Source organism: Sphingomonas asaccharolytica NBRC 15499 (assembly GCF_001598355.1).
In the GTDB taxonomy this organism is placed as follows: domain Bacteria; phylum Pseudomonadota; class Alphaproteobacteria; order Sphingomonadales; family Sphingomonadaceae; genus Sphingomonas; species Sphingomonas asaccharolytica.
In genome coordinates, this window is the sequence record NZ_BCYU01000012.1 from 1 (window position 1) to 56,754 (window position 56,754).

Here is a 56,754-nt window from a genome sequence, read left to right on the forward strand (position 1 = left end):
CCCGCCGTGGTCGCCGTGCCCTTGATCGTCAAGGCGGTGCCGAGGTCGCGATGGACGATGCCGGCGGTCGCGTCATTGGCGGTGAAATTCAAGCCGGTCGTCACGACGCCGCCGGTCGATGAGGTCAGCTGGCTGACATTCACCGCATCGGTCGGGTTCACGCCCGGCCCGACATTGGTGATCGTCGCCCCACCCGCGTTGATCCCGGCGGTGGTCACGCTGGGTCCACCGGTGATGGTCAGGCCGTTGGTGTTGAGCAGGCTGTTGCCGGTGGTAACGCTGGTGAAGGCCGGCGTTGCCGAGGTTGCGATCTGCACTTCCGCGCCATTCTGGGTAATCGCGATATTGTTGCCCGCGGTATAGGTCACGGTCCCGCCGGGGGCGACGTTCTGCACGCTAGTGCCGGTGACCGTGCCCGTGCCCGTTGCCGCCGTGGTCGCATTCCATCCGGCCGAGGCAGTGGTGTTCACCGCCGTCAGCGCCGACTGCACATTGTTGTAGGTCGTGCCGCCAACCGCCAATCCGGCCGTCACCGTATCCGTCGTCGGATTGTAGACCGACGTCCCGCCCAGCGAGGTCGCGACGCTCTGGCCCAGATTGTCGAGGCCCGTCCCGACCGCGCCGATCGCCTGATTTGTCGCGAACAGCTGCGATCCATTGATCGCGTCGGTCGAGCCGCCATTGACCCGTCCGGCCGCGACATTGGTGATCGTCCGCTCCGCACCGGGCGCACCAACACTCACCGTGCTGGTCGGCGTCGTCCCGGCGAAGGCGTAATTGGTGCCGTTGATCGTCGTACCCGTCGTCCCGACGGCCGCCAGAGTCGTGCTGCCCGAGCCGAGGGCGACATCGCCCGCGCTCGCCGCGGCGATGGCGCCATTGCCGAGTGCGACATTGCCGGCCAGGCCGGCGGCGCCCGCGGTCGAGCCGTTGCCGAGCGCGACGCTGCCCTGACCGATCGCCTTGTTGCCGTTGCCGATCGCGACCGCGCCATTGGCCTGGTTCGCGGCCGTTGCCGTCGCGGTCCCGTCGCTATTGGCGATGTTGTTGGCGCCGCCGGTAAACGCTCCGGTGCCGCTCGCGAAGCTCGGGTCGCCGATCGCCACCGCGCCGTCGCCGAACGCGGTGTTGGAGCGTCCGATCGCCACCGCGCCGCCCGTGGCGGTACCGGCATTGGCCGTGCTCAGATTGCCGATCGCGACGTTCACGCCGGTCGCGCCCGTGCTAGCGGAGTCGCCCATGGCAACCGAGGAAGCACTCCCGGCAGTGGCCTTGTTGCCCAGGGCAACCGATTGACTGAAATTGGCCGCCGTGTTCTGCCCAATGGCGACGGCGCGAGCTCCGGAGGCGGAGGCGGGATTCCCGGTGGGAACGGTCCCGCCGCCGCCGCCAATGGCGATCGACCCGACGCCTGAAGCGCTGGCCCCGGTTGTTGGCCCCGCGCCGATGGCGATGGCATAGGACGTGCTTCCCGACGCCGATGCCCCGAGCGCGATCGAGTTCGTGCCGAGCGCCGTGGCTTGGGAACCAATCGCCGTCGCATTGCCCTGGCCGGTGCGCGCCAAATTGCCGACCGCGACCTCCCCGCTATCGGTACCCGAGGTTTGATTGAGGGCACCATTGCCGATCGCAACGCTGTTCGTTGACGCCGAAACCGCGTTCGGCCCCGAGGCGACGGAGTTCAGGCCGGTCGCGCCATTATTGGTGTAGTTGCCGCGCACGGTACCGCCGTCATTCACGCTGTAATAATGCCCCTGCACCGCAGCGGTCGCGCTGGTCAGCTGGCTGACATTCACCGCATCGGTCGGGTTCACGCCCGCCCCGACATTGGTGATCGTCGTGCCGGCCGCGTTGATGCCGGTGGTGGTCACGCTCGGACCGCCGGCGATGGTCAGGCCGGTATTGCCGAGCACTGTCCCGCCTGTCGTGACGCTGGTGAACACCGGTGCGTCCGCCATCTGCAGGTTGATCGAACCCGTCGCCGGGTCGGTAACCGTCTTCAAATTGGCACCGGAATAGCTGCCCGCCGTGGTCGCCGTGCCCTTGATCGTCAAAGCCGTGCCGAGATCGCGATGCACAATGCCCGCCGTCGCGTCATTGCCGGTGAAGTTCTGACCGGTGGTCACCACCGCGCCGGTCGAGGAGCTCAGCTGACTGACATTGACCGCATCGGTCGGATTCACGCCCGCCGCGACATTGGTGATCTTCGTGCCGGCCGCATTGATGCCGGTGGTGGTCACGCTCGGGCCGCCGGCGATGGTCAGGCCGGTGGTGCCCAGCACCGTGCCGCCGGCGGTCACGCTGTTGACCGCCAGATTGTTGGCCAGGTTGAAGGTCACGTCGTTGCTGGCCGTGCTTTTGGTCACGACGATGTTGCCGTCGCCATTCTTCAGGTCGATGGTATTGCCGGTCGCGCTCGACGCGCCGACATTGGTCGCGTTGGCGCCCTGGGCGCTCACCGTCCAGCCCTGGCCCAGCGCGCCGACCGCCTGGTTGGTCGCGAACAATTGCGAGCCGTTGATCGCATCGGTCGAGCTGCCGCTGATGCGGCCGGCGGCGACATTGGTGATCGTCCGCTCGGCGCCGGGCGCGCCGACGCTCACCGTGCTGCTGGGCGTGGTGCCGACAAAGGCATAATTGGTGCCGTTGATCGTGATGCCGGCCGTCCCGACTGCTGCCGCCGTGACCGAATTGGTGCCGAGTGCGACCGCGTTGGCGTCGTTCGCCGCGGCGTTGTTGCCGATCGCGAGGCCGCCGGCGGCGGTCACGCGCGTGCCGTAGCCGACGGCGGTGCCGTCGCTGACGTTCGCTTGGACGTTCTGACCGAGCGCCGTCGAGCGAGTGCCATTGGCCTGGGCCGTCGTGCCCACCGCAGTGCCGGAGTTCCCGGCCTGGCTGTTGCGACCAACCGCCGTGCTGTTGGAGCCGGTTGCGGTGGCCAACGAGCCCAAAGCGGTGGCCTGCGGACCGCTTGCGATCGATCCGTCGCCGAGCGCGACGCTGTTCTGCGCGGTAGCGGCGGCGTTGTTGCCGATCGCCACCTGGTTGATCCGGGTGAGATCGCCCGCGTTGCCGGTCGTGGCGCCCTGACCGAGGGCGACGCTGCCGCTGCTGATCGCGTGGCTGTTGAGGCCGATCGCCACCGCACCGGCATTGTCCGCCGCCGCGACTGGGCCGACCGCGACCGAATCCGTTCCGGTCGCCACCGAATCGGCCAGGGTCGAATTGGCGTGGAAATACTTGATGCCGCCGCCGGTGGTGATGTTGGTGACGGTGGTGCCGAGGCTGTTCACGGCCTGATCAGTCGCGAACAATTGCGATCCGTTGACCGCATCGGTCGAACTGCCGCTAATTTGGCCAGCGGCGACGTTCTGGATCTGGCGGGGCGCCGCCGCTGAGCCGACGCTCACCACGTCGCCTGCCGTCGGCGCGCCACCTGCGAACGTATAGGCCGTGCCATTGATGGTGGCATTGGGTGTGGCCACGGCGCCCGAAACGGTCGAAGCGTTGCCGAACACGACCGCGCCGTTGAGGCCGGTCGGGACCGTCACGCCGCTGCCGACGACGAATGCGTTATCGGCGTCGATCGTGTTATTATTGCCCAGCGAATAGGAACCCGAGCCGGTAATGGTGCTCGGATCGCCGATGGCGACGGAATTCGCACCGCTGACGACATTACCCGTACCGATGCTGATGCTGTTGGCGCCGGTCGCCTGTGCGCCGTTGCCGACGGCGAGCGCGTTGGTGCCGATGGCACGGCTCAAATTGCCGACCGCGACCGATTGGTCGCCCGTGGCAAAGGCTGCCTTGCCGAGCGATGCGCCCGCAACGCCGGCAGCTTCCGCTCCGGCACCGAGCGCGACGGCCTGAGCGCCCGAAGCAGTCGACGTATTGCCCAGCGCGACCGCAGAATCGCCGGACGCGAGGCTGGCGCCGCCAAGCGCAACGCCTACGCGGCCGCTGGCTACGGCCCCGGCCGCCCCGGCGAATGACTGATTGCCGGTCGCTTGTGCCGAACCACCGATGGCCGTGCCGCTATTGTTGCTCGCCGCGCTGGACCCGATAGCAATATTACCGCTGACAAATCCCACGATTCGCTGAGTGCTGTCCGTCGCCCAATTGTCAGCAAGAGCCCCGGGGCCGGCCGTTCCACCGGCATTCGCCAAGTCGCCGAACGCCAATGCTCCCGCACTTAGAGCGCTGCTGGCGTTGCCGATCGCGACGCTCCCCTGGCCGACAACCTTGTTCTGATAGCCGATACCGACCGCACCCCGTGCGGCCGTACCGGGCGTGCTCACCGCCTGGCCACCGCCGCCGACCATGTTGGTGTTGCCCATCGCGACCGAGCCATCGCCGGTCGCCGTATTGTCCATGCCGCTCGCCACGGTGCCGTTGCCGGTGGCGGTGTTGGGATCGCCAATCGCTACAGCGCCGTTGCCACTGGCAACGTTGCCCGCGCCGACCGCGACCGCCTTGCCGCCCGTCGCGGTCGAGCCGGTGCCAATCGAGACCGAATCGACGGCGTTCGCGACCGAGTTCGTTCCCGCAGCGATTGCATTCTGGGCACTTGCCTTGGCGGTGTCGCCTACGGCCAGCGCGCTCGCTCCGCTCGCTGCTGCGCTGGGACCGAGCGCAGTTGCGCGCGCTAGGGTCGCACCGGCGCCATTGCCGAGCGCGATGGCGGCAGTGCCCGTGCCCTGGGCACCCGACCCGATTGCGACCGAGCCAACGGCGCTCGACACAGCGGCATTGCCGAGCGCCAGTGCGAAGTTGCCCGAAGCGTTTGCATTGGGGCCGAGCGTGGACGAACTTATGCCCGACGCTTGCGAATTTACCCCGATCGCGATGGCGAACTGGGCCGATGCCACGCTTGTGCGGCCGATTGCGGTGGCGTCGGCCACGTTTGCCGTCACATCCGTGCCGATGGCAATCGCGCTCCCGGCAAGGGCGCCTGTGCCGGCAACGGTACGCGCGCCCAGATAGACGCCGTTCACGCCGGTGGCGGTTGCTCCCAAGCCAATGGCAACGCCGTTGGCCTGGCTGGCTTGAGCGTTGTGGCCGATCGATGTCGTATTGTTGGTGGTGACGCCGATGCCGGCATTGGTTCCGATCGCGACGTTGTCGGTGCCCGTAACCAGGCTGCCTGCGGAGGCAGAAAGCGTAGCGTCGTAGGCGACGGTGCCATCGCCGGTTCCCAGGGCGACGTTGCGTGTTCCAGTGACGCCGGAACCGGCGCCTCGCATCACGCTAGCGATGCCACCGCCCATCGCGGTATTTTGTCCGCCGCTGACGAGCGTCCCCGCTGCAATGCCCACCGCAACGGAGCTAGCGTTGCCGGTGGTGGATCCGGCGCCGGCGCCCTGACCGACCGCCACCGTGCTGTCGCCGATCGCCACCGCCTGCGCCCCGAGCGCGAGCGCGCTGTTACCCGTCGCCCTGGCGCCATTGCCGACTGCGGCGGCTGCACTGTTTGTCGCCTGGCTCAAGCTGCCGACAGCGACGGCATTAGCGCTGGTTGCTTGACTCGACACGCCGAGGGCGGTGGCAGAGCCGCCGCTAGCGGTGGCGGCGTTGCCGATGGCGGTCGCGCTGGCGACGTTTGCGGTGGAGTTGACGCCAAAGGCCGATGCCCCATCCGCAAGCGCGCGGGCATTTCCTCCTACGGCGAGCGCGTTGACGCCGGTCGCGTTCGCAAAGACACCTATGCCTATGGAGTTGAGGCCATTGACACTCATCGCGTAACCGATGGCGATCGTAGCGTTGCCCGTTGCGGTGGCGCCGGTGCCGATCGCCACGCCGTCGGCGCCATTCACTACTGCGCCGTCACCTACCGCGGTTGAGGCAGAGCCGGTAGCAGAGGTGCCGCAACCGATAGCCGTGCTTTGCACCCCCGCAGCGGGATTGGTGCAGTTGGCGGTATTGACCGCAGTCCCGTTGCCGATGGCGAGCTGTGCGAAAGCCGGTTGCGGGGCGGCGACGGCGCCCAACGCGGCGAGCGCCACGCCGGCGAAGAGCCCCGTCTTTCCGGTCAGTTCAACCGCGAAACCTGATGCCGACGGCGCAGCGCTGGACGGGCTCGTCGTACCGAGCCCGCCGAGCCCGAGTTGGTCGCGCTTCAGCCCAAGCACGCGATGCGCGCGGCGCAGCACGGCCATCAGCCGCCGCCGCTGCGACCAGCTCGCGCCTTCCGCGCCGACGACCCAGTTCGCGGCAAAGCGAGTGCGACGAATATCCTGCGACTCATATTCAGACATGGCACTTCCCCTTGTTGAACTGGCCGCGGCACTTCGACCGATGGCCCGTAGCGAACACACAGCGTCCCCACCGCCCCGACGCGCGGGGACGCTTTCACGAGTTCCGAACTTCAAATTGCGGCTATTGGAGAGGGTCGGGCGATGCGCCTCGGCTCATCGCCGCCCTCCCGGGATCACCCGATGTCGGCGCCTCGCGCGATGGTCACCACCACGCAGGCGTTGCCGCTGGCGACCAGCATCGCCTGCCCCTGATTGCCACCGAGATTGTAGAGCGGCACGCCGGACAGCGCGCCCGCCGCGGTGCTGCCGGCCGGCAGCAGGGGGAGGACGTCCTTGCACGCCCGCTGGAACGGCGCGACGCGGACCAGCTGCCCCTCGCACTTGGTGCCGACCGGCGTCGCCACGACGACCCCGGCGGCCTGGGAATTATAGGCGGCGGTCTTGTAGGTCATGCCGACCACACCCACCACGCCGTGCGCATCTGGCGCCGCCTTCTCGGCCTGCACTTGACCCGAGTAATCGGAGCCGAGCGCAACCGTCTGGCCGAGCGCCGAAAAGAGATTGGCGCATTTGCGCACGCCGAGCTGGCCGGCCTGGGCCTGGAACGGATTGGCGGGCTGGGCCGGCGCCGCCGCCTGCGGCGTGGCGGCGACATTGCCGGCCAAAAAGGCCGTGCCCAGCGTGGCGAGCATCAGGCGCCGCACGCTCCGTCCGGAAACAGTCGCGCGGCGGGAAAGGGCAGAAACTGCCCTGAATTGCTTGATCACACCATTACCCCTTTTCTTTGCACCGGCTGCCCTGGAGATGATCCAGGAAGTTACCGTGCCGCCACTATCAATAGAATGAATGCGACAATCGACCCTTTATCTGACTCCTTTTGGCCAGCAATGTCAGACTAAGCAGACAATTTAAGCTATGCAATAGGTATCAAAGGGATTTTTCTTAGTTAACAGTTAGTTAATCAAGTCGGATTTAGTATGATATCGACGCCGGGATGAGAAAATCTACTAGATGATACTAATTTCGACTAAGTCTCGATTGTAAACAGTTGTAACAAAACTGTTTCGGTTGCCGCTGGTGGACAGACTCGCGGCCGGCGCGGCAAGCGAGTCGGCGGAACACAGCGTGTTAGAATTGGATGCGACCGGGTGAATCGTCACCCCAGGCTTGTCCCGGCGTCCACCGGGCGGCAAGCCCGGGAAAAGAAGCTCTTGCTATGCGCTAACCTGCACAGTGGATGCCGGGACAAGCCCGGCATGACGGCGTAACCTGATCATGCTCGACTATGACAGCGTGTTTCAGGCCTTTGTCGCGCGCGCCGATCGAGACCCGCCTATTCCCAGCACAGGCTAACGCTCGAGCGCGCGGCGCCTGTCCAATCGGAGTTGGGCCGAGAAGAGATAGCCTTGCCCGTGCACCGTCTGAATCGGCGCGGGAGATCCTGTCGCGATTTCGACCTTGCGCCGCAATCGGCGGATCACGGCGTCGAGATTCTTGTCGCCGACCGCGTCGTCCCCATAACCGAGTTCGGCCCGCAATTCCGCCCGCGAGACGACCGCTCCCGTCTGGGTCAACAGGCGCCGGACGAATTTCGCTTCGACCGCGCTGAGCTTCACCGACGGCCCGTTCGGCGCCTGCAGCCGCCAATGATTGGCGTCGAAGAACCAATCGGACGACGCGACGGGTGCCGCGTGCGCGACCCCGTTATGGGCGAGGCGGCGGAGCAGATTGCGCAGGCCATGGACCAGTTCTTCGCCATCGACCGGCTTGGTGAAATGGAGGTCTGCCCCGCTCTCGAAGCACGCGATGCGATTGCGCGCCTCGTTGCCGGTGCTCAAGGCGATGATGCCGATATTGCCCATACCGCGCAGCCAGGACACGATATCCAGCCCTGCCCCTTCGGCAAGATCGGCGTCAACGACGGCGATATCGCAGCTGCTCGTTGCCATCGAGCGATAGAATTCCAGCGGCGATGCGATCGCTTCGACGTCGAATCCTTCGCGCTGCAGGCACTCGTGCAGCACAGCGCGAGATCGCGCATCCCCTTCGACAAGGATGATGCGCATTATGCTATCGACTTCAGCTGCGGGATCGGTCGCTGGAAATCTGGTGGGAAATATAGGCGGGCCAAATGGTTGGGAGATATACCTGAGAAAGGAAATACCAATTTCACCACAACCCCCTGATAATATGTCAGAGTAATTGCTTAGGTAGGTCCGGATCGGAACTCAATACGCCAGGCAAGCATCGCATCCGATTCATATATCGCAGCGATACGGAATCGCATCCAGCGGAATACGGTGTTGAGAGCCTATTCTTCGGCAGGGCGATGGCCGCAAAAATTCGAAAAGCGGCGCGTCACCCGGTTGCGTCGGCCGCGATGGCTTGCGAGGTTGCGGCCATGACCGAGGATTGCATCCGTCCCGTTCGGCCCGACGACGCCGCGTCGATCGCGGCAATCTATGCACATCATGTGCTGCACGGCACCGCGACGTTCGACACCGAGCCGCCCGAGGTCGCGGCATGGCGCGAGAAGATCGCGTCGATCGCCGCGCGCGGATGGCCGTTCGTGGTCGCCGAGCAGGAGGGCACCGTGGCCGGCTATGCCTATGCCACCCAGTTCCGCGACCGGCCGGCTTATGCCGAGACGTGCGAGAACAGCATTTATCTCTCGCCGGATCATATCGGGCGCGGGATAGGATCGCGCCTGCTGCCCGCGCTGGTCGAGGCGGCGCGCCATGCGGGCTTTCGCCAGATGATCGCGGTGATCGGCGGCAGCGAGCCCGCCTCCGTCGCGCTGCACGCCAAATGCGGGTTTGTCCACGCCGGCAGGATGATCGGCGTCGGCCGCAAGTTCGGTCGGATATTGGATACAATATACATGCAGCGCGCGCTGGAGGGCGAAGACTAGAGGCTCGCACGCGTCACGCCGCCGGGTCGGAGCCCTCCGCGCCGGCCAGCCGCAACACTTCGCGCAGGACGATGCTGCGCGCCAAGTCGACTGATAGGCCCTGCTCGTCGCGCAGCCGCTGCCACGCCTCGAAACTCATCATCAAGTCGATCGTCTCGAACCGTACCTCGTCGCCGGTGATCGCGGGCGGCAGGAACGAGCGCAGCCGCTGCCGCATCATGCAGAGCATTCGGGCATGTTCCGCCTGGATCGCCGGCGACATGTGGCGATGCGCGTCGCCCGCACGCTTGAACGGCAGCAGGCGTTCATAAGTCGCCGTCCGCCGTTCGATCGCCTCGACGAGCTGACCTTGCCGATCGTGGTCGGCGAGGACGGCATGATGTTCAGCCTGCTCCCCGGGTCGCGCGGCGTCGAGTTCACGCGGCTGCCGATCGGGTAGTCAGCCCCAGAGCGATTTGGTGCGACTGTTGAATTGGCCGGCTGCGGGTGGGAACACCGCGTTGACGACCTTCATGCCGCGACGCCTGTATCTGCGCGGATGAGATCGTCGATCAGCGCACACAATTCCTCCGGCATATCCTCCTGAATGAAGTGGCCGCCGCCGGCGAAACCGCGATTATCGGCTGTTGACGGCACCCCCATACGGCAGGACACGTCCCGGGCTCACCAACAGGAGAAATCCATGTCCCGTTCCATGCATCTGGTCGACCCCGCGCTGCGCCCGTTGCTCGAGGCATGGCCGACCTTCTCCCTGAACGCGGAGACGCTGATCCAGATGCGCGAGCGCGAGCAGTTGCTGCCGTTCGAGATCGATCGCGAAGGATCGAGCCTGGAGATCAGGACCGTTCCCGGCCCCGCAGGCGCCCCCGACATCGCTCTCCACATCTACAAGCCCGATGGCGTCGCCGGCCCGCTGCCGACCATCTATCACGTCCATGGCGGCGGCTATGTTGGGGGCAGCGCGGCGCAGATGGAGTTCTTGCTCCGCCCGCTAGTCAAGACGCTGGGCTGTGCGATCGTGTCGGTCGAGTATCGTCTCGCGCCCGAGCATGTTTTCCCGGCAGCGATCGAGGATTGCTATGCCGGGCTGCGCTGGACGGTGGATAATGCCGAAGAGCTGGGCGTCGACACCGCGCGACTGGGCGTGATGGGCGAAAGCGCCGGCGGCGGATTGGCGGCGGCACTGGCGCTGCTGGTGCGCGACCGCGGCGAATATCGCCTCGCCTTTCAGCATCTGACCTATCCGATGATCGACGACCGCACCGCTGCCACCAGCGACACGCATCCTTATACCGGCGAGTTCATCTGGACGCCGGAGAGCAACCATTTCGGCTGGTCGTCGCTGCTCGGCAAGACGCCGGGTGGCGCCGATGTCTCGCCTTATGCGGCGGCGGCACGCGCGACCGACCTGAGCGGCCTGCCCCCGGCCTATATCATGACCGGGACGCTCGATCTCTTCCTTGAGGAGGATCTGGATTATGCCCGCCGCCTGATCCGCGCCGGGGTGCCGACAGAGCTCCACGTCCTTCCGGGCGGGATGCACGGGTTCGACATCATGCCGGTCGGGGACATCGCCACCGCGGCGCAGGCGGCGCGTCTCGCGGCGCTGAAGCGGGCGCTCGCCTGATGGCGACGAGAGCGATCGGCTAGCTCAGCGGCCTTTCCAACGATGCCAACTTCTCGCGCCGTTGCGGGTGGCGCCGATCTGGCATCGCGCGCATCCTCAGCCCGACTTCGCGCCATCCAGGGCGGCTCGTTGGTCGATCTCGCGGTACGCCACGTGCGCGACCATATCCGCGAAAACGACCTGAAGGTCGGCGACACGCTGCCTGGTGAAGGCGCGTTCGCCGAGCAATTGGGCGTTAGCCGCGCGGTGATGCACGAGGCCTTCTCGACCCTGGCTGCGTTGCACCAGATCGATGTCGGCAATGGCCGCAAGGCGCGCGTCGCGGCGATCGACGGATCGGCGCTGTCGACCTCGCTCGACCATGCCGTCGCCACCGCGCAAGTCACCGTCAACGAGATCTGGGACGTCCGCCGCACGTTGGAATTGCGCACCGCGAGCTCGCCGCGATCCGGCGAAGCGACGCGGAAGCGCGCGCGATCGTCGGTCATGCCGAGGCGATGGCGGCGCATGGCGGCGATCTCGACGAGCTGACGCGCCACGACATCGCCTTTCATCAGGCAATCGCCAAGGCGAGCGGCAACGTGCTGTTCTACAACATCATCCGCTCGTTCGAATCGCTGATGACCATCGCCGTGCCGACCGCCTGGCATACCCGCACCACCGCCGACCAGCGGACAATGGTGCTCGAACAGCATCACCGGCTGGCGGAAGCGATCGCCAACCGCGACACTGCGGCGGCGGTGGCCGAAATGAACACGCATTTCGACACCTCGCCGATTTGTTTGCGCGCTATTCGGCAGCGATCTAGGGCAATTCGCTGCAAGTTTTGGAGTCGCGCGCGATGATAGCCAGCCTGTTCGCCATCCTGTTGCTGCAAGCGGCACCCGCCACCGCCGCGCCGGTCTGCACCGCCACCGTCGCGCCGCCGGCGGGACTCGAAGCATGGAGCGTGGCGCCGGGCATGACCGGCGACGTGATCGCACCGGGCAAGAATATCGCGCTGGCACTACAACCGATCGACGGCGTCACGTTCCCGCTGCCGCTCGCGCGCAAGCCAGCCCCAGGCACGTTCGGCGGGGTCTATCACGTCACCATCCCAACCGCGGGCACCTATCGCGTGGTTCTGGAGAACAGCGCGTGGATCGACCTCGTACGCGACGGCAAGTCGTTGACTTCGGTCGCGCATATGGAAGGTGCGCCCTGTTCGGGCATCCGCAAGATCGTCGACTTCGCGCTGCAACCGGGCAGCTATGTCGTGCAACTCTCGGGCGCGAAGACCGCGCAGATGCGGATCCTGATCGCAACGAAATAGCGCGTTGCTGGTTCGCACCTGATAAAATTTGCGACAAAGCGGTGTTTGACACGCACCGATCGGGAAACCATCAGCCGCCAATGCCTTTACTTCCCCATCGTCGGGTGGCGCGGTCCGCCCTCGCCGCCCTATCGATCGGCTTGTTCGCGCTGAGCGCATGCAGCGCGCGCGACAATGAAGCGAAGGGTGGCCGGCGCGGCCAGCAGGGCACGCCGGAAGTCGGTTATATTGTCATCGAGCCGGCTAGCGTCCCGATGGTGACCGAACTCGCCGCGCGGACCAATGCCTATCAGACGTCCGAAGTCCGGCCGCAGGTGTCAGGCATCATCCGCAAGCGCTTCTTCACCGAAGGCTCGTTCGTCAAGAAGGGCCAGCCGCTCTACCAGATCGACCCCAGCCTCTATCGCGCGGCGACCAATCAGGCCGCCGCCAATCTGGCCAGCGCACAGGCAAGCGCCGAAGCAGCCAAGATCAAGGCCGATCGCTACGCCCCCCTGGCCAAGGAGCAAGCGGTCGCGGCGCAGGATTACACCGACGCCGCCGCCGCGGCGCGCCAGGCCAAAGCCGCGGTCGCCCAGAACCGCGCCGCACTCGATACCGCAAACATCAACCTGCGCTTCACTACCGTGCCCGCGCCGATCAGCGGCAAGATCGGCCGCTCGCTGTTCACCGAAGGCGCGTTGGTCGCCAACAACCAGACCGATCCGCTGGCGGTGATCTCGGCGCTCGACCCGATCTATGTCGATATCCAGCAAAGCTCCGCCGATCTGCTGCGCCTGCGCCGCGCCCTCGCCGGCGGCGGCGCGGTGCCGACCAAGGCCGAGGTCCATCTGAAGCTCGAGGACGGCAGCGATTATGGCTATGTCGGCACCGTCGAATTCTCCGAAGTCACGGTCGACCCGACCACCGGCACGGTGAATCTGCGCGCGCGCTTCCCCAATCCGCAGGGGCTGTTGCTGCCGGGCATGTTCGTCCGCGCCGACTTCGCCCAGGCGAGCGATCCGAATGCGTTCCTGATCCCGCAGACCGCGGTGACGCGCGATCCCCAGGGCAATGCCCAGGTCTATCTGCTGAGCGCCGACAACAAGGCGATCCCGCGTGCGGTGACGACGTCGCGTACCGTCGGTATCAATTGGGTGGTGACCGGCGGCCTGAAACAGGGCGACAAGGTGATCACCGAGGGGATCGGCAAGCTGAAACCCAACCAGCCGGTCAAGGCGGTACCCGCCGGTTCGCCGCAAAAGATCGGAGCGCCGCAAGGGGGCAAGCGCACCGGCAAGGGCGGCTGAGCCCATGTCGCGCATCTTCATCGACCGGCCGATCTTCGCCTGGGTCATCGCGATCATCATCATGCTGGTCGGCCTGGGCAGCATCTTCACGCTGCCGGTCGAGCAATTCCCCGACGTGGCGCCGCCGCAGGTCAATATCCGCGCGACCTATCCGGGCGCGTCGGCGGTCACGCTGGAGAACAGTGTCACCCAGGTGATCGAGCAGCAGCTGACGGGGATCGACGGGCTGCTCTATTTCAGCTCGAATTCCTCGTCGCGTGGTCAGGTGACGATCAGCGCGACCTTCCAGAAGGGCACCAATCCCGACATCGCGCAGGTCCAGGTCCAGAACAAGGTACAGCAGGCGCTGAGCCGCTTGCCCCAGCAGGTCCAGCAGCAGGGCCTGACGGTGACCAAGTCGAACCCCGACTTCCTGCTGATCGCGGCGATCTACGACACCACCGACCAGAAGACGAATATCGACGTCTCCGACTATCTGGTGTCGAACCTGCAGGACACGATCGGGCGCATTCCCGGCGTTGGCGACACCAATGTGTTCGGCGCGCAATATGGCATGCGCATCTGGCTCAACCCCGACAAGCTGCAGAGTTATGCGCTGGTCCCCGCCGACATCACCACCGCGATCACCGCGCAAAATGCCGAGGTCGCGGCGGGTGAGGTCGGTGCGGTACCCAGCGGTCCGGACCAGATGCTCGACGCGACGGTAACCGCGCAGTCGCGCCTGTCGACGCCGGCGCAATTCGCCAACATCGTCGTCAAGACCCAGCCCGACGGATCGACCGTGCGGCTGGCTGACGTGGCGCGAATCGAACTCGGAGCGGAAAGCTATGCCTCGATCAGCCGCGTCAATGGCCATCCCGGTGCCGGCATCGCGGTCAGCCTGGCGCCGGGCGCCGACGCGCTGACCACCGCCGAGCTGGTCAAGAAAGAGATCGAGAACCAGTCGAAGAACTTCCCCCAGGGCTTCGCCTACGATTTCCCCAACGATTCGACGACCTTCATCAAGCTGTCGATCAACGACGTGGTGAAGACATTGTTCGAGGCGATCGTGCTGGTCGTCATCGTCATGTTCGTGTTCCTGCAAAGCTGGCGCGCGACTCTGATCCCGACGATCGCCGTGCCGGTCGTGCTGCTCGGCACGTTCGGCGTGTTCGCCGTCGCCGGCTTCTCGATCAACACGCTCACGCTGTTCGGCCTGGTGCTCGCGATCGGCCTGCTGGTCGACGACGCGATCGTCGTGGTCGAGAATGTCGAGCGCGTGATGGAGGAGAATCCGGGGATGAGTCCCCGCGACGCCACGATCCAGTCGATGGGGGAAATCCAGATCGCGCTGGTCGCGATCGCGTTGGTGCTGTCGGCTGTGTTCCTGCCGATGGCGTTCTTCGGTGGGTCCACGGGTGTCATCTATCGCCAATTCTCGTTGACGATCGTGTCGGCGATGGTGCTGTCGGTGGTCGTCGCGCTGATCCTGACGCCGGCGCTGACCACCACCTTGCTCAAGCGCAAGGAAGAGGAGCGTCACGACGGCTGGGTCTACCGCCACACCGAGAAAGCGCGCGAGTGGTTCAACACCAGTTTCGAGCGGATGGTGAACTGGTACACCGGTCGGGTGGCCAGGGTGGTCGACCGCAAATGGCTGTTCCTGGCGATTTATGCCTGCGTCATCGCGATCCTGGTGATCCTGTTCGTGCGGTTGCCGACCGGCTTCCTGCCGACCGAGGACCAGGGCTTTGCGCAAATCCAGTTCAACCTGCCCGCCGGCGCGACGATCAACCGCACCCAGGCCGCGCAGAAGACGATCGAGGATTATTTCCTCAAGACTGAAGGCAAGAACACGGCTGCCATTTTGAGCGTGGCGGGTTCCGGTGGCGGTGGTGGTGGCGGTGGCCAGAATGCCGGCCGCGGCTTCGTCGCGCTGAAGGATTGGAGCGAGCGCAAGGGCAGCGAGAACGGCGCCGACGCGATCACCAACCGCGCGACCAAGGCGCTGGGCGGGCTGCGCGACGTCGAGTTCTACGCAACGGTTCCCGCCGCGGTGCGCGGCCTCGGCCAGTCGTCGGGCTTCACCGTCGAGCTGGAAAATACCGGCGGCCTGACTCGTGATCAGTTCCGGGCGGCGCGCGACAAATTGCTGTCTGATGCCCGCGCCGATCCGACGCTCGCCGCGGTGCGTCCGAGCGACTTGCCCGACCAGCCGACGCTCAAGGTCGACACCGACGCGCAGAAACTGTCGGTGCTCGGGCTGACCCAGGCCAGCGTCAACTCGACCCTGTCGACCGCATGGGGCGGCAGCTACGTCAACGACTTCAACGACCGCGGCCGCGTCAAGCGCGTCTATGTCCAGGGCGATGCGCCGTACCGTTCGTCGCCCGAGGACATCGCCAAATGGTATGTCCGCGGGACAAACGGGCAGATGGTCCCCTTTTCCTCCTTCGCCACGATCTCCTGGTCGAACGCGCCGACGTCGTTGAGCCGCTTCAACGGCATTTCGTCGTACGAAATCTCCGGCCAGTCGGCGCCGGGCAAGAGTTCGGGCGACGCGATGAAGCGGATCGAGGAAATGGCCGCCAAGATCCCTGGCACCTCGATCGAATGGAGCGGCGCGTCATATCAGGAGCGTCTGTCCTCGGGCCAGGCACCGATCCTCTATGGCCTGTCGCTCCTGGTGGTGTTCCTGTGCCTGGCCGCGCTCTACGAGAGCTGGACGATCCCTATCGCAGTGCTGTTGATCATCCCGCTCGGCTTGGTCGGATCGGTCTTCGCAGTGACGCTGCGCGGTCTGCAGAACGACGTCTATCTGCAGATCGGGCTGCTGACGACGATGGGGCTGGCGGCCAAGAACGCGATCCTGATGATCGAATTCGCCGAGCAAGCGGAGAAGCAAGGCAAGCGCGTGATCGACGCGGCGCTGGAAGCCGCGCGCATTCGTCTCCGCCCGATCCTGATGACCAGCTTCGCGTTCATCTTCGGTGTGCTGCCGCTGGCGATCGCGACGGGTGCGGGCGCCAACAGCCGCATGGCGATCGGAACCGCGGTGATTGGTGGGATGCTGACCGCGACGATCCTGGCGGTGTTCTACATTCCGCTGTTCTTCGTGCTCGTCCGCCGCACGGCGCGCGATGCGCTGAAACACCTCCACCACGAGCATCCGGCCCCGCCGCCGGCCGAACCGGAGGCCATGGCATGATTCGCAAGCTGACCGCCGTGACGATGATTGCGAGCCTGACCGCCTGTTCGCTCGCGCCGAAATATGTCCGCCCGGCGGCGCCGGTGCCGCAAAGCTGGCCGGTCGGCGATGCCTATCTGCGCCATAGCGAAGCGACGCTGCCGACGGTGCGTTATCAGGACATCTTTCGCGATGCCCGGTTGCAGGCACTGATCGTCCAGGCGCTGGCCAATAATCGCGACCTGCGCGTCGCCGCCGCCAATATCGCCGCGGCGCGCGGCCAGTTCCGCATCCAGCGCGCCGAATTGTTTCCCGAGATCGACTCCAGTGCCGGCGCTACTTTCCGCGGCGGCCAGGGAGAGACCGGCGCGAAGTCAAGCTTCGACGCCAATGTCGGCATCAACGCGTTCGAAGTCGACCTGTTCGGGCGTATCCGCTCGGAATCCGATCGCGCGCTCAACAGCTATTTCGCGACCGAAGCGGCGGCACGCGCGACGCGGCTGACGCTGATCGGCGACATCGCCGATGCCTGGCTGACCTATGCGTCGGACAAGAGTCTGCTCAAGATCGCGCAGGATACCGCGGCCAGCGCGCAGATCAGCGTCGACCTGACCCAGAAGCGCCTCAATGGCGGGATCGCGCCGCGCACCGATCTGCGCCAGGCGCAATTGACGCTCGACACCGCCAGGGCCGACGTCGCCAATCAGACGACCTTGCTGGCGCAGGACGTCAATGCGCTGCAATTGCTGGTCGGCGCTCCGGTCGATCCCGCCAATCTGCCCAATTCGATCGACGCGGCAGGCGCAACCCTGGCCGAGCTCCCCGCAGGGCTCGATTCGTCGATCCTGTTGCGGCGGCCCGATGTGGTCGATGCCGAGTATCAGTTGCGCGCCGCCAATGCCGAGATCGGCGCGGCGCGCGCGGCTTTGTTCCCCAAGATCAGCCTGACCGGCCTGGTCGGCTTCGCCAGCAACGCGCTGGGCTCGCTGTTCACCGGCGGCGCGTTCAACTGGCAGGCCGGGGGCGCCGCCGCCTATCCGATCTTTCGTGCCGGCGCCGGCAAGGCTAATGTCGATGTGACCAAGGCGCAACGCGACGCCGCGCTGGCGACCTACGAAAAGACCATCCAGACCGCGTTCCGCGAAGTCGCCGACGCGCTGGCGCGGCGCGGTACGATCACCGATCAGCTGGCCGCGACGCGCGACCAACTCGAAGCCGCGACGGACAATTACAAGCTGTCGGACATGCGGTATCGCGGCGGGATCGATTCCTATCTCGACAGCCTGGTCGCGCAGCGGTCGCTCTATTCGGCGCAGCAGACGCAGATCAACACCCAGCTGATCCGCGCGACCAACCTGGTCACGCTTTATCGCGCGCTCGGCGGGGACTCGCTGGTCGAGGCGACCAAGGATGGGCCCAAGGCGCCGACGAACTAGGCTGATCCAATAGAATTTAATCATCGCCTCCCCGGCGAAGGCCCGGGCCCAGTCGCGATGCTCTCACGGCGACGGGACGCCATCGCCACCTCGTCGCAGCTGGGCCCCGGCCTTCGCCGGGGAGGCACACATATCGCACGGTTCGGACACTAAGACGTCGCGGCGCCTGCCGCAGCGTCGCTTTTCGCCTTCCGAGCGGCGATGATCTGCGCCCAGGGATTGGGCACCGGATCGCTGATCCGCACCAGCGTGTTCTGGTCGCGATGCGCGAAGGGCTTGTCCTGACCGTGGACGGCCAAAGTCGTATCGGTGACGTAGCTCCACGATCCGTCGGCGTTGAACGTGATCGTGATGCGGTAATGGTCGGTGCGGAAGGCGTACTCCAGGAACGCGGTCGAACAGATGCCATATTGGGTCTGGCCGCGCTCGGCATCGACCGTGATCGTATCAGCATCGGCGGTGGCATGGCCAGCCGCCAGCGCGACCTGGCCGCGCGGGATCGCCAGCGTCTGGAGCACCAGTCCGGTGGCGGGCTCCCATAGCCAATAGCCGACCTGATCGTGGAAGGTGATGTCCTCTTCGACCGTGGTGATATGGATGTGATAGCGCAGGCCGTAGAACAATTGCGGGCCGTTGGCCTGCGGATCGATCGGCTGGAAGTCGATCCGCTCGATGAACTCGCGCCGCTCCGGCCCGTCGGCCTTGGGATTGAGGTCGACGCCCTTGCGCGCTTCCCAACCGCCCGCCAGCCGCCGCAACGGGCCGAGATTGGCGAGCGTGTTGGGGTCTACATCGGTCGGCTCGGTGAAGACGTCCGCGGGGAAGGGTGTCATGCAGGCTCCTTTCGAAACGGTACCGATACCAACGATCGGCGCTGAAGGGGAAGGGCAACGTCGCCTGCCTCCACCTCCCCTCTTGCCTGCGCCGCGAACCGGGTCCAGGTGTGTTTATGCGATAGCACAGTACTCCCTCCGCTCGAGCTTGAGCGAGTGGCGCGCGGCATGAGGATTGATACAAAAGAAGCGGGGACGATGAGCATGGATAGACGCGAATTCATTTCCGCCGCGGCGGCGCTGGGCGCGACCGCTTTGTGGGCAACCCGCTCGTCCGCCGCGTCGCGGCTCTCCTGGCGCGAAGACCGTAGCCTCTATCCGCAAGGCGTCGCGTCGGGCGACCCCGACGAGCAGAGCGTGATCCTGTGGACCCGGCGTCCGTTCGCCGAGAAAACACGCGCCGATCTGAACGTCGAAATATCGCTCGATCCCGGTTTCAAGAAGGTCGTGGCGACCGCGCGAGTGCCGGTGCTGGCGGAATCGGACTGGACGTGCCGCGCGCTGGTCGGAGGGCTCAAGCCAGCGACGGTCTATTGGTACCGCTTCACCGACGAGACCGGGGCCGGCAGCCGGGTGGGGCGCACGATCACCGCCCCGCTCGCCAAAGATCCTCGCCCGGTCCGTTTCTCCTTCGTGTCATGCCAGAGCGTCAACGAAGGCGCCCAAAACGCCTTTCGGCGGATGATCTGGGAGGACGAGCGCGCGCCCGCCGACCGCAAGCTGGGTTTCGTGCTGCATTTGGGCGACTTCATCTACGAAGTCGTCGAATATCCCGACGAAGTGCCGCATCGCTATTCGCGCACCGTCTACGATCTCGGTCGCATCCCGGACGCGCGCAAAGTAGCCAATTTCCACGTGCCGACCAACCTGGCCGGCTACCGCCACGTCTATCGCGCGCATATCGACGACCCAGATATCCAGGACGCGCGGGCGTATTTCCCGTTCGTGTGCATCGGCGACAACCACGAATTCTCGTGGCAGGGCTGGCAGAGCTTCATCAAATATGGCGGCAAGGTCGAGCCGGCGCAACCGTTGCGCGTCGCCGCCAACCAGGCGTGGTGGGAATATATCCCGTCGCGCGTCCGCAAGGCATCGGGCGCCGGGCTCGATCGGTTCGGGCCGCCCACTGTGGCGAAGGCGCCGATCGAGACGTTCGACGATCACGGCTTCGGCACCGAGCCGAACAACCGCGTCGCCGTCGGCAGCATGACCGCTTATCGCGCGCTGCGCTACGGCCGGCATGTTGATCTCATCCTGACCGACTTCCACAGCTACAAAGCGGCGGACCCGACCGATCGACCCGAGGCGGCCGCGCTCGATTCGGGCGAGTATCCGGTCCTCCCGCAGGAGTGGATGGAGATCGTCGATGGCGGGAAGGACTATGCCGGCGGCAAGCCCCCCGCGTCCATCGCGCTCGGCGACAAGAGCATCCCCAATTTCCGCAAGGATGAGCCCGCTTACACCGTGCTTGGCCGCGAGCAGAAAGCGTGGCTCAAGGACCGGCTGACCCGGTCGACCGCGACCTGGAAAATCTGGGGCGCGACCAACGGCACGCTCGACATGCGGACCGATCCTCAGAACCTGCCCGCCGGATTGATCAAGGCGCCATGGCCGGGCAAGGACTTCGGGACTTTCGGCAGCGGCGATTTTAGCGGCGCGTTCGCGGAGCGCGCGGAAATCTACGACACGGTCCGCGACCACAAGGTGACGGGATTCGTCACCGTCTCGGGCGACCGCCACAGCTTCTGGGCCGGCTATGCCGCGCCGGCCTTGCCGCCGGCCGGGTTCGCGCCGGTCGGGCTGAGCTTCATCACGGGGTCGATTTCCGCGCCGGGGCTGGGCGAAGCCGCCGAATTTTTCAAGGATTCTCCCGTGCTGCCGCTGTACGTGCGCAAAACGACGGCTGCTGCGCCCGAGCACACCATCAATCTGACGATCAAGCGCGGCGTGCGCAGCGCGCTGGAATATGCGGCGAGCGGCGATATCACCAAGGCGCGCGCGGTGACCAATCCCGACGTCGCGCCGCATCTCGAGTTCGTCGACATGGCCGGGCATGGCTATGCCGTGGTCAGCGCCGGGCCCGACGCGATCGACACCGAATTCGTCTGCATCGTCCGCCCGATCACGCGCGCCACCACGCCCGACGGCGGTCCGCTGAGGTATCGCGTATCGCACCACGCCAAGCGCTGGGCCGCGGGCGAACGGCCAACGCTGGAACAGCGCGTGATGGAGGGTGACCCTAAGTTGTCGATCTGAGCGAGAGTACGGCCAACTCTTATCCTCCCCCGCCAGGGGGAGGTGTCAGGCGCAGCCTGACGGAGGGGGAGGAAGCACGACGGCGAGTGACACGCTGTCCGCCCCCTCCGTCGCCTTCGGCGCCACCTCCCCCTGGCGGGGGAGGATTGGTCTAAATTCGCCCCTAATGCTCGATCCGCACTCGACAGAGGCCAGGATAACCGCCCTGCCCCTGATGCCATTGGCCGGTCCAGGTTCCGTTGGCCGCGCGCGCTGCTTCGGGGCAGCGCATATTGGCGTCGCCCTGGCTGGCGATCGCGCCGCCATCCACGCCGCGCAGCACCCCGGCGAGGTTGCCACCGGCGGCGCCCACGCCGTAGCGGACGGGGCTGTTGTTCCAGAACCCATTGGACGATGCGAGCGGCGGCGATGTCCGCGCAGGCGGCGTGGCGGCCGCGGCGCCGACACTCGCCGCCGATCCGGTCACATCATAGAGATCGGCATAGGATCCGCCATTTTCGGTGTAGCGGATCTTCTTGCGGTAGAGGTCGATCTGGACGCGGACGTTGCGCGCAGGATCGAACAGGAAGACCGACCATTCGTCGCGCGCGTCCTCGACGAACGCGTTGGTCGGCTTGCCCGATTTGTCGAATTCGGCCCAGGCGCGCGGGCCGGTCTGGCGATAGCTGCCCTGGGGGTAAGTGACACTGCGCACATTGGCGCCGCTGGCGGGTGCCTCCGCGGCGACCACCGGTACGCTCGCCATGACGGCAATCGCGGCGACAGCTAGCCTGAACATCGTCCGCCTCCTCTATGGCCGGGAGGACCATAAGGGAGGCGGGGCGATCGGGCTAGGCCGGTGGGCCGGTCACGCGACCGGCCGATCGGCTCAGGCGGCGAGCTTGGTCGCGACTTCGGCGACGCGGCGGCCCTGGTACCGAGCACCGTCGAGATCGACCTGGCTCGGCTGACGGCTGCCGTCGCCATCGGCAATGGTGCTGGCGCCATAAGGCGAATTGCCATGGACTTCCTTGACGCCCATCTGGCCGGCAAAACCGTAATCGAGCCCGACGATCGTCAACCCGAAATGCAGCAGGTTGGTGATGATCGAGAACAGAGTGACTTCCTGGCCGCCATGCTGGGTCGCGGTCGAGGTGAACGCCGCACCGACCTTGCCGTTCAAGGCACCGCGCATCCACAAGCCACCGGCCTGGTCGAGGAACGACGCCATCTGGCTCGACATGCGACCAAAGCGGGTCGGCGAGCCGACGATGATCGCGTCATAATCGGCGAGCTTGTCGATACCCTCGATCACCGGATGCGAGATGTCCGGCTTGAAGCCGGCGGCCTTGGCGACGTCGGCCGGCGCGGTTTCGGGGACGCGGCGGATGTCGACCTCGGCACCTGCGCCGCGGGCGCCCTCGGCGATGGCATCAGCCATCTGTTCCATATGGCCGTAGGACGAATAATAGAGAACGAGGACCTTGGTCATTGGGGGACTCCTTTAGTTGGGAATTGGCAGTTGGGGATTGGAGGCCCCCTCCCCGGGGGTCAGGGAGGGGGCTGGCCGGCGCGTTGGGAGGAACGCCGCGCCGGCTCGGGGGGAACAGGATGCCTTAGTCGGCGTCGACCAGGACGAGTTCGGCGTCGTCGAGCGCCTTGATCTCGACGGTCTGGCCGCCGGAAATCGCGATGCCGTCGCGCGCCTCGTAGCGCTCGCCGTCGATCTCGACCGCGCCGGTAGCGGGGACGAGATAGGCGTGGCGCCCCTCACCCACCGTGTGGCTGACGCTCTCGCCCGCCTTGACGGTGGCGCCCATCACCCGGGCGTCGGCGCGGATCGGCAAGGCGCCGTCATCCTCGGCGAACCCGCTGGCGAGCGTCACGAACTTGCCCGAGCGATCGTCCTTGGGAAACGGCTTGGCGCCCCAGGACGGCGAACCGCCGAGCCGCTTGGGCTCGATCCAGATCTGGAACAGCGTGGTCGACTCCGGCTCGAGATTGTATTCGGCATGCCGAACGCCGGTTCCCGCGCTCATCACCTGGACGTCGCCCGCCGCGGTGCGGCCGACATTGCCCATTGAATCCTGGTGCGTGATCGCGCCCTTGCGGACATAGGTGATGATTTCCATGTCGCGGTGGGGATGCGGCGGGAAGCCCGAATTGGGGCCGATCTCGTCGTCGTTCCACACGCGGATGGTGCCCCAGCTCATCCGCTTGGGGTCGTAATAATCGGCGAAACTGAAATGATGCCGGGCATTGAGCCAGCCGTGATCGGCATGGCCCAGGCTGTCGAAAGCGCGGCGCTCGATACGGGTGGCAATATTGGTGTCGGTCATGAGAACCTCCATTCGTTGCCGCCAAGATAGGCATCCCCGGCATCGCGTAAATGGAAACGATTGAAACCGATCGTTTCCTATTATAAGCCGTCTTGGTTGACCGGGAGGAATGATGAAGCTACCCGATTTCGAGGCCTGGGCGATCTTCGCGACGGTGGCCGAACACCGCTCGTTCAGCGGCGCGGCCGACGCGCTGGGCGTATCCAAGGCGACCATATCCAAGGCGATTACGCGGCTCGAGCAGTCGCTCGGCACGTCATTGTTCCACCGCACGTCGCGCCGGCTGACGTTGACGCAGAGCGGCGAGAGTCTGAGCGAACATGCCCAGCGCATCCTGGCCGAGGGCCAGGCCGCCGAAGAGAGCGCGCACGATGCCGCCGCGGCACCGGTCGGGCTGATCCGCATCGCTGCGCCGCTGACGTTCGGCATCCGCCACGTCTCACCGGTCATCGCCGATTTCATGGTCGAGCATCCCGGCGTCCATATCGACCTGAGGCTGTCCGACGCGAAGGTCGATATCGTCGCCGAGGGGTTCGATATCGCGCTACGCATCGCCGATTTGCCCGACAGCTCCTTGCGCGCCCGCCGGCTCGCGCCGGTCGAAACGCGCATCGTCGCCTCCCCGCTCTATCTCGACCGGCGCGGACGGCCCAAACATCCGCTCGAGCTCGGCGAGCACGACATCTTCGCTTATGCCAACGTCCCCAGCACGACCTGGACCTTTCGCGGCCCGGCAGGCGAGGAAGTCGCGGTGCGGCCCAACGGGCGCTTCACCAGCGACAATGGCGATGCCAATTTGCCGCTGCTTCATGCGGGACTCGGGATCGCGCGCCTGCCCGATTTCATCGTCGACGAGGAAATTGCCGCGGGACGGCTCGAAGCAATTCTCACCGACTGGAAAGGTCCGCCGATCGCGCTTCACCTCGTCACGCCGCCGAGTGCGTTACGGCCCGCTCGCGTAGAACTCCTGATTGAGTTCCTTGCCGCCCGCTTTAAGGAATTATGCGCGTCGCAAACACGGCATTAACCGGCGCCCGAATCGTATTGACTCCCCGCGACTCGCGGAGTCAGGCCGGTTAGCGAAGAATTAACCTTTGTCCTTCAGATGTGCTTAGGTTAATGGAATATGTCGAGTGTGGGCAGCCAACGGGGGCAGCTTGCCGCAAGTGACAGGGGATTTCGCTGATGCGCGTACTGCTGATCGAGGACGAGCCGACGACGGCCAAGGCCATCGAGCTCATGCTGACGACCGAGGGCTTTAACGTTTATACGACCGACCTCGGTGAGGAAGGTTTGGACCTCGGCAAGCTGTATGATTACGATATCATCCTGCTCGACCTGAACTTGCCGGACATGCACGGCTATGACGTGCTGAAGAAGTTGCGCACCGCGCGGGTCTCGACGCCGGTGCTCATCCTGTCGGGGATCAGCGAGATGGACTCGAAGGTCCGCTCGTTCGGCTTCGGCGCCGACGATTACGTCACCAAGCCATTCCATCGCGAAGAGCTGACCGCGCGTATCCACGCCGTCGTCCGCCGCTCGAAGGGTCATTCGCAGTCGGTCATCAAGACCGGCAAGCTGGCGGTGAACCTGGATGCCAAGACCGTCGAGGTCGATGGCGCCCGTGTCCACCTGACCGGCAAGGAATATGCGATGCTCGAGCTGTTGTCGCTCCGCAAGGGCACGACGCTGACCAAGGAAATGTTCCTCAACCATCTCTATGGCGGGATGGACGAGCCCGAACTCAAGATCATCGACGTCTTCATCTGCAAGCTGCGCAAGAAGCTCAGCCTGGCGACCGACGGCGAGAATTACATCGAGACCGTATGGGGCCGCGGCTATGTGCTGCGCGAGGCCGACGAGGTCGAGGCGGCGCAGGTCGCCTGAGCCGAAAAATCAAAGGTTAAAAGGGGGATGGGGGTCGCGGCGCCGCAAGGCACCGCGGCCCTCTTCTTGTCCGGGAAGGACGGACCGCGCCCAGGCAAAGTTCATCGTCCGAAAATGCGCCGCGCGGGACTGAAAAGCCGAGGCGTCAGGGGCAATCCCGGGCTCACCCTTTCAAATTCGGCCCGAATACGCTAGGTCGCGCTCGCTAGAGTCGCATATCGACGGTTTTCGGCGCTGCGGCACCAATCCTTCTTTCCCTGCCCCTTAAGCGGTAAGTCTTCATCCAGAAGACGGAAATCGAAGGAAATATTCATGGCCATCACTGGCACCGTCAAGTTTTTCAATGCCACAAAGGGATTTGGTTTCATCTCCCCCGATGCCGGCGGTGAAGATGCGTTCGTTCACATTAGCGCGGTCGAGCGCGCCGGCATGGCGACGCTGGATCAGAACCAGCGCGTGTCGTACGAGCTGGAAGCATCGAAGAATGGCAAGATGGCGGCCTGCAACCTGCAGAACGTCGACTGACGCCAAGTTGATACGGCGGCGCGATCCCGCGCCGCCGCTTTCCCCAAGGAGAACCGCCTTGGCGCAAAATACTTTTCGTGAAAATGCGGCCGTCGCGCAAGCGGAGGCCAATGCGGCGAAGTTGGACAATGTCCGCGATCGCTGCCTGCGGGCTGCAGCGGCATGGGAAGCCATGGCCGAACGCCAGGAACGGGTCGAACGCGCCCGCGCCCAGAACCGACCGGTCGACGCGCTGGTCGATTGACGCGATGCGGAGCCGCGATCGAGGCGACAATCCGCCCGATCCGCGGCTGCCATCGCACCCCGGCCGATAGGGCCGACTGCCATTTCCGCGGAGAGACAGACGATCGAACGCGAGTTCAAGTCGGCCGCCGAATTGAAGGGCGAACTGGACTGGGCAATATCCGTCCTGCTCGGCGCCGACGTCGCGGGTCGTATCGTGTTCGACGAACCGCTGCTCGCTACGGCCGCAGCTGCGCAATGCTGCATTGGGACGTCACTGTCCGCTGCTCGCCCGAGGATGACGGCGTCGTCCAGGCGGCGATCATTCACATCGCCGATCGCTGGGATCTGGCCTGACTCTATTGCTCGGGGGTTCTCGCCGGACGGCGCGCGCTCGACGGCAGTCGCACGCGAAGCCGATCGTCGAAGCCGCGCAACAGGCGCCGGCGCTCGCTCGCCGCGCGAAGCAATATCACCAGCATCGTCACCAGGATCGGGACGGCAATCACGATGAAGACAATAGCGAGTGCCTGGTGAGAGACGATGACGCTTTTCCAGCTTGCAAGCGGGAGCACGATCGGTCTCTCAGTCAGCGGCGCTCAAGTAGAAAACTGTCGCTGATATAGTCTCTTATCACGGCCAACCGATTCCGGCCAGCACCGATCCGCTCTTGACCATCAGCCGGGGGCCTAGCCCGTCTTGCGCACATAAATCTTGGCGCCGCCGATCCAGGTCTCCTCGACCTTGGTCTGGCGCAAGTCGCTCGGGCTCGCCAGCATCGGATCGCGATCGACGATGATGAAGTCGGCGAGCTGACCGGGCGCGAGGCGGCCGAATTTTTCCTCGGCGAATCCGGCGTACGAGCCTCCCTGGGTGAAGGCCCACCATGCCTGTTCGCGCGTTACCTTTTCCTCGGGCCGCCAGCCGCCGAACGGTTCGCCATTGGCGTCCTGGCGCGTGAACGCCGCCGCCCAGCCGGCCCAGGGATCGGGGCTTTCGACCGGATAATCCGACCCGAAGGCAAGCGGGACGCCGTTGCGCAGCATCGTCGCCCAGGCATAAGCGCCGACCAGCCGGTCGGAGCCCAACCGCGCCTCGGCCATCGCCCGGTCGGAGGTCGCGTGGGTCGGCTGCATCGAAGCGATCACCTTCAGGCTGGCGAAGCGCGGCAGGTCGGCGGGATCGACGATCTGGGCATGTTCGATCCGCCAGCGGCGGTCGCCTTTATAGGTGTTGGACATCGCCTCGATCGCGTCGAGCACCTGGCGGTTGGCGCGGTCGCCGATCGCATGAACCGCGACCTGGAACCCGTCCATCGACGCCCGGCTCATATAATTCTGCAGCACGTCGTCGGTCAGGAACCCTGCGCCCGACTGACCCGGCGCGTCGCTATAGGGCTTGAGCAGCCAGGCGCCGCGCGAGCCGAGCGCGCCGTCGGCGAACAGCTTGACCCCGGCCATGCGCAAGCGGTCGTTATACAGCCACGGCGTCGGGCCGCTGCCGCCGATCCGGACCGCGGTATCGACCCCGAGGCCATAGCTCATGATCCGCATGCTCAGCGCGCCGCGGTCGCCGGAGCGCCGCATCGCCAGCCAATCGTCCATCGACGTGCCCATGTCCGACGTCGCGGTGATGCCGAAGGCAAGCAGGATCTCCTGCGCCTTCGCCAGCGCGAGGTCGCGCTCCTTTGGCAACGGCTGCGGCACGACCTTCTCGATCAATTGCTGCGCGGCATCGACGAACACGCCGGCAGGCTGGACGCCGATCTTCTCGATGCGGCCGCCCGCCGGGGTCGCGGTCTTGGCGGTGATGCCCGCTTCCCTGATCGCCGCGCTATTGGCCCAGCTGGCATGGCCGTCGGCGCGCTCGAGCCAGACCGGGCGATCGCCGACCGCCGCGTCGAGATCGGCCGCGGTCGGGAAGCGGCCCAGGCCCCATTTCTCCTGGTTCCAGCCGCCGCCCAATATCCATTTCTTCTCGGGATTGGCCGCCGCATAAGCGGCGATCTTCGCCTTGGCCTCGTCGAGCGATTTGGTATCCGACAGATCAAGTTCGAGCGCGCGGAAGCCGAGGTCGATGACATGGCCATGCGCGTCGATGAACCCGGGAAGCAGGGTCCGTCCCTTCTGGTTCGACAGCCAGTCGAGCTTGTCGGGGCGTTTGTCGCCCGACTGCATCAGCTTCTTGACCTTGCCGTCTGCGCCGATCAGCATCCCGCTGAAGTGGATCACGCGGCCGTTGGCGTCCATCGTGATGCCGTTGACATTGTCGATCAGCCCGTCGGCCAAGGCGGGGGTGGCTATCATCGACAGCGCGACGGCCGCCCCCACCAGCTTACGGATCATTCGCGGCCAACTCCCGTTTCTTGCGCTCAAAACGGAGCGCTCCGGCGGGCATAAGCCGTGTTCCCCCAACACGCCAGATGGTCTAGGCGACGCCAATGACCTCCTCCGAAACGATCGCCGCCACTATCCCGGTCACCATCGAAGACGTCCGCGCCGCGCATGCGCGCATTCGCGATTCGATCGTCCGCACGCCGACCTTCATCAGCAAGACGCTAAGCGAACTGACCGGGGCGACGGTCTATCTCAAGTTCGAGAACCTCCAGTTCACCGCGGCGTACAAGGAACGCGGCGCGCTCAACACCTTGCTTCAGCTCGACGAGGCGGCACGCGCCAAGGGCGTGATCGCGGCGTCGGCGGGCAACCACGCCCAGGGCCTCGCCTATCACGCGCACCGGCTTGGCATTCCGGCGACGATCGTGATGCCGACCAACACGCCGATCGTGAAAGTGACGCAGACCGAGGGGCATGGCGCCAAGGTCGTGCTCCAGGGCGACACGTTCGACGCGGCCTATGCCCATGCCCGCCAGCTCGAGCAGGAATGCGGCTTCACTTTCGTCCATCCGTTCGACGACGCGCGCGTCATCGCCGGCCAGGGCACGGTGGCGGTCGAGATGCTCGAGGACGTGCCGGCGATCGACACCTTCCTGACCCCGATCGGCGGCGGCGGCTTGATCAGCGGCATGGCGGTGGTCGCCGCAGCGGCCGACCATCCGATCGAAGTGGTCGGGGTCGAAGCCGAGCTCTATCCGTCGATGTACAACCGCATCAACGGCACCCAATATCCCTGCGCCGGCGACACGCTGGCCGAGGGCATCGCGGTCAAGGAACCGGGCGGGATCACCTCGGCGATGGTCCGCCAGCTAGTCGACGAGATCGTGTTGGTCGGCGAACGCAGCCTAGAACAGGCGGTCAGCCTGTTGCTGCAGATCGAGAAATCGGTGGTCGAGGGTGCCGGCGCGGCTGGGCTCGCGGCGCTGCTCGAACATCCCGATCGGTTCAAGGGCAAGACCGTCGGCGTGGTGCTGTGCGGCGGCAATATCGACACGAGGCTGCTCGCCAACGTGCTGCTGCGCGACCTCGCGCGGTCGGGCCGGCTGGCGCGGTTGCGCATCCGCTTGCAGGACCAGCCGGGCGCTTTGTTCAACGTCGTCCGCATCTTCAGCGACCAGCGCGTCAACATCATCGAAGTCTATCACCAGCGCGTGTTCACCACCCTGCCTGCCAAGGGCCTGATCACCGACATCGAATGCGAAGCCCGCGACCGCGCGCATCTCGACCGGCTGGTCGCGGCGCTCAAGGCAGCGGATTACGAGGTGACGCCGGTGGAGTTGGCTTAGTCCGCAATTTGCCGCGATCGCCGACAGAGAGGTATGTTTGGCTGCCTAGCCGATTGCCTTTTCCGGGCGCTGTTCCGTCAGATGCAGCCAGACGCCGAGCGCCATTAGCAGCCCGGCGCCCAGAAGCGACCAGCTCCACGCTTCTCGCGGAACGACAAGGCTGAGCGCCGCGCCGAGGAACGGCGCCGTCGAGAAATAGGCGCCGGTCCGCGCCGCGCCGACCTGGCGCAGCGCCAGCACGAACAGCACCAGGCTGATCCCATAACCGAATAGCCCGATCAGGCCGGAGAGCGCGATCGAGCCCATGGACGGCACGGCGGCACCGGCCATCAGGGCAAGACCGACGTTCACGATACCGGCGACCAAACCCTTCACGGCCGCCAGCGCCGGCGCGTCGGCGTGCGAAATCCGCGACGTGCAATTATTGTCGATTGCCCAGCACAGACAGGCCGCCCCGATCGCGAGCGCGCCGCCGACCATTGCCCGACCCGATCCTCCGCCTAGCGACAGCAACGCCGCACCGGCGACGATCGCCATCATACCGAGGCCGATGCGGAGATTGAACGGCTCCCGAAAGACGATCCAGGCGATCAGCGCGGTGAAGACTCCCTCCAGCGTCAACAGCAACGATGCCGCCGATCCCGTCACCGTCGTCAGTCCGAGCATCAGCAGCGCCGGTCCGGCCATACCGCCGAACACCACCGCGGCGGCCAGCCAGGGCAAATCGGCCCGTTCGAACAGCCAGCCCGTCTGTCCGCTAGCGACGCGCAAGATGGTGAGGCCGATCCCCGAGCCGAGATATAGCAGGCCGGCGAGCATCAACGGATCGACATCCGACACGACCGCCTTGGCGGCCGGCGTGGAGGCGCCGAACAAGGCGGCGGCGGCAATAGCCAGCAATCCGCCTCTGCGTATGTCGCCCAGCGCGAACGGCTTTGTCACAGATATTTGGCCAGGATGGCGATGCGCGCCAATTCTTGTCGGCCGGCGTCGGTCAACGGTCCGGTCGCGGTCTCCAGATGATGCTCGATATGGTCGATGACCAGCACCTTCTTTGCAGCCTCGAGCGCGCTGACCACCGCCTGCATCTGTTGCGCTATCTCGAGACCTTCACGGCCGGTCTCGACCATGTTGATGATTGTGGCGAGGTGCCCGTGCGCGCGGCGCAGACGGTTGAGAAGCTTGGGATCGTTGGCGTGTGACATTGCGCCCACATATCCCCCCGGGGAGGATATGGCCAGTCTCGATATCGGCTCATCTCAGCTCGGCGAAGTGTCGCGGTCCGAAGAGGTCAGCGGATCTTCAGCAACCATGAAGCGGCCGGCGCGCCGCCGCGTTCGGGGTTGGCGGCGCCATCATCGCCGCGAGCCTGAACGTGCTTTCCCCGCCCGGACCGTTCACGCAACCTTAGCGAAGCGCGCGTCGGCCGACGCCCAATTCGTCGTCGCCATGAAGGCGTCGACATAGGCGGCCGCCTTTGCGCCATAATCCATGGCATAGGCATGCTCGTACATATCGAGCGCGAGGATCGGCGTGCTGCCGGCCAAGGTCATACTGTGATCGGCCGCCCATTGGTTGACCAGGCGATTGTCGCGGTGGCTGTATGTCAGCAGCACCCATCCCGATCCGCCGCCGAGCGCCTTGCCCATGTCCGCAAACTCGGCGCGCCAACGGGCATTGCTCCCGAAATCGCGCTCGATCGCGGCGGCGAGCTTCGCGCCGGGTTTCGACGGCGCACCCAGGCCGGCGAAATACAGCTCGTGCAGGATCATCGAGTTCCAGGCGATCAGCTCCTCGCGCTTGAGCCCGTTGATCTGGAATCCCGGTGCGGTCGCCGGGTCGAGCGCCGCGACTTGCTCAGTGATCGCACCGATCCGCTTCACCGCGCCGACATAATTGTTGTCGTGATGGCTAGTCAGCAACTTCTCGGAGAATCCGGTGATGCTCTTTGGATCGAACGGCAGCGGCAGCGGCAGCGGCGCATAGCCGACAGCGATCGGCGCGGCGGCAGCGGCGCTCGCGGGCAGGACGGCGGCACCGACCGACAGCAGCGCGCCGGCGGTCAGCAGATCACGACGGTCGAGGCGAGCATCTGTCATAACCTAACTCCCTTATTCGAAAGGCCGAATAGAAGGCCCGATCGACGATCACCGGACGATCCCCGCGAGGTTGAGCGCAATGCCGATCGCGGATGCCCCTCCGAGGGTAGTGAAGATGCCGAGCTTCAGCCGGAACACCGCGAGGATCGCGAGGGCAGCGAGCGCCGCTGCCCAGGGATCGACGCTCGCGAAGACCGGCGCGTCGAAATGGACCGGCCCGGCGGTAACCGGCACCGTGGCGCGAAAGATCGTGTGGATCGCGAACCAGATCGCGAGGTTCAGGATGACGCCGACCACCGCCGCGGTAATCGCCGAGAGTGCGCCCGACAGCGCGACATTACCGCGCAGCCGCTCGATGAACGGAGCCCCGAGGAATATCCACAGGAAGCAGGGGATGAACGTCACCCAGGTCGCGAGCAGACCGCCGAGCGTGCCGGCAAGCAGCGGCGGGAGCATTCCGGGATGTCGATAGGCGCCCATGAAACCGACGAACTGGAGCACCATGATCAGCGGGCCCGGCGTCGTCTCCGCCATGCCCAGTCCGTCGAGCATCTCCTTGGCGGTCAGCCAGTGATAGCCGTCGACCGCTTGCTGCGCGACATAAGCGAGCACGGCATAAGCGCCGCCGAACGTGACGACAGCCATCGTCGAAAAGAATGTCGCGATCTTCGTGAAGACGTCGCTCGGTCCGAATAGCAGCAGCAAGGCGGCGACCGGCGCCAGCCACAGCACCAGCCAGATCGACGCTTGCCGCAACGACTGACCAAGCGTCGGATTGGCATGCGCCGGCAATTCCTCGCCCAGCAGCGTCTCCGCGTCGGGCACGATTGTTCCCTTGCTCGCGCCGTGGCCGCCGCCGACCAGAAAGGCGGCGATGCCGGCGCGGCTGCCAACATAGCCGATCAGTCCCGCGCCGAGCACGATCAGCGGAAATGGCATGTTGAAGAAGAAGATCAGGATGAAGGCGCTGCCTGCCAGCATTCGCATCGCATTGTTCTTGAGCGCCCGGCCGCCGATCCGCACCACCGCCTGCAGCACGACCGCGAGCACCGCGCATTTGAGACCGAAGAACAGCCCGGCGACCAGCCCGACATGGCCGTAAAGCACGTAGATCCAGCTCAGCGCCATGATCGCCACCACGCCGGGCAGTATGAACAGGCCACCGGCGACGATCCCGCCCTTCGTGCGGTGCATCAGCCAGCCGATATAGGTAGCGAGCTGCTGCGCCTCCGGGCCGGGCAGCAGCATGCAATAATTGAGCGCATGCAGGAATCGGTGCTCGCCGATCCAGCGTTTCTCCTCGACGAGGATGCGGTGCATGACCGCGATCTGTCCGGCCGGCCCGCCAAAGGACAAAGCGGCGATGCGCAGCCAGACCCAGAACGCCTCGCCGAGCGACACCGGCTCCGGGCGAATTGCGGGCGTCGCGGTATCGAGCGCGGCCGCGGTCATGCCGGGGCCTTTCCGCGCGAAACCTTGGACTGGTGCGACACCCAGTCGTGCGTCTCGTGCGTGGCGTCGCGGCACCAGCGAAACAGCGCGTCATAGACTAGCATTCCGGCCTCGAGCTGCGCCAGGTCATCGGAATACATGCGCGATAGGCCGAGCGAGATGGCGAGCAGCCCGGCGGCCTGCGGCACCAGCTCCGGACGCCCGGTATCGGCACCGCGCACAATCTCGGCCAGTCGCGCGAGGCCGGGCAGGCTTGGCAGATCGAACCGCTCGACCATCACGTCGAACGTGCAGCGCTCGCCATCATGGCTCCAGATCACGCCGTCGCCCTCGACATCGAACGGCGCCGCCCCGAAACGCTCGGCGACACCGGCGACTTCCGACGGGCTGACGAACAGGAACAATGCTTGCGGATCGACGAAGCGGCGGATCAGCCAGGGGCAGGCGATGCGATCGACCTTGGGACGGGCCCGCGTCACCCAGAGCGTGCGGCCCTGCCCGTCGCGCTTTGGCAACACCGCATCGGGGACCATCGGCAGCCCGGCGGTTGCCCAGCCAACTATGCCGCCGTCGAGGATTTCGGCGGCGTTTCCTTCATGCCGCAGCCATGCCGCGACCCCCTCGCTGAGCGCCTGTCCGTGTTGACCGGCAACCACGATGCTGCGCCCTGCGAATTCGCGCGCCCAGTCGGTGACGGCGGCGTGATCCCGCCGCAGCGCGCCGGGCAGATAGCGCGGGTCGGCGGCAAAGTCGTCGGCCGTGCGGACGTCGATAATCGCCGGACAATTCGGCGTGCCGATCAGGCGCGCAAGTTTGTCGGGGGTGATCGCATTGATGACGGGCATGGTGCGTCCTTCGAGACAATCGGGACGCGATACTTCGGCATGCCGCCTCGTGGGGAGATCGCCGACCCCATGACCGTATTGAGCAATGTCACCGTTCGATTGTCAATGACGAAGGTCAGGTCGCCAAGCCGCCTCGCATCATGTTGGCGACGGTACGGAACACGGCGTCGGCCAACACGCCCGGTTCTTCGTACAACATCTCGTCCGCGCCAAAGCCGAGTTCGACGGTAAGGCGGATATACAGCCACAGATACTCGCGGCTCATATGCGGAAGGTGCGGCGCATAGGCCTCGACCAGCTTGCCGGTGACATAACGGTGCGAGTCGATGCGGACATGGGCGAGCCGGGGCGAACCGTGGAGCGCGCGCAGTATCCACACCGCTCCCGGTTCGGCGCGCGTGATCGCCGCATTCTCCCGCAATAACTCCTCGATATTATCCTGCAGATCGTCGAGCCCCTTGCCGGCGTGGCGCGCGATCCACGCCTCGAGCACGGCGTTCTGGCGCTCCATCAATCGCAGCCCCAGCGCCTCCAGCACCGAATATTTGTCTTTGAAGTAGCGATACAGGGCGGGGGGCGTGAGGCCGGCGCGCGCGCAGATCAGATTGGTCGATATGCGTTCGATTCCGACTTCGGCTAGTAATTCCCCCGCCACGTCGAGCAGCAGCTCATAGGTTTGCTGCGCGCGCTCCTGTTTGGGGAGCGGGCGTGGACTATCGCTGGGAGCCGCGGTCACGTCAGGCCTTGATCGGTGGTGGCGCGATGGACCAGCTCATCGCGCTGCCTGTCCGGTTCCGTCATCCTCCGTGCATGCGCCTTTCAGGCTCAGGATATAGTCGTAGATCAACCTGACGCCTTCCTGATGCTCGATGTCGCGACCCAGCTCGGGCATCATGACGCCGGGATCGGTGCTGGCAAGGCGATAGGGCAGGATCGAGCGCTCGGGATGGCCGGGCACGACATCGAACGGCCGGTCTCCGGTGCCCCGCCCGGCCGCGACCGGCGGTTTGCACATACCTAGCAGGCGCGGGTCGATCGTCGCCGCGTCGAGCCATAGTCCCGAGGTGCGCGCGGCGCCGGTCGGGTTGTGGCAATGGCTGCAATTGATATCGAGATAGGCGCGCGCCCGAGCGACGACGCCGATCTTGAGGTCCTGCCAGTTGGCGTTGCGCGGCACGGCGCCGGCGGGCACGCCGGTCAGATAGCCCGTCGCGACCAGCCGCTTCAGTTGGTTGATCTCGCCGCCTTCGCCGGGAAAGTCGCGGTTGAGGTGGCGCGCTTTCAACCCGATCGGCTCGATCGCGCGCGTGCGGAAGTCCTGGACATGGCAGCCCGCGCATTGATTCTGGTTCGGCACGGAATAGTCGAACGATACCTTCTTTCCGCCCTCATCGAGCGTCAGCGCGATATCGGCGCCGGTTCGCGCCAGCGTCGCGTCGCGTCCGTCATTATCCCAGATATACGGCAAGGCGACCCAGCCGGTCGCGCGCCGGACCAGCAATCGAGTCTCGATCAGGCGGACATGGCGGAGGTCGAGGCCAGCGACGCCGGTCTGGTACGTCGCCGGCGTCATCTTGACGACAGTGTCGCTGGTCTGGGGATCGGTCGCGCCGGCCGGCGCGGTGTAATAGAAAGTCTTGGTGACGATCGTCCCGACCGGAAAGTCGAAGGCGGTATCCGGCCGATAGGCGGCATGAACCCCCTTGGGCATCCAGATCGTCCGCCATTTCTGGGCATAATCGCTGAACAGCGGCGTCTGCAGTTCGTAGGTCACCATCCCCTGGTGCGGAGCGATGCGGCCAGCGGCAATGGTGAACAGACCCCAGGCCGACAGCTTTTCCGGATTGTCGTCGGCGTGGAAGGTCACGGCCTGCGGCGCATGGCCGCAGGCCGCGAGCAGCAGCGCCGCGCAGAACGAAACGACGAGGCGAACGATCATGACTTGGTGCCGCTGTCCTTCGTCATCGCGTCGGGCAGCACGATCGCCGGCAGCCGGCTCGGCGGCGCGCAATTGCGCCCAGTATCGATCCGCGCACCGGCGAATTTGGACGGGCCATCGGCGTTGAGCGTCTTCGCCTCGCCATTCTGGACACAGATGCCCGGATCCTTGAGCTTCGGGTTGGTGAAGCCGTCCCACAAGACATCGGGCAGCCGCCCGCCATTCACCGCCTTGAGCGGGACGAGAGTCGGGTTGCCGGGATCTTCGCCCCCACCCGAAAAGCGGTTGCCGGTGACATAGATATTCTCCGGATAGGGGTCGTACGCCGCTGCGATGCCGCGCTTGGTATCGAACCCGGTCGAATAATAGCTGGAGATGAGGACGTTGGCGGTCTTGTTGTCCTTGATGTCGTTATCGAAAATCTCGACCTGGTCGTTGGAATTGACGATCACGCCCGATCCCGCCGGGACCGAGCTGACCGCGCTGCCCTTCGCGCCGAAATTGGCGTGATTGTTGGCGACAACCTGGTTCTTGAACACGCGGGTCTTGCTGCCCGGCACTGGCAAATTGGGCATGTTGAACACCAATATGCCGCCGGCATTGCCGGTGGCGGTGTTGCCATAGACGTCGGCGTTGTTCGAATTCTCGATCTCGATTCCGGCGACATTGCCCTCGGCGCGATTGTCGCGGACGATGATGTTGTTCGATTGCCCGACATAGATGCCGGCGTCGGATGCTCCCTTCACCACGCTGCCTTCGATCAGCACGTTGGTGACCTGCACCGGATAGAGGCCATAGGCGCCGTTCGAGGTCTTGCCGCCGCCGGTCCATTCGGCGCGAACCCTGCGGATCACGGTGTTCTTGACGCCGTTGATCTTGAGCGCGTCGCCCTTGGTATCCTCGAACGCCAGGTCCTCGATCGTGAAGTCGTTGCCGGTGACCAGCATGCCTTCGGCGCCCGAACTCTGTCTGGCGAAGGACAGGATGGTCTTGCCCATCCCCGCGCCGCGGATGGTGACGCCGTCCACCGTCAGGCTGAGGCTGCGGCTCAGCGCATATTTGCCCGCGGGCACATCGATCACGCTGCCTGGTTTGGCGTCGAGCAGCTTCTGTTGCAGGTTCTTCTCGAAATCGGGATCGACGGTGAAGCCCTGTTGGTCGACTTTCGGTCCGCAGCCGCTGACGAGCGCAAGCATCGCGGCGCAGCCGACGAGCGCAATTCCTTTGGTCATCCTTCTCTCCCGTTCGATCAGAATTTTAGTCCGAGCTCGATGCCGTAAAAGCCGGGCTGGTCACGCCGGACATAGGGCGTCTGGAACGTGTCCGCGGTTATCGTATTCAAGGTGCGCAGATATTTCTCGTTGAGCAGGTTCTCGGCGAACAGCGCGATCGAATAACGCTCGCCGGGAGAGCGCCAGCCGATCTTGGCGTTGATAATGTTGCGCGGCGCCCACAGCTTGTCGATCTTCGACAAATCCACGCCGGCGCCGTGGTCCGCGACGGGGGTGGCGATGAAGGCGTTGATCGCGCGCGCCGCGTCGTTGAGCCGTTGGCGCGAAGTATAGCTGTAGCTGGCATCGCCGAAGATCGTGCCGTTGCCGGTGTCGTGCTTGTAGTGCAGCCCGATTATACCGCGAAACACCGGCTCACCCGTGGGTTGGCCGGAAATGTCGATGCCCTGCTCGACCCGCTTCACCCATTTGGACTCGATCAGTCCGGCGGTGCCGGTGATCGAGAAATCGCGCGAGACCACGAACTGCGTGTCGAGATCGAGGCCGTACGCCTCGGAGTCGCCCGACAACGTGATATATTGCGGCACCGCACCCCCGGTATTCTCCAGGCTGAGCGCCTGGCGATTGCTGTATTTGAAATAATAGCCCGAGAGGTTGAACCGCACATGGCGGTCGAACAGTTCGGACTTGATGCCGCCTTCGAAATTCCAGACCTTTTCCGGTTCGAAGAAGGAATTGACCTGGACCGAGTTGAACCCGCCGGCCTTGTAGCCGCGCGAGGCCGAGGCATAGAGATGGACGTCGGGAGTCGCATCATATTGCACGACGAAGCGCGGTGAGACGTCGTTGAAGGCTGCCCGTCGCGTGAACTGCACGCCTTCCAGCGCGCCTTCGTCGAAAATCAGGCCGTTCGGACCGATGGTCGCGCCGAAGAAGTCGGACGCACTGAACATGACGTCATCGGGAAAGGCCGGCACGCCGAGGATCGCATTGTAGAGCGCGCCAGGCGCCTTGATCGCATCGAGCCCAGGTGCGGAGAACGGGCCGTTGAACCAGCTGAATTTCTTCAGATCGTGCGTATAGCGAATGCCGGCGGTCAGGCTCAATCGCGGCGTCACCTTGAAGGTCGCGTCGCCAAACACCGCATAGCTGTCGTTGGCCGCGCGGTTGCTCATCGTCTCCTGAAAGGTGTTGCCGAAGACCGGCAAGCCAACGCTGTCGAGGATCGAGAAGATCGGGAACTGCCCGGCGGTCGCGTCGCTGATCAGCCGGTTCACCGAATCGGTCAGCGCCGTCACGATGCTCTGCTGGCGGCCGCGCTCGTGATAATAGCTGGCTCCGGCAATCGCGCTGATCCGATCGCTTTCATAGCCCAGCCGCACTTCCTGATAGAGGCTGGAATTCCGCTCGGCATTCTCGGTGTCGAGATAGCGGGTGGGATCGTTGGTCCCATCCTCATCTTCGCGATTGTGCGTCTCGAAATGCTTGAACGAGCTGATGCTGGTCAAGGTGAACGCGCCCATCCGCTGGGTCGCGGTCAACGAGACTCCGTTGAGGAGGCGGGTTTCCTTGTTGCCGATCACGTCGTTTGCGAACGGGCCAAACGGATCCTTGCTGAGCGCAAAGGCACTGATCCCGACCGCGGCCGGGCCGTCCTTGTTGGTATCGTCGTGATCATAAGCGAGGACGAAATCGGTATTGGCGCTCGGCGCCCAGCGCAGCGCTATCCGTCCCGAACTGCTATTCTCGCGCTCGCGATCGTCGTGGGTGATCGCGTCCTTCATAAAGCCATTGCGGCGATTGATGACGCCGTCGACGCGCAAATACAGAGTGTCGGTGATCGGCACGTTGCCCATCACGTCGAGCTTGGTCTTGGCATAATTGCCGAACTGCGCCGTGGCCGTCATTTCCGGATCGGGCGACGGTTTGTTGGTGATGATCGAGATCGCGCCGGCGGAGGTGTTGCGGCCGAACAGCGTCCCCTGCGGCCCCTTCAGCACCTCGACCCGATTGATGTCGTTGAAGAAGATCAGCGACGATCCCGAGCGGCCGGAATAGATACCGTCGATGAAAATGCCGACCGACGGGTCGGTCCCGATCCCGAAATCGTCGGTAGACACCCCGCGAATGGTGAAGCTGGGCTGAGTCACCGACGAATCGTTGATCGTCAGACCCGGCGTGAAATTGTCGAGATCGCCGATCGATTCGGCGCTGAGCGCCTTGATATTGGCGGCACTGAACGCGGCAACGCTGATCGGCACTGTTTGGAGCGACTGTTCGCGGCGCTGGGCAGTGATGATGATGTCGCCCAATTGACCCGAATTGTCGGCGGCTGCGGCCGGGGGCGTCTGCGCCTGAGCAGGGTCCGGTTGCGGCGCTGGGGCGGTCTGCGCGCCCGCCGCCATCGACCACAACATCGCAGTTCCCGCCAGCAGACCTCTTTCGATCACGCTCTTCATGGGCTGTCCTCCCGCTATTTTCGCCGATTGGAGGTCATAATAAAATGATAGTCAAGGCTATATTATGCGGACTTCACGGTCTGTATTTGGGAAGCTCTGCTTTCGGAGGCAGTGCGGGGATCAATGCGCGTAGCGATCATGCCGAAAGGACCACTGACCTCGAATGCCTCGATTGACTTGTAAATCTACATATGTTGTATTTCGCATATGACTATCGGTCGCTGCCGTTTTCGAAATTTGCGTTTCAGCGCGGGACGTGACCCCGGTCGTTAGTCGCCTGGCGGTGAGCAACCGCGCCTTGTGCTGGGGACGGTGACGCACGCCCGTTGCGCGACGGCGCTGGCCTTGTCCGATCGATCAATAAGGGAAAAGATGATGCGCAAGAAGCACAGGCTCATATTGCTCGGCTCGGTCGTGATTGCGGCGCTCGCCAGTCCCGCTGCCGCGCAACCGGACCGCTGCCCCGCCCCGGCCGAGGCGGCAGGCGGACCAAGCAACGTCCATACCCGCAACGTAGAGGTCAATTTGCGACCGCCGGTCATCAAGCCGGACGACAAGCCGTTCAGCCTGGCCGAAGAGATGCGCCGGTACGACGTGCCCGGAATCAGCATCGCGGTGATTCATGACGGCAAGCTCGCCTGGGCGCGTGGCTGGGGTTTTCGCGATGTTGCTAGCTGTGCGCCGGTGACGCCGGAGACCGCCTTCCAGGCCGCGTCGATCAGCAAGGTCGCGACGGCGATGCTGGCGCTGCGGCTGGTCGAGCAGGGCAAGATCGGGCTGGATCAGGACATCAATAACGGGCTTCGCTCGTGGCAATTGCCAAAGGATCCGAAGCTGGCGCCCAATGGTGTCACCCTCCGCGAGTTGCTGAGTCACACAGGCGGACTCGGGGTTCATGGTTTCGCCGGTTATTTGCCGGGCGCGCCGCTGCCGACCCCAGTCCAGATCCTGGACGGCGCGCCGCCAAGCAACAGCGCGCCGGTGCGCAGCGTGCTTCCGGTCGGCGGACAATATCAATATTCCGGCGGCGGTTACGTTCTGACGCAAGTCGCCCTCTCCGATGCGAGCGGGATTCCCTTCGCCGAACTGGCCGAGCGTGAGCTGTTAGGCCCGCTTGGCATGACGCGCAGCGCCTATGCGCAGCCGCCTTCCGCAACGATCCGCGCCGACATGGCATTCGGTCACGCCAATGGCGTGCCGATCCCCGGCAACTATCATGTCTACCCCGAACAGGGGCCGGCAGGATTGTGGACCAGCGCGAGCGACCTCGCGCGATTGCTGATGGACATTCAAGCCTCCGCCGCAGGAAAAAAGGGCCACCGCCTTTCGCCAGCCATGACGCGCGAGATGCTGACGCCGGTCAAAGACAATTGGGGGCTCGGAACCGCGCTCTACACGACCGGCGCCGCGCGATTTGGCCATGACGGCGTGAACGAAGGCTTCCAGTCCTTCATGATTGCCTATGTCGGCAAAGGCGAAGGCATCGTCGCGCTGACCAATGGTGGCCAGGGCCGGCGGCTGATGGACGAAGTCGTTCGCGCCGTCGCAACCGATTATGGCTGGACGGACATTGCGGCGCCGGCGACCGGGGAGAAGATGCTGTCGCTCGCAGAGCTCTCCAAAGCTGCTGGGTATTTCGAGGGCACCGGGCTCTCGGTCGTTCTGGAAGCGAGGCCGGAGGGACTGTTTGCGTATACCGGCGGCCCCACCCCCGAACGTCTGATCGCACTGTCCAGTACGCGCTTCCTGTCCACAGCCATAGGCGCCACGATCGAGTTCGCTCCCGATTATTCGAGCTTCACCATCGTCGAAGGCGGCCCACCGATGAAACTGGTGCGCTCAAAGGCAACGCCGCCCGCCACGAAATGAGGCGGATCGCAAAGGAGAATAGTTGGCTCAGCGGAGCCCCATGTCCGCTCAGGCGCGGCGGACCTTCTTCGCCAAGTCCTGCAGCCCCAGCCGCTCCACGCTCGTCTTGCCCAGCGCCATGGTACCGTCGAACCCCGCCAGCGCGGCGACGGCGAGGCAATTGGCCAGGGTCGGTCGCAGCAACAGCAGGTCGCAGCAATCGACGCCGCCGGTGGCGAACTGGCGCTTGTGCTGGCCGTCGCCCTCGGTGAAATCGAAGCGGCGGCAGGCGGAATCGGCGAACAGGTCGCGCAACGCCTCGACCTGAAGCACGGCGCCGACCGAGAGATCGCCGAACCGCGGATCATGGCCGACAAATTCGTAGATGACGGTGCCGTCATGGACGGGACAATAGAGATAGGCGGCCGGCTCGCCGCCAACGTACAATAGCCAGGCGCGGACATTGTCCTCCGCCGCCATGACATACATGCGCTGGAGGAAATCGGGCGTGTCCGGCAGACCCGCGCCCATCAGCTTTTCCTGATAGGTGGCGAGCGCGAGGCGGCGGGCGACTTCGTGGAACTCGCGCAATTCGGCGGGGGTCGCGTAGCGGCGGACGTCGAGCTTACCGTCCGAGGCGGCGGCGACTTTCTTCGCCTTGCGCTTGATCCCCGAGCGCGTGTTCGATGACAGGCGATCGAGATAGGCTTGGAACCCGATCGTCAGATCGGCGTAGCGGCGCGTGTAGCGCTGCCGCATGAAGGCGATCGCCGGGCTGGCCGCGTAGGCTAGCGCATGGCGATGATGCTCTGCGAGCGAAGTGACGAGATAGCCGTCGGCAGCCGGATCGAGCGCCGGCAGATCGGGCAGGTCGCCATCGAGCGCGTCGTCGAGGCTGAGCGGCACGCGGACGAGATCACGGCGGATCGCGCCGAGCGTGCGCGCCCCGATCTGGAATTTGAGCGGCAGCGGGCGCGCAGTGGTCACGCCGCGCGTTCCTCGACCAGGTTGGACCAGAGCTGCTCGGCCTGGCGCCAGCGCGTGCGCAGCATGTTGGGCGCGAGCGGCGTCGCCTGGCTCGCGCTGGCGAAGTCGGGCAAGTCGCGGAACCAGGTGGTCGGCAAGGTCGATCGCGCATCGGCCAGCATCGCGCAGAGCCCCTCGAACCGCGCGACATGGACTCCGTTGGCGCGCGTGCCGGCGCGATTGGCGAGTTCGAAGCCGTGGCTGACGACGGTCACCGCCTCATGCTCCTCGGCCACCGCATGATCGAGCGCGGCGCGCATCTCGCCCTGCGACAGCGCGCAGATCTGGAAATGGCGAAGGTTGCCCGGCACGTCCTCGATCACCGTCACCGGCACTTCGGTCACGCCATTATGCGCGACGGGCGCGATCTGGCGTTGCGGCAAGCCGATCTGGCTGGGCCAGGGCGCGTCGGCGCCGTTGTGGCTGCTGTCGTAGCGGAAGCCGAGTTCGGCGAGCGCGACCAGCGTGCCATCATTGGCGGCGTAGCTGCCGGCGCGGAACGCGACGGGGTCCGACGCACCGCACGCCTTGAGCAGATCCCGCGCGCCCACGATCAGCGCACGCTGTTCGTCGAGACTATAGTCGATCAGCTCGAACCGACCCGAGCTCTTGCCGGCGTCGTCCGCCTTCGCGCCCGCCCAATTGGGGTGCATGTGGAGCTGGACCTCCTGCCCCGCCGCCAGGATCGTTTCGACCACCGGGCGGATCGCGTCGAGCCCGAACACCATGGTCGGCATGGGATCGACGAAGAACGTGCCCTTGAGGCCGTGGCGGCCAAGCATGTCGAGCTGATAGCGGATACCGACTCCCGCCGGCTCGAGCGAGCGCTCGATCTGGGTCGCAAGATCGCAGCCGGCCGCGTGATGGCGCCACATCAGCTCGGTGTCGATGGTGAGAAAGACAGCTGTCACGCCGTCGGGGATTAGCGGCAGACGGTGAAGATTTTGCCAATCCCGCCGCAATGGCCCCGGCGGGGTAAGCCGGGGCCGATGGCAGGTCAGGCGTGCTCGACGACCGAAAGCCGGACGGCGAGATTACCGCGGGTCGCTTCCGAATAGGGGCAGACGATGTGCGCGGCGTCGACCAATTCCTGCGCGGTCGCGGCGTCGATTCCCGGCAGGTCGACCGCGAGCGCCACATCGAGCCCGAAGCCGCGGCCGTCGTCGCGCTTGCCAATCCCGACACTGGCAGTGACGGTCGCCTCATCGGCAATGCGGATCTTGCGCTGCCCGGCGACGAAACGCACCGCGCCGAGGAAGCAGGCGGCATAGCCGACGCCGAACAATTGCTCGGGGTTGGTGCCGCCGCCGGCGCCGCCGAGTTCCTTGGCGGTCTGCAGCTCGACATCGAGCAAGCCGTCTTCGCTGCGGCCATGACCCGTGCGGCCGCCGGTGACGGTGGCGCTGGTGCGATAGAGAATGTCCATTGTCCTGATCCTTATATATATCGCGATAACTGTTATCGCGAGTTGCCAAATAGGTCGGGCAGCTCTCTTGTCAAGACAAAACTTATCGCGATATATATCGTAACCAGATTTTAGCGCCGGATGTGACCGATGGATGTGATGAAACTCGACGACCAGCTCTGCTACGCGCTCTATTCCGCGAGCATGGCAGTGCAGCGCGCATACAAGCCGCTGCTCGATCAGATGGGAATCACTTATCCGCAATTCCTGGTGCTCAACTTGCTCTGGCACGACGGGCAGCAGAATGTCGGCGGATTGGCGGAGAAGCTCGCGCTCGAGTCGAGCACGCTGACCCCGTTGCTCAAGCGGCTGGAGGTGGCCGGGCTGGTGACGCGGACGCGCAACCCGAGGAACGAGCGCGAAGTGCTGATCGAGACGACACCAAAGGGCGAGAAACTGAAGTCGGAAGCCGGGTGCCTGGCCGAGCGGCTGGTCGAGGCGTCGGGCGCGCCGGTCTCCGGGATCATCGACCTGAACAAGCGCGTGAAGGATTTTCGCGACCGGGTTTATGCCGGACTGTGATGCCCTAGCTACCGATCGCTCGATTGAGCGGCCATGAGCGATCGGATGCGGTCCGCACCCTCGGACGTGACGGGATTGTAGACGATCATCCCCAGGTCGGGGCGCCCGTCCACCGCGAAGATCGAGAATTCCAGTTCGATCAGCCCGATTTTGGGGTGACGGATGCGCTTCACCCCCTCCCCGTGACCGACGACGTCATTAGCCCGCCACAAGGCCGCGAATTGGGGGCTCGTCTGCGACAGCTCGTCGACCAGCTCCGCGATCTCCGCGCGCGCGCCGGCCCTTGTAGCCTCCGCACGGAACGACGCCACCACGAACCGCGCGACGCTCAGCCAATCGTCCTGGGCCGCCTGCACCCGTTCATCGGAAAACATCATCCGCAGGATATTGCGCTGATCCGGGGGCAGCTTGGCATAATCGGTGAGCAACGCCGCCGCCGCGTCGTTCCACGCCACCACGTCCCACGTCGCGGTCTTGATCAGCGTAGGGCTGGGCGACAAGGCGTCGAGCACGCGCTGCAGCCGCGGCGTCACGCCCTCCGCGCCTCGGTATCGCGCCTCGGGCGGGCGGCCCAGGCCGAGAATGAACAGATGCTCGCGCTCGGGCTCGGTCAGCATCAATCCGGCGGCGATGCGGTTGAGCACGTCGGCGGACGGCGCGCCGCCCCTGCCCTGTTCGAGCCAAGTGTACCATGTCGGGCTGATATTGGCGCGCTGCGCGACTTCCTCACGACGTAGGCCGGGGGTGCGGCGGCGGCCTCCACCGAATCCGAACGCCGCCGGATCGAGCCGGGTACGGCGATCGCGCAGGAAGGTGCCGAGCGGATTGGCGGGTTCGGCGGGCATGGGTGATCCTGTTGATGATTATACCATGATAAGGTCACTACTTTTACAGGATGGAGGATAAACCGACATAGCCCATCGAACAATATCGAAAGGCTGTTCCATGCGTGTCTTCCTCACTGGCGCCACCGGCTTCATCGGCTCCCGCATCGTCCCCGAGCTGCTCGCGGCGGGACATGAGGTGCTCGGCCTGACGCGATCCGATGCCGGCGCCCGCGCGCTCGAAGCGGTCGGGGCGCAGGTCCATCGCGGCGATCTGGAGGAGCCCGACACACTCCGTGCCGGCGCGGACCAGGCCGATGCCGTGATCCACACCGCGTTCGATCACGATTTCACCAACTTCGTGGCGAATTGCGACAAGGACCGCCGCGTCATCGAGGCGATGGGCGCGGCACTCAAGGGATCGAACCGCCCGCTACTTATCACCTCGGGCACCGGCATCGGCAATCCGGATTCGGGCGGGCCGGCGACCGAGGACGTGCTGAACCGCAACCACCCCAACCCGCGCGCGGCGTCGGAACTGGCGGGTCAGGCATTGCTCGACGCGGGCGTGAACATCGTCTCGATGCGCCTGCCGCAGGTCCATGACACCGAGAAACAAGGCCTGGTTTCGCCCTTCATCGACCTTTCGAAGGCGAAGGGCGTTGTCGCCTATATCGGCGAGGGTACCAACCGTTGGCCCGCAGCGCATGTGCTCGACGTCGCGAAGTTGTACGTCCTCGCGGTCGAGCGGTCGGCGCCCGGCGCGCGCTATCACGCCGTGGCCGAAGAGGGCGTCCCGGTCCGCGACATCGCCAAAGTGGTTGGTGCGGGGCTGGACCTACCCGTCGTTTCGCTGACTCCCGAAGAAGCTCCGGCGCATTTCGGCTGGCTGGCAATGTTCGCCGGACTCGATCTTCCCGCGTCCAGCGCCAAGACGCGTGAGCTGCTCGGGTGGAATCCCACCGAGCCCGGGCTGATAGAGGACCTGAAGCGAATGGATTATTCGCGAGTTACGTCAGTCGCCTGAAGCCAAGCGGAGCTCATCGTTCAACGCCACGTGCGCGCGGCACCCAGAAGGCTCCCCTCCTTACAGGAACGGGAGCCTTCTGGGTTACCGCGAATGGTAGAAGTCATAGACCTGTTGCGCGACCGCGGCCGACACGCCGGGCGCCTTCTTGAGGTCGTCAAGACTCGCCCCCCGCACCGAGCGCGCGGTGCCGAAATGCATCAGCAGCGCCTTCTTTCGCGCGGGGCCGATACCCGGAACCTCGTCGAGCGGTGATGCGCCGATCGCCTTGGCGCGTTTGGCGCGGTGGGCGCCGATCGCGAAACGGTGGACCTCATCGCGCAGACGCTGGAGGTAAAACAGGACCGGCGAATTGACCGGCAAGGTCAGCTCGCGGCCATCCATCAGGTGGAACACTTCGCGCCCCTCACGGCCGTGATGCGGCCCTTTGGCCACGCCGACCAGGCAGACGTCTTCGATCCCCATGTCCTCGAGCACGCCCTTGGCCGCGTTGAGCTGGCCGCGGCCGCCGTCGATCAGTACGAGGTCGGGCCAGTCGCCGGCGTCGCGATCGGGATCCTCCGCCTGCGCGCGGGCGAAGCGGCGGCCGAACACCTCGCGCATCATCGCGAAATCGTCGTCGGTCGCCGCCTGCTTGATGTTGAACTTGCGATACTGGCCCTTGCGGAAGCCCTCCGGCCCCGCGACGACCATCGCGCCGAGCGCGTTGGTGCCCTGAATGTGGCTGTTGTCGTAGATTTCGATGCGGTTGGGCGGCTCGGCCAGCTCGAACAGGTCCGCGACCTCGCGCAGCAATTTCGCCTGCGTCGTCGATTCCGCCAGCCGCCGGTCGAGCGCCTCCACCGCGTTGCGCTTGGCCTGTTCCATCAGCCGGCGGCGGTCGCCGCGCTGCGGCACCGACAAGGCGACCTTGTACCCCGCGCGCTCGGCCAGTGCCTCGCTCAACAGCGCGCCTTCGATCAACTCGCGGTCGAGCAGCACGTTTCTTGCTGGGGGGACCTCCTCATAGAATTGGGTGAGGAAGCTGGTGAGCACCTCGTCTTCGGGCACTTCGTTGGTGTGCGCCGGGAAGAAACTGCGATGTCCCCAATTCTGTCCGCCGCGGATGAAGAAGGCCTGGATGCCCATCACCCCGTCTCGGCAGGCGAGCGCGAACACATCGGCGTCCCCGACCCCTTCGGCGTTGATCGCCTGCGTGCCCTGGATGAAGGTCAGCGCCTTCAACCGGTCGCGCAGCACGGCGGCGAGCTCGAAGTCCATCGCCTCTGCGGCAGCCGTCATCTGCGCGCCGAGCTTGGTCTGCACCTTGGTCGATTTGCCCGCCAGGAAGTCCTTCGCGTCGCCGACCAGCTCGGCATAATCCTCGACCCCGATCCGCCCGACGCACGGCGCCGAGCAGCGCTTGATCTGGTAGAGCAGGCACGGCCGGTCGCGGGTCTTGAAGAAGCCGTCAGTGCAGGAGCGCAGCAGGAACAGTTTTTGCAGTGCGTTGAGCGTGTTGTTGACCGATCCCGCGCTCGCGAAGGGGCCATAATAATTGCCTTTGGCGCGGCGCGCTCCGCGATGCTTCTGGATGCGCGGGAAATCGTGATCGGCGCGCAACAAGATGAACGGGAAGCTTTTGTCGTCGCGCAGCAGCACGTTGTAGGCAGGGCGGAAGCGCTTGATCAGCTGCGCCTCGAGCAACAGCGCCTCGGCCTCGTTATTGGTCGTGACGATCGTCATCGACCGCGTCTGCGCGACCATCCGCTGGAGCCGCTTGGGCAGGCGGTCGACCTGAGTGTAATTGGTAACGCGGTTCTTGAGCGCCCGCGCCTTGCCGACATAGAGCACGTCGCCGCGCGCATCCTGCATGCGATAGACGCCGGGCCGCGCCGGCAAGGTCTTCAGCACATTGCGGATCGCCGCCACACCCGCGGCGAGATCGGGCACCTCCCCACCGCCGCGGACGGTGTAGGTGGCTTTGTCTTCGTTGAATCGGGTCGGGGAATTGGGGTCGGACATGCCCGGCGAATCTAGGGACTCGCCGGGCCTGAGGCTACCCCGTGTTACTTGATCGCAGCGAGGTCGGTGGCGATCTTCTTGAGCACGTCGTCGGTGATCTTGCCGCCCGACATCGGCGCGACCTGGTTCAGGCTCATCGATTTGAAGCTGTCATAGGCCGGGTGCTGCGCGACATCCATGCCGAGGTCGGCGGTGAGCACTTCCTTGGCCTTGGCGTCGGCTTCGATCGTCTCGATCGGGGTGTCGAGGGTGAACTTGCCGGCGGCGGCCGGAGCAGCGGCGGCGGGCGCGACCGGCGCGGGCGCGGCGGTAGGAGCCGGCGCGGTCTGGCCGGCGAGCAGGGCGATAGCGATCAGCGACATCATGTTTTCATTCTCCCCTAAAGAGCGTGGCCGGTGTGGCGGCGATTGGCGTCGGAATTATGGCAGCACTCTGCCATCAGGCGCGATGTTGATCCCAGCGATCGAATTCGTAGGCGATCGAGCCTTCGACCAGCCGTTCCCACAGCTCGCCGACAAGCTGAGGCGGTACGCCCGCGGCTTGGGCGGCGGCTTTGGCATTGGCGATGACTTGCGCCTTGCGCTCTTCGTCGCGGACCGTGCCGCGATCCTGCTTGATCCGCGCCGCGGCGGTCATGAATCGGAACCGGATCGCCAGCAGATCGACGATCTGACAGTCCACCGCATCGACGCCGGCACGTACGTCTGTCATCGTCTGGCAGTCTTCGGGGAGGATCATGACGCGTCCCTAAGCCGTAAGGCAGTTAGCGGCAATGGTCGGGGGACCGCGCCTCTCTTCCTCCGTCATCCTGGCCTCGTGCCGGGATCTACTGCGCAGCAAGCGCAGGACAAGAGGCTCGAGCTTCCAGATCGCGGCCCGGTGGATCCCGGCACAAGGCCGGGATGACGTTGGAGTGATGGACGGTGTGACCCGCCTACGCGACGGGAAAGCTCAGTTGAGCCGCGACAGGCCGGCGATGGTCTTGTCGACCAGCTTGGCGTCGGCGGCAGCGCCATGGGTATCGGCGATGATCGACGCGGCGGCGCGGGTCGCGACATCGGCAGCCTTGGCGCGGACCTCGGCAACCGCGGCGCGCTCGGCGGCACCGATCTTGTCCTCGGCCATCTTGCCGCGCCGCGCGACCAATTCGGTCGCGTCGGTTTGCGCCTTGGCGACCAGAGCGGCAGCTTCCTGTTCGGCATGCGCGACGATCGCCGCGGCATCGGATGCCGACGAGGCATCCCGCTTCTTGGCCTCGGCAAGCAGCGCCTCGGCCTCGGCACGCAACGCGGCGGCTTCGTCGAGTTGCTGGCGGATCGTCGCGATCTTGCCGTCGAGGATACGGCCGATCAATGCCGGCACCTTCTGCCAGAGCATGATGCCGATCACGCACAGCATCGCCAGCGCCACCCAAGCCGGCGGGGTCAAGCCCAGCGCAGAGGCCTCGTGATGCAGTTCGGTGGTGCCGGTTTCCTTGGCCAGCGTGGTCGCCTGGAGATTAGCCATTGGCCAGTTCCGCCTTCACTCGTGCCGCCACCGTCGCGCGGTCGGGCGAGACGCCCGACAGCTTGGCGACCATCGCCTCGACCGCGTCCACCGTCGCATCCTCGATCCCGGCGAGCGCGGTCGCCTTGGCCGTGGTGATGCGCGCGGTGGCGTCGGCCAGCGCTTTTTCCTGGTCGGCATTGCCCGCCTTGAGCGCTTGTTCGGTCGACGCCGTGGCTTGCGCCTTGGCATCGCCGACCAGCTTCAGGGCCTGGCTGCGCGCGCTGTCGAGGCTGGCGGTATAGCCTTCCTCGGCGGCGCGCGCGGTGTCACGCGCTTCCTGAGCCGCGGCGATGTCGGCCGAGATGCGAGCGTTACGATCGTCGATCGTCCGCTCGATCTTCGGCACCATCGCCCGGCCGATCCCGAAATAGACCGCCGCGAACACGATCGCGAGCCAGAACAGCTGCGACGCGTAGATGGAGGCTGCTTGGGATATCTGAGGCATCGGAAGCGCTCGTTTTGCTGCTTACTTGACGACGAACAGGATCAGGATCGCGACGACGAACGCGATCAGACCCAGAAGCTCGGCGGCGGCGAAGCCGATGAACAGGCGGCCCTGCTGGCCGTCGGCGGCCGACGGATTGCGCAGCGCGCCCTCGAGGAACGAGCCGAACACGTTGCCCACGCCAAGCGCAGCCGCGCCGACGCCGATCGCCGCGAGGCCGGCACCGATGTACATCAAACCATGATCAGTCATTTTAAACTCCCAGAATAATCTACAGCATTGAAAACAGGACTTAGTGCAGGTGCACCGCGTCGTGGAGATACAGCGAGGTGAGCAGCGCGAACACGTACGCCTGGATCGCGCAGACCAGCAGTTCGAGCGCCGAAACGCCCAGGATCATCAGGAAGCTGCCGACCCAAACGACGAAGCCGATCGGGCTGCCGCTGAGGCCGGCATTGAGCCCCTGAACCGCGAAACTGCCGAACACTTCGAGCAGGATGTGCCCCGCGGTCATCGCGACGAACAGTCGCAGGCCCAGCGAGAAGGGACGCACCAGGAACGAGATCAGCTCGACCGGGACAATCACCGGCAGCAGCACCAAAGGCGCGCCGTGCGGCACGAACAGCGAGAAGAACTTCAGGCCATGCTTCCAGAAGCCGACCAGCAGCACGATCCCGAACGAGAAGAACGCCAGCACCGCGGTCACCGTGATATGGCTGGTGACGGCGAAGGTGTGGAGGTGCGGGATGATCGCCAGCGGCAGCACGCCGACCAGATTGGCGAACAGGATGAAGAAGAATAGCGAGAAGATGTACGGCGCAAACTTCTTGCCGCCCTTGCCAATGTTCACGTTGACCATCGAATCGATGAACGACACCGCGCCTTCCGCCGCGACTTGCCAGCGGCCGGGAATGAGCTGACGCTTGAGCCCGCCCGCCATGAACACGGCGAGCAGCACGAACACGACGACCATGAACAGCGCCGAGTTGGTGAACGAGACGTCGTAGCCGAAAAGCTTGAGATCGATCAGGTGACCGACCTCGAACTGTTCCATCGGGTTGATGTCGCCGGCCATTATTCGGCTCGCTCCTTAGAAATGCGGTAGATGTTACGGAACGCGACGATGATCGCGAGCGTGAGCAGGATTAGCAGGAACCACGGGCTGGTATTGAGCCAGTAATCGAGCGCCCAGCCGATGATACCGCCGCCGAGCGGGGCGCCGATCAGCTCCATCAGCACGCGCGAGCCCTGACCATAGCCTTTGCTTTGAACCGGCGCACCGCCCGTACGCGCCTCTTCAGCGGCGCGCGCTGCGGCGATCCGGCTGTCGAGGTCAGTATTCTGGCGATCGTCGGCCAAGGTGCTGAATAATCCTGATAAAGAAACGCCGCCACGCTCTGGCAAGCGGGCGACGATCGGGGCAGCGGAAAGCCGCAGCCCCCGTTTGCTGAGCGCGCGTTTAGGAAAGCGGCCGGACCGAGTCAACCGTCCGAAGGGATAAGCTCAGACGCAGCGCGGATCCCGCTTCGGCGCGGCGGCGGTGCGCGTCTGCCAATTACCGGCGGGATCGCGGTATTTCTCGCCCGGCGCGGTCTTGAGGATCAGGTTGCAGCCGGTGGTGAAGGCCATTTCCTCGACCGTCGAGCCGCTCGCCGCGCTCTTCTGGGTATAGACCGCCTTGCGCTGGATGTTGATCTTGTTGACCAACGCCGAGAGCTCCTTGGTCGCGGCGCCGACCACGCCGATATAGCCATCGGGCAGTTCGCCGATCTGGCCCGCCGCGCGCGCCGCGGCATAAGCGGGGTCGCGGTCCTGCGCCGTCGCCGGCAAGGCGATCGCGATCAGGGTGCCCAGCAGCAGGGCAGAAGCAGTCATGGTCCGTGTCATCGTCAGAATATCCCCGGATTCTCGTCGATCAGCGCCTTGGCCTGGCCGTCCAACTTGTACACCACTTGCTGGGTGATGTTGATGTTCAGATTGATCTCGATCGGCTTGTCGGGCGCCGTCACGTTGACGCAGCCGCCGAGCAAACCAGTGGCGCAGCTCGCGCCGATCAATATCATCCGTCGCATCTTGCTGGTGGTCAGGCTCAATCGCTCCATCGTCAATCCTAATCGTATCATGGCTTGGTCTCGCTTGCGGGAGGCTGAACGGGTCGCGCACCCGGCTGGGCCTTGTTCTGCTCGCGGATCAGCGCGGGCAGGTTGCGTTTTATCAGCAGTGTGGGGTCGTAGAAGCTCTGCGCCGAATCGAGCAGCGAGCGGAATGGCGCGCGGATCTTGACGTTGAACACGAACGGCAGCCGCTGCAACCGGCGGATCAGGAAGTTGGACTTGGTCCCTTCCCCCTGGCTGACCCCGGCGAAATGCGCTTCGGTGATGACTTCGCCCGCCAGTGGACCGTTGAGCGTCAGATCGAGGTTGCGATAGCGCAGCGACTTGAGCGCCTGGAATGCCAGATTGCCCCAGGTGCCGACATCCTCCTTGGTGACCTGACCGACATAGGCCAGCGTGCCGCCGCCGGGGCGGACATGCAATTCGCCCTTCTCGATCCGACCACCGCTGGCATCGAAGATCATCGGCAAGGTGCCGTCGAACACGCCGGTCGCGTTGAGATTCTTGAAGTTGAATTGCTGGAGGAATTGCGCGGCATCGACCGCCGTCAGCCGGAACGTCAAATGCCGCCCGCCGGGATCGGCGAAATCGAGTAGAGTCGGGGCAAGATCGAGCCGCCCGCCGGCGAACGGCCAGCGCGCGTCGGTGACCTGGATCTGTTGCGGGCCGAGCAACTGGTAATGGACCACGCCGTCCGAAACCGCGATGCCGGTATCGACCGTCTTGATCGTCGCGACCTGATCGGGCGCCGACACCATGCCCAGCAAATCGGTGAATCGAATCTCGCCCGACAGGCCGGTCACCGGGCCGAACGCGGCGGCAAGATTGGCATTCTGCGTGCGGAACACGCCATTGCTGGTCACAGCCTCCCGCGTCCAGGCGATATGGCCGTGGCCGGACACCGTCCCGGCAACATCGGCGATCACGCCTTCGGTCACCGGGGTCAGCACGTCGGGCTGGAAGGCCTTGGTGAAGGTCAGCCCGGTGACGTCGAGATCGGCCGAGCCCGAACCGCTCGACAGATCGTGTGCGATCGCGACATCGGCGACTTTCACCGCTCCGTTCGTCGTGGTCAGCTTGCCGGTCGCGGCGATGCGATTGTCGGCGAGCGTCAGCGCCACGTCGCGACCGGCAAGCTGATGGAAGCGCGGATCGTGCGCGGCATCCGCCACCGTCAGTCCGCCGCCGACCAGCAGCCGACCCTTATCCATCCGCCAGGTTCCCGTCGCTTGCGACAGGATCAGCGGCACCGCGCCGATCTGGCCGCCGGCATCGTCGAACTTGCCGCCGATCGACTGGCCGAAACTGCCGTCGAGCGCCGCGATATCGAGCCGGGTCAGCCGCTCGGGCGCGCCGAGCCGCACCGCTAGGCGATCGAGCATGAAATGGCGATCGCCGAGCCGCAAGGTCGCCTGGGCTGCGGCGAGCGACAGCGGATTGCCGCCGAGCGCGCCGTTGATCCGAAGGTCGCGCGCCATCGCGCCGCCGCCGATCCGCCCGCCCGCGATCCGGACCATCGCACCGTCGACCGGGCAGAGCTGAGTCCGGAACCCGCGCGCATCCAATCCGGAGAGACGAAGCCGCGCGATGGCAACAGGCGCGCAGGCAGGATTGACCGCCAGGTTGCCGCGACCATCCCATTGCGCGAGCAGCGGCATGCGCAGCCCTTCCATTGCGCCGCCGGGAAGCGGGCCGGACAGTGTCGCATCGCTCTCGATCCGCGTCCGCCCGTCGAGCCCGGCGCTGAACCTGACCGGCGCGAGCGCGAGCCGCGCGCCGCCGGCTTCGTAAGGCTCCATCGTCGCGGTGCCGGTAATGGGGGCGCCGGCGCGTTGCTGGTCGAGATGCGCGCTGAGATCGGGCAATCCGCCACCGCCGGCGACCACATCGCCGCGCAGGATGACGCCTCCGTTCGGCCAGACGATCTGCGCGCCGTTCCGGCTGGTCAGCGTGACGCTCGCGCCGCTATCGGCGACCGCGAGCAGCCGCGACAGCTTGACCGCGCCTCGCCCGCCATCGCTTGCCGCCGACAGATCGGCGGACAGGGCGAACTCGCGCGACGCATCGTCGATCGCCCGGGCAAGCCGGGCCGCCAGTGGCGCGAGCGGCGTGCCCGCACCGGACGATCCCCATGACCGGAAGGTGACGCGCATCGCCTCGGGCAAAGCGGCGCGTCCAAGCTGCGCCTTGCCGGTGAACGCGCCCTTCGCATCGGCATAACGATAGGCGCCATCGATCACCGCCGCCTGGCCGGCAATGCCGCCGCCGCTCAACCGGTCGGCGGTAAGCCGCACGCTGCCCTGGATCCCGCGCGCGGTGCCGGCAAAGCCGAGCGATCCGGCGATCGCTTCGGCGTTCAGCGACGGCGCGGTCGCGTGATCCGCAGCGAGATTGGCGTGGCCATTCCAGCGATCGAACGTCTGGGCGACCGCCGCGTCGATATCGGCACGAAGGCGGATGGCGCCGCTGCCGTTGCAGCTTGCCTGGCCCGCGCGCACAGGGCCGCGGAAATGGATCGCATCCGAGCGGATGTCGATCCTGAGCGCGGCGACCGCCTTGTCGGCGGAGCACGCGCCGCTCGCGATCCGCGCGCTGATCGCCGCCACTTGCCCCTGGAACCCGCCATCGAGCCGACCGCTGCCCGACGCCTTCAGCCCGACCACCCCTTGCGGCGCTTCAAGCCGCATGCGGCCATCTTGAAGGTCCAGCCCGATCGCCGGCAGGCGGAATGCGCCCCCTGCCCCCTTGGGAATCAGCCGGTCGAGCGCGCCCAACGACAGCGCCCCATCGACGATCCGCGCCCGGGTCCGGACATGCCCGGCACGGACACCTGTCACATGCGCGCCGCCGAAATCGACCGAGGTCTGCACTTCCACCCAATCGGCGACGAGATCTGGATGCGCGGGATCGCCGATGACGATATCGGTCAGCCGCTGATGCCCCAGCGCGAGGTCCTCGATCGTATAGCGTGCCGGCACCTTCGCCCGCGACAAGGTATCGTCGATGAAATGCTCGGCGACCGGCTTGCGCACCAGCCACAGCCCGGCGAGCACGACCAGCAACACCGCGAGCGCGACGCCCAGCCGGAACCGGATGCGGCCGGCGCGCGACGGGCGGGCAATATCTGGCTCGCTCTCGTTCATCGGCGCCTTATTTATACTCATTACTGGCGACGCTACACGCCGCGACGGCTTCAGGGCAATTGCGCAGCCCCTTATCGCCGATTAACCCGTAACGGATGGGGGACGTTCCGGAACCGGATCATCTTGGTCACCGCGCGCGGTTGCGGCAGCGGCTGCTCGCCGACGCCGACGGGCTGCTCGACCATGAATTGATCGAATATCTGCTCGCGCTCGCCATCCCGCGGCGCGACACCAAGCCGCTGGCCTATGCCTTGCTGCGCGAGTTCGGCGGGATCGCCGGCTTGCTGACCGCAGCGCCCGAGGAACTGGCGCGGGTCAAGGGCATGGGCGAGACGTCGGTCGCCGCGCTCAAGATCGCCCAGGCGACCGCATTGCGCCTGCTGAGGGCCGAGGTGGCGGAAAAACCATTGCTATCCAACTGGCAAGCCGTGCTCGATTATCTCCGCGCCGACATGGCGCATCACGGCAATGAGCGCGTGCGCGTGCTCCACCTCAACACGCGCAACATGCTGATCCGCGACGAGCTGATGAACGAAGGCTCGATCGACGAAGCGCCGGTCTATGTCCGCGAAGTCATCCGCCGCGCGATCGATTTGAAGTCCGCGTCGATCATCCTGGTGCACAACCATCCCTCGGGCGATCCGTCGCCGAGCCGTGCCGATATCGACCTGACGCGCGCGGTGGTGGAAGCGGGGAAGAAGATGGGGATCGCGGTGCACGATCATATTATCGTGGGAACCAAGGGATTCGTGAGTTTACGGGGTCAGGGGTTGATTTAGTCCGCCCGGAATGCGGGCCGCTCATTCTGGCCCATAGTCGCATGAGGGCGCTCGATGTGCTAAACTGAGAGGCCCGTAGGACCGCAAGGGCAATACGAAACGGAGCATGCAGGTGACGGATAGTCGGACGCCGAAAAAGAGCGAGACGATCGAAATCCGGTTGTCATACGAAGCCAAATCCACCTTCGTCCGTCGCTGCCGCGACGATGGCGTTTCGGCGAGCGAGGCGATCAGAACCCTGATCGACGCCAGGATAGCGGACCGC

General features: G+C 65.4%; 54 protein-coding genes (1 of these 54 only partly in view). 20 read left to right on the plus strand and 34 right to left on the minus strand.

Going from position 1 to position 56,754, the window contains the following annotated elements:
• From SAS01S_RS04685 to SAS01S_RS04695, 3 genes are all read right to left on the minus strand, one after another.
• Positions 1-6,254 (minus strand): hypothetical protein (locus SAS01S_RS04685; RefSeq protein WP_066805623.1); only part of this gene is annotated, 6,254 nt, incomplete at its 3' end.
• Positions 6,255-6,427: 173 nt separating this feature from the next.
• Positions 6,428-6,946 (minus strand): hypothetical protein, encoded by a 519-nt coding sequence (locus SAS01S_RS04690; protein WP_066805626.1) that lies wholly within the window; start codon positions 6,944-6,946, stop codon positions 6,428-6,430.
• Between the two features lie 657 nt (positions 6,947-7,603).
• Entirely contained in the window at positions 7,604-8,320 is a 717-nt protein-coding gene (locus tag SAS01S_RS04695) for a response regulator transcription factor (protein ID WP_066805629.1), read from the minus strand.
• A 335-nt stretch (positions 8,321-8,655) separates the two neighbouring features.
• Here SAS01S_RS04695 and SAS01S_RS04700 point away from each other — a divergent pair, with 335 nt between their 5' ends.
• Positions 8,656-9,165 (plus strand): GNAT family N-acetyltransferase, encoded by a 510-nt coding sequence (locus SAS01S_RS04700; RefSeq protein ID WP_066805803.1) that lies wholly within the window; start codon positions 8,656-8,658, stop codon positions 9,163-9,165.
• 13 nt (positions 9,166-9,178) lie between these two features.
• Here SAS01S_RS04700 and SAS01S_RS04705 read toward each other — a convergent pair whose 3' ends face one another.
• Positions 9,179-9,394, minus strand: coding sequence for a hypothetical protein (locus tag SAS01S_RS04705; RefSeq protein ID WP_157082666.1), 216 nt, complete (start codon positions 9,392-9,394; stop codon positions 9,179-9,181).
• Between the two features lie 6 nt (positions 9,395-9,400).
• Here SAS01S_RS04705 and SAS01S_RS22390 point away from each other — a divergent pair, with 6 nt between their 5' ends.
• The 8 genes from SAS01S_RS22390 (at position 9,401) to SAS01S_RS04740 (ending at position 17,995) form a co-directional block, all read left to right on the plus strand.
• Positions 9,401-9,604 carry a hypothetical protein gene (locus SAS01S_RS22390; RefSeq protein ID WP_157082667.1) on the plus strand — a complete coding sequence of 68 codons (204 nt, stop codon included), beginning with the start codon at positions 9,401-9,403 and terminating at the stop codon, positions 9,602-9,604.
• A gap of 243 nt (positions 9,605-9,847) precedes the next feature.
• Positions 9,848-10,792, plus strand: coding sequence for an alpha/beta hydrolase (locus tag SAS01S_RS04710; RefSeq protein WP_066805635.1), 945 nt, complete (start codon positions 9,848-9,850; stop codon positions 10,790-10,792).
• 129 nt (positions 10,793-10,921) lie between these two features.
• Positions 10,922-11,323, plus strand: coding sequence for a FadR/GntR family transcriptional regulator (locus tag SAS01S_RS23115; protein WP_066805638.1), 402 nt, complete (start codon positions 10,922-10,924; stop codon positions 11,321-11,323).
• On the plus strand, positions 11,269-11,637 hold the full coding sequence (locus SAS01S_RS23120; RefSeq protein ID WP_245656752.1) for a FadR/GntR family transcriptional regulator: 369 nt from the start codon (positions 11,269-11,271) through the stop codon (positions 11,635-11,637). Before SAS01S_RS23115 ends, SAS01S_RS23120 begins: the two co-directional genes overlap by 55 nt.
• The gene (locus tag SAS01S_RS04725; RefSeq protein ID WP_157082668.1) at positions 11,634-12,104 is read left to right on the plus strand and encodes a hypothetical protein; all 471 of its coding nucleotides are present in this window, start codon (positions 11,634-11,636) and stop codon (positions 12,102-12,104) included. Before SAS01S_RS23120 ends, SAS01S_RS04725 begins: the two co-directional genes overlap by 4 nt.
• Before the next feature lie 80 nt (positions 12,105-12,184).
• A complete protein-coding gene (locus tag SAS01S_RS04730; RefSeq protein WP_066805647.1) occupies positions 12,185-13,393 on the plus strand; it encodes an efflux RND transporter periplasmic adaptor subunit in 1,209 nt (402 codons plus the stop codon).
• Between the two features lie 4 nt (positions 13,394-13,397).
• Positions 13,398-16,580, plus strand: coding sequence for an efflux RND transporter permease subunit (locus SAS01S_RS04735; protein ID WP_066805650.1), 3,183 nt, complete (start codon positions 13,398-13,400; stop codon positions 16,578-16,580).
• Complete coding sequence (locus SAS01S_RS04740; RefSeq protein ID WP_066805653.1) at positions 16,577-17,995, plus strand: efflux transporter outer membrane subunit; 1,419 nt, start codon at positions 16,577-16,579, stop codon at positions 17,993-17,995. The genes SAS01S_RS04735 and SAS01S_RS04740 overlap by 4 nt, the downstream gene beginning before the upstream one ends.
• 149 nt (positions 17,996-18,144) lie before the next feature.
• On the opposite strand, the gene SAS01S_RS04745 is transcribed toward SAS01S_RS04740, so the two are convergent.
• The gene (locus tag SAS01S_RS04745) at positions 18,145-18,828 is read right to left on the minus strand and encodes an FABP family protein (protein ID WP_066805656.1); all 684 of its coding nucleotides are present in this window, start codon (positions 18,826-18,828) and stop codon (positions 18,145-18,147) included.
• A gap of 198 nt (positions 18,829-19,026) precedes the next feature.
• Here SAS01S_RS04745 and SAS01S_RS04750 point away from each other — a divergent pair, with 198 nt between their 5' ends.
• The gene (locus SAS01S_RS04750) at positions 19,027-21,084 is read left to right on the plus strand and encodes an alkaline phosphatase D family protein (RefSeq protein ID WP_245656745.1); all 2,058 of its coding nucleotides are present in this window, start codon (positions 19,027-19,029) and stop codon (positions 21,082-21,084) included.
• 163 nt (positions 21,085-21,247) lie between these two features.
• On the opposite strand, the gene SAS01S_RS04755 is transcribed toward SAS01S_RS04750, so the two are convergent.
• The 3 genes from SAS01S_RS04755 to SAS01S_RS04765 all read right to left on the minus strand — a co-directional run bounded on the left by SAS01S_RS04755 (position 21,248) and on the right by SAS01S_RS04765 (position 23,402).
• Entirely contained in the window at positions 21,248-21,862 is a 615-nt protein-coding gene (locus tag SAS01S_RS04755) for a hypothetical protein (RefSeq protein WP_157082669.1), read from the minus strand.
• A gap of 90 nt (positions 21,863-21,952) precedes the next feature.
• On the minus strand, positions 21,953-22,555 hold the full coding sequence (wrbA, locus tag SAS01S_RS04760; RefSeq protein ID WP_066805665.1) for an NAD(P)H:quinone oxidoreductase: 603 nt from the start codon (positions 22,553-22,555) through the stop codon (positions 21,953-21,955).
• 124 nt (positions 22,556-22,679) lie between these two features.
• On the minus strand, positions 22,680-23,402 hold the full coding sequence (locus SAS01S_RS04765; RefSeq protein ID WP_066805806.1) for a pirin family protein: 723 nt from the start codon (positions 23,400-23,402) through the stop codon (positions 22,680-22,682).
• Positions 23,403-23,514: 112 nt separating this feature from the next.
• Between SAS01S_RS04765 and SAS01S_RS04770 the strand changes: the two genes are divergently transcribed.
• The 4 genes from SAS01S_RS04770 to SAS01S_RS04785 all read left to right on the plus strand — a co-directional run bounded on the left by SAS01S_RS04770 (position 23,515) and on the right by SAS01S_RS04785 (position 26,058).
• Positions 23,515-24,429, plus strand: coding sequence for a LysR family transcriptional regulator (locus SAS01S_RS04770; RefSeq protein ID WP_066805809.1), 915 nt, complete (start codon positions 23,515-23,517; stop codon positions 24,427-24,429).
• Positions 24,430-24,587: 158 nt separating this feature from the next.
• On the plus strand, positions 24,588-25,289 hold the full coding sequence (gene ctrA / locus SAS01S_RS04775; protein WP_066805668.1) for a response regulator transcription factor CtrA: 702 nt from the start codon (positions 24,588-24,590) through the stop codon (positions 25,287-25,289).
• Between the two features lie 312 nt (positions 25,290-25,601).
• Positions 25,602-25,814: a cold-shock protein gene (locus SAS01S_RS04780; RefSeq protein WP_066805671.1), complete on the plus strand. Its 213-nt coding sequence runs from the start codon at positions 25,602-25,604 to the stop codon at positions 25,812-25,814.
• A 58-nt stretch (positions 25,815-25,872) separates the two neighbouring features.
• Positions 25,873-26,058 (plus strand): hypothetical protein, encoded by a 186-nt coding sequence (locus SAS01S_RS04785; RefSeq protein ID WP_066805674.1) that lies wholly within the window; start codon positions 25,873-25,875, stop codon positions 26,056-26,058.
• Positions 26,059-26,395: 337 nt separating this feature from the next.
• Here SAS01S_RS04785 and SAS01S_RS04790 read toward each other — a convergent pair whose 3' ends face one another.
• Positions 26,396-26,611: a hypothetical protein gene (locus tag SAS01S_RS04790; protein WP_066805676.1), complete on the minus strand. Its 216-nt coding sequence runs from the start codon at positions 26,609-26,611 to the stop codon at positions 26,396-26,398.
• A 114-nt stretch (positions 26,612-26,725) separates the two neighbouring features.
• Positions 26,726-28,381, minus strand: coding sequence for an amidohydrolase (locus SAS01S_RS04795; RefSeq protein WP_066805677.1), 1,656 nt, complete (start codon positions 28,379-28,381; stop codon positions 26,726-26,728).
• Between the two features lie 95 nt (positions 28,382-28,476).
• Here SAS01S_RS04795 and SAS01S_RS04800 point away from each other — a divergent pair, with 95 nt between their 5' ends.
• The gene (locus tag SAS01S_RS04800; protein ID WP_066805680.1) at positions 28,477-29,718 is read left to right on the plus strand and encodes a threonine ammonia-lyase; all 1,242 of its coding nucleotides are present in this window, start codon (positions 28,477-28,479) and stop codon (positions 29,716-29,718) included.
• Between the two features lie 45 nt (positions 29,719-29,763).
• Here SAS01S_RS04800 and SAS01S_RS04805 read toward each other — a convergent pair whose 3' ends face one another.
• From SAS01S_RS04805 to SAS01S_RS04845, 9 genes are all read right to left on the minus strand, one after another.
• Positions 29,764-30,660: a DMT family transporter gene (locus SAS01S_RS04805; RefSeq protein ID WP_066805682.1), complete on the minus strand. Its 897-nt coding sequence runs from the start codon at positions 30,658-30,660 to the stop codon at positions 29,764-29,766.
• Positions 30,657-30,923, minus strand: coding sequence for a metal-sensing transcriptional repressor (locus SAS01S_RS04810; RefSeq protein ID WP_066805812.1), 267 nt, complete (start codon positions 30,921-30,923; stop codon positions 30,657-30,659). The genes SAS01S_RS04805 and SAS01S_RS04810 overlap by 4 nt, the downstream gene beginning before the upstream one ends.
• A gap of 192 nt (positions 30,924-31,115) precedes the next feature.
• A complete protein-coding gene (locus SAS01S_RS04815; RefSeq protein ID WP_084238522.1) occupies positions 31,116-31,817 on the minus strand; it encodes a superoxide dismutase in 702 nt (233 codons plus the stop codon).
• A gap of 48 nt (positions 31,818-31,865) precedes the next feature.
• On the minus strand, positions 31,866-33,269 hold the full coding sequence (gene chrA / locus SAS01S_RS04820) for a chromate efflux transporter (protein ID WP_066805684.1): 1,404 nt from the start codon (positions 33,267-33,269) through the stop codon (positions 31,866-31,868).
• A complete protein-coding gene (locus SAS01S_RS04825) occupies positions 33,266-34,114 on the minus strand; it encodes a chromate resistance protein ChrB domain-containing protein (protein WP_066805687.1) in 849 nt (282 codons plus the stop codon). Before SAS01S_RS04825 ends, chrA begins: the two co-directional genes overlap by 4 nt.
• 115 nt (positions 34,115-34,229) lie before the next feature.
• On the minus strand, positions 34,230-34,850 hold the full coding sequence (locus SAS01S_RS04830; protein ID WP_066805690.1) for a TetR/AcrR family transcriptional regulator: 621 nt from the start codon (positions 34,848-34,850) through the stop codon (positions 34,230-34,232).
• Positions 34,851-34,886: 36 nt separating this feature from the next.
• Entirely contained in the window at positions 34,887-36,053 is a 1,167-nt protein-coding gene (locus SAS01S_RS04835) for an SO2930 family diheme c-type cytochrome (RefSeq protein WP_066805818.1), read from the minus strand.
• Positions 36,050-37,285, minus strand: a complete 1,236-nt coding sequence (locus SAS01S_RS04840; RefSeq protein WP_066805693.1) for a parallel beta-helix domain-containing protein — start codon at positions 37,283-37,285, stop codon at positions 36,050-36,052. The genes SAS01S_RS04835 and SAS01S_RS04840 overlap by 4 nt, the downstream gene beginning before the upstream one ends.
• Positions 37,286-37,302: 17 nt before the next feature.
• Entirely contained in the window at positions 37,303-39,744 is a 2,442-nt protein-coding gene (locus tag SAS01S_RS04845; RefSeq protein ID WP_066805696.1) for a TonB-dependent receptor, read from the minus strand.
• Positions 39,745-40,119: 375 nt separating this feature from the next.
• Between SAS01S_RS04845 and SAS01S_RS04850 the strand changes: the two genes are divergently transcribed.
• On the plus strand, positions 40,120-41,613 hold the full coding sequence (locus SAS01S_RS04850) for a serine hydrolase domain-containing protein (RefSeq protein WP_169804899.1): 1,494 nt from the start codon (positions 40,120-40,122) through the stop codon (positions 41,611-41,613).
• 48 nt (positions 41,614-41,661) lie between these two features.
• On the opposite strand, the gene SAS01S_RS04855 is transcribed toward SAS01S_RS04850, so the two are convergent.
• The 3 genes from SAS01S_RS04855 to SAS01S_RS04865 all read right to left on the minus strand — a co-directional run bounded on the left by SAS01S_RS04855 (position 41,662) and on the right by SAS01S_RS04865 (position 44,044).
• The gene (locus SAS01S_RS04855) at positions 41,662-42,579 is read right to left on the minus strand and encodes a GNAT family N-acetyltransferase (protein ID WP_084238524.1); all 918 of its coding nucleotides are present in this window, start codon (positions 42,577-42,579) and stop codon (positions 41,662-41,664) included.
• Positions 42,576-43,529 carry a polysaccharide deacetylase family protein gene (locus SAS01S_RS04860; RefSeq protein ID WP_245656746.1) on the minus strand — a complete coding sequence of 318 codons (954 nt, stop codon included), beginning with the start codon at positions 43,527-43,529 and terminating at the stop codon, positions 42,576-42,578. The genes SAS01S_RS04855 and SAS01S_RS04860 overlap by 4 nt, the downstream gene beginning before the upstream one ends.
• An 86-nt stretch (positions 43,530-43,615) precedes the next feature.
• Entirely contained in the window at positions 43,616-44,044 is a 429-nt protein-coding gene (locus SAS01S_RS04865; RefSeq protein WP_066805706.1) for an organic hydroperoxide resistance protein, read from the minus strand.
• A 129-nt stretch (positions 44,045-44,173) separates the two neighbouring features.
• Here SAS01S_RS04865 and SAS01S_RS04870 point away from each other — a divergent pair, with 129 nt between their 5' ends.
• Entirely contained in the window at positions 44,174-44,605 is a 432-nt protein-coding gene (locus SAS01S_RS04870) for a MarR family winged helix-turn-helix transcriptional regulator (protein ID WP_066805709.1), read from the plus strand.
• Between the two features lie 8 nt (positions 44,606-44,613).
• Here SAS01S_RS04870 and SAS01S_RS04875 read toward each other — a convergent pair whose 3' ends face one another.
• A complete protein-coding gene (locus SAS01S_RS04875; protein WP_066805712.1) occupies positions 44,614-45,450 on the minus strand; it encodes a helix-turn-helix transcriptional regulator in 837 nt (278 codons plus the stop codon).
• A gap of 100 nt (positions 45,451-45,550) precedes the next feature.
• Here SAS01S_RS04875 and SAS01S_RS04880 point away from each other — a divergent pair, with 100 nt between their 5' ends.
• Positions 45,551-46,456, plus strand: a complete 906-nt coding sequence (locus SAS01S_RS04880) for an SDR family oxidoreductase (RefSeq protein WP_066805715.1) — start codon at positions 45,551-45,553, stop codon at positions 46,454-46,456.
• 84 nt (positions 46,457-46,540) lie between these two features.
• On the opposite strand, the gene uvrC is transcribed toward SAS01S_RS04880, so the two are convergent.
• The 11 genes from uvrC to SAS01S_RS04935 form a co-directional block, all read right to left on the minus strand.
• Positions 46,541-48,460, minus strand: coding sequence for an excinuclease ABC subunit UvrC (gene uvrC / locus SAS01S_RS04885; RefSeq protein ID WP_066805718.1), 1,920 nt, complete (start codon positions 48,458-48,460; stop codon positions 46,541-46,543).
• A 44-nt stretch (positions 48,461-48,504) separates the two neighbouring features.
• A complete protein-coding gene (locus tag SAS01S_RS04890) occupies positions 48,505-48,822 on the minus strand; it encodes a hypothetical protein (RefSeq protein WP_245656747.1) in 318 nt (105 codons plus the stop codon).
• Between the two features lie 76 nt (positions 48,823-48,898).
• Positions 48,899-49,198 (minus strand): chorismate mutase, encoded by a 300-nt coding sequence (locus SAS01S_RS04895; RefSeq protein ID WP_066805728.1) that lies wholly within the window; start codon positions 49,196-49,198, stop codon positions 48,899-48,901.
• Positions 49,199-49,411: 213 nt separating this feature from the next.
• Positions 49,412-49,966: a F0F1 ATP synthase subunit B family protein gene (locus SAS01S_RS04900; protein WP_066805730.1), complete on the minus strand. Its 555-nt coding sequence runs from the start codon at positions 49,964-49,966 to the stop codon at positions 49,412-49,414.
• A complete protein-coding gene (locus tag SAS01S_RS04905) occupies positions 49,959-50,453 on the minus strand; it encodes a F0F1 ATP synthase subunit B family protein (RefSeq protein ID WP_066805733.1) in 495 nt (164 codons plus the stop codon). Before SAS01S_RS04905 ends, SAS01S_RS04900 begins: the two co-directional genes overlap by 8 nt.
• 21 nt (positions 50,454-50,474) lie before the next feature.
• Positions 50,475-50,687, minus strand: a complete 213-nt coding sequence (locus SAS01S_RS04910; protein ID WP_066586696.1) for a F0F1 ATP synthase subunit C — start codon at positions 50,685-50,687, stop codon at positions 50,475-50,477.
• Between the two features lie 58 nt (positions 50,688-50,745).
• Positions 50,746-51,531, minus strand: coding sequence for a F0F1 ATP synthase subunit A (locus SAS01S_RS04915; protein WP_084238526.1), 786 nt, complete (start codon positions 51,529-51,531; stop codon positions 50,746-50,748).
• Positions 51,528-51,812 (minus strand): AtpZ/AtpI family protein, encoded by a 285-nt coding sequence (locus tag SAS01S_RS04920; protein ID WP_066805739.1) that lies wholly within the window; start codon positions 51,810-51,812, stop codon positions 51,528-51,530. The genes SAS01S_RS04915 and SAS01S_RS04920 overlap by 4 nt, the downstream gene beginning before the upstream one ends.
• 144 nt (positions 51,813-51,956) lie before the next feature.
• Positions 51,957-52,328: a YdbL family probable chaperone protein gene (locus SAS01S_RS04925; protein WP_245656748.1), complete on the minus strand. Its 372-nt coding sequence runs from the start codon at positions 52,326-52,328 to the stop codon at positions 51,957-51,959.
• 14 nt (positions 52,329-52,342) lie between these two features.
• The gene (locus tag SAS01S_RS04930) at positions 52,343-52,525 is read right to left on the minus strand and encodes a YnbE family lipoprotein (RefSeq protein WP_066805824.1); all 183 of its coding nucleotides are present in this window, start codon (positions 52,523-52,525) and stop codon (positions 52,343-52,345) included.
• Between the two features lie 47 nt (positions 52,526-52,572).
• Complete coding sequence (locus tag SAS01S_RS04935) at positions 52,573-55,731, minus strand: intermembrane phospholipid transport protein YdbH family protein (RefSeq protein ID WP_245656749.1); 3,159 nt, start codon at positions 55,729-55,731, stop codon at positions 52,573-52,575.
• A 74-nt stretch (positions 55,732-55,805) separates the two neighbouring features.
• Here SAS01S_RS04935 and radC point away from each other — a divergent pair, with 74 nt between their 5' ends.
• The gene (gene radC / locus SAS01S_RS04940) at positions 55,806-56,489 is read left to right on the plus strand and encodes a RadC family protein (protein WP_066805745.1); all 684 of its coding nucleotides are present in this window, start codon (positions 55,806-55,808) and stop codon (positions 56,487-56,489) included.
• A 112-nt stretch (positions 56,490-56,601) separates the two neighbouring features.
• A protein-coding gene (locus SAS01S_RS04945; RefSeq protein WP_084238532.1) for an EF-hand domain-containing protein crosses the window boundary here: on the plus strand, positions 56,602-56,754 show its 5' portion. The gene runs 189 nt beyond the window's last position; the window shows 153 of its 342 coding nt (coding positions 1-153); the start codon lies at positions 56,602-56,604; the stop codon falls past the right edge of the window.

What these genes read in the sequence shown, in the direction of transcription:
- SAS01S_RS04690 (WP_066805626.1), bottom strand. Translation starts at nt 6,946, where the DNA reads ATGCTCGCCACGCTGGGCACGGCCTTTTTGGCCGGCAATGTCGCCGCC.
- SAS01S_RS04695 (WP_066805629.1), bottom strand. Translation starts at nt 8,320, where the DNA reads ATGCGCATCATCCTTGTCGAAGGGGATGCGCGATCTCGCGCTGTGCTG.
- SAS01S_RS04700 (WP_066805803.1), top strand. Translation starts at nt 8,656, where the DNA reads ATGACCGAGGATTGCATCCGTCCCGTTCGGCCCGACGACGCCGCGTCG.
- SAS01S_RS04705 (WP_157082666.1), bottom strand. Translation starts at nt 9,394, where the DNA reads ATGCTCTGCATGATGCGGCAGCGGCTGCGCTCGTTCCTGCCGCCCGCG.
- SAS01S_RS22390 (WP_157082667.1), top strand. Translation starts at nt 9,401, where the DNA reads ATGTTCCGCCTGGATCGCCGGCGACATGTGGCGATGCGCGTCGCCCGC.
- SAS01S_RS04710 (WP_066805635.1), top strand. Translation starts at nt 9,848, where the DNA reads ATGTCCCGTTCCATGCATCTGGTCGACCCCGCGCTGCGCCCGTTGCTC.
- SAS01S_RS04725 (WP_157082668.1), top strand. Translation starts at nt 11,634, where the DNA reads ATGATAGCCAGCCTGTTCGCCATCCTGTTGCTGCAAGCGGCACCCGCC.
- SAS01S_RS04730 (WP_066805647.1), top strand. Translation starts at nt 12,185, where the DNA reads ATGCCTTTACTTCCCCATCGTCGGGTGGCGCGGTCCGCCCTCGCCGCC.
- SAS01S_RS04735 (WP_066805650.1), top strand. Translation starts at nt 13,398, where the DNA reads ATGTCGCGCATCTTCATCGACCGGCCGATCTTCGCCTGGGTCATCGCG.
- SAS01S_RS04740 (WP_066805653.1), top strand. Translation starts at nt 16,577, where the DNA reads ATGATTCGCAAGCTGACCGCCGTGACGATGATTGCGAGCCTGACCGCC.
- SAS01S_RS04745 (WP_066805656.1), bottom strand. Translation starts at nt 18,828, where the DNA reads ATGACACCCTTCCCCGCGGACGTCTTCACCGAGCCGACCGATGTAGAC.
- SAS01S_RS04750 (WP_245656745.1), top strand. Translation starts at nt 19,027, where the DNA reads ATGAGCATGGATAGACGCGAATTCATTTCCGCCGCGGCGGCGCTGGGC.
- SAS01S_RS04755 (WP_157082669.1), bottom strand. Translation starts at nt 21,862, where the DNA reads ATGTTCAGGCTAGCTGTCGCCGCGATTGCCGTCATGGCGAGCGTACCG.
- wrbA (WP_066805665.1), bottom strand. Translation starts at nt 22,555, where the DNA reads ATGACCAAGGTCCTCGTTCTCTATTATTCGTCCTACGGCCATATGGAA.
- SAS01S_RS04765 (WP_066805806.1), bottom strand. Translation starts at nt 23,402, where the DNA reads ATGACCGACACCAATATTGCCACCCGTATCGAGCGCCGCGCTTTCGAC.
- SAS01S_RS04770 (WP_066805809.1), top strand. Translation starts at nt 23,515, where the DNA reads ATGAAGCTACCCGATTTCGAGGCCTGGGCGATCTTCGCGACGGTGGCC.
- ctrA (WP_066805668.1), top strand. Translation starts at nt 24,588, where the DNA reads ATGCGCGTACTGCTGATCGAGGACGAGCCGACGACGGCCAAGGCCATC.
- SAS01S_RS04780 (WP_066805671.1), top strand. Translation starts at nt 25,602, where the DNA reads ATGGCCATCACTGGCACCGTCAAGTTTTTCAATGCCACAAAGGGATTT.
- SAS01S_RS04795 (WP_066805677.1), bottom strand. Translation starts at nt 28,381, where the DNA reads ATGATCCGTAAGCTGGTGGGGGCGGCCGTCGCGCTGTCGATGATAGCC.
- SAS01S_RS04800 (WP_066805680.1), top strand. Translation starts at nt 28,477, where the DNA reads ATGACCTCCTCCGAAACGATCGCCGCCACTATCCCGGTCACCATCGAA.
- SAS01S_RS04810 (WP_066805812.1), bottom strand. Translation starts at nt 30,923, where the DNA reads ATGTCACACGCCAACGATCCCAAGCTTCTCAACCGTCTGCGCCGCGCG.
- SAS01S_RS04815 (WP_084238522.1), bottom strand. Translation starts at nt 31,817, where the DNA reads ATGACAGATGCTCGCCTCGACCGTCGTGATCTGCTGACCGCCGGCGCG.
- chrA (WP_066805684.1), bottom strand. Translation starts at nt 33,269, where the DNA reads ATGACCGCGGCCGCGCTCGATACCGCGACGCCCGCAATTCGCCCGGAG.
- SAS01S_RS04825 (WP_066805687.1), bottom strand. Translation starts at nt 34,114, where the DNA reads ATGCCCGTCATCAATGCGATCACCCCCGACAAACTTGCGCGCCTGATC.
- SAS01S_RS04835 (WP_066805818.1), bottom strand. Translation starts at nt 36,053, where the DNA reads ATGATCGTTCGCCTCGTCGTTTCGTTCTGCGCGGCGCTGCTGCTCGCG.
- SAS01S_RS04840 (WP_066805693.1), bottom strand. Translation starts at nt 37,285, where the DNA reads ATGACCAAAGGAATTGCGCTCGTCGGCTGCGCCGCGATGCTTGCGCTC.
- SAS01S_RS04845 (WP_066805696.1), bottom strand. Translation starts at nt 39,744, where the DNA reads ATGAAGAGCGTGATCGAAAGAGGTCTGCTGGCGGGAACTGCGATGTTG.
- SAS01S_RS04850 (WP_169804899.1), top strand. Translation starts at nt 40,120, where the DNA reads ATGCGCAAGAAGCACAGGCTCATATTGCTCGGCTCGGTCGTGATTGCG.
- SAS01S_RS04865 (WP_066805706.1), bottom strand. Translation starts at nt 44,044, where the DNA reads ATGGACATTCTCTATCGCACCAGCGCCACCGTCACCGGCGGCCGCACG.
- SAS01S_RS04870 (WP_066805709.1), top strand. Translation starts at nt 44,174, where the DNA reads ATGGATGTGATGAAACTCGACGACCAGCTCTGCTACGCGCTCTATTCC.
- SAS01S_RS04875 (WP_066805712.1), bottom strand. Translation starts at nt 45,450, where the DNA reads ATGCCCGCCGAACCCGCCAATCCGCTCGGCACCTTCCTGCGCGATCGC.
- SAS01S_RS04880 (WP_066805715.1), top strand. Translation starts at nt 45,551, where the DNA reads ATGCGTGTCTTCCTCACTGGCGCCACCGGCTTCATCGGCTCCCGCATC.
- uvrC (WP_066805718.1), bottom strand. Translation starts at nt 48,460, where the DNA reads ATGTCCGACCCCAATTCCCCGACCCGATTCAACGAAGACAAAGCCACC.
- SAS01S_RS04890 (WP_245656747.1), bottom strand. Translation starts at nt 48,822, where the DNA reads ATGTCGCTGATCGCTATCGCCCTGCTCGCCGGCCAGACCGCGCCGGCT.
- SAS01S_RS04895 (WP_066805728.1), bottom strand. Translation starts at nt 49,198, where the DNA reads ATGATCCTCCCCGAAGACTGCCAGACGATGACAGACGTACGTGCCGGC.
- SAS01S_RS04900 (WP_066805730.1), bottom strand. Translation starts at nt 49,966, where the DNA reads ATGGCTAATCTCCAGGCGACCACGCTGGCCAAGGAAACCGGCACCACC.
- SAS01S_RS04905 (WP_066805733.1), bottom strand. Translation starts at nt 50,453, where the DNA reads ATGCCTCAGATATCCCAAGCAGCCTCCATCTACGCGTCGCAGCTGTTC.
- SAS01S_RS04910 (WP_066586696.1), bottom strand. Translation starts at nt 50,687, where the DNA reads ATGTACATCGGTGCCGGCCTCGCGGCGATCGGCGTCGGCGCGGCTGCG.
- SAS01S_RS04925 (WP_245656748.1), bottom strand. Translation starts at nt 52,328, where the DNA reads ATGACTGCTTCTGCCCTGCTGCTGGGCACCCTGATCGCGATCGCCTTG.
- SAS01S_RS04930 (WP_066805824.1), bottom strand. Translation starts at nt 52,525, where the DNA reads ATGCGACGGATGATATTGATCGGCGCGAGCTGCGCCACTGGTTTGCTC.
- SAS01S_RS04935 (WP_245656749.1), bottom strand. Translation starts at nt 55,731, where the DNA reads ATGAGTATAAATAAGGCGCCGATGAACGAGAGCGAGCCAGATATTGCC.
- radC (WP_066805745.1), top strand. Translation starts at nt 55,806, where the DNA reads ATGGGGGACGTTCCGGAACCGGATCATCTTGGTCACCGCGCGCGGTTG.